The organism is Streptomyces sp. NPDC087310 (assembly GCF_044744405.1).
GTDB lineage: Bacteria > Actinomycetota > Actinomycetes > Streptomycetales > Streptomycetaceae > Streptomyces.
The window spans coordinates 1-55,907 of record NZ_JBIUYF010000003.1 but is presented as its reverse complement, the minus strand read 5'-3'; the positions used below and the strand labels follow the sequence as shown (position 1 = coordinate 55,907).

Genomic DNA, 55,907 nt, shown 5'->3' with positions numbered 1-55,907 from the left:
CGGTGTGGGTGCGGGCGGTGCGGAGGTAGGTCTCGGCCCGGACCTGGTAGCGGAACGGTCCGCCGGTCAGGACGGGCATCTGCCGGGTGTGCCCGTCGGCGAAGGGGATGACGGCGCCGTTGGCCGCAAGGCCCGCAAGGCCGGTGAGGGGGTAGGTGAGGGAGCTGGGCTTGCCCTGGTCGCCGTCGACCAGGACCTGGCTGCCCAGCTTCTCCAGCCGGGCGAGGGTGTCCGCGACAGCCTCGCCCTGGACGCGCGCCAGCTCCGCGTCGTCCAGGCGCCCTGCGGCGTGCTCGGCGAACGCCAGATGCAGCACGTGTGGACGGGGAAGGCTGCCGATCGGCTCCGTAGGAATGCTCATGATCCGCACCCTAGAAGTCACCGGGATGCCCCCGGATACGGGAGTGAAGCCCTCCTGATGGCGGTCGCTCCGCGATTCCCAGGGCGTTCGGGGAACATCGTCACAGCTCATGAACCAAGCGATTCACCCGATCGAGCGTCCGCCGGAGGGTCGCAGGTTGACTTTCCGAAGTGTCATTGCCCATGACAGGTCGTGCCACCCGTCACCAAGCCCGCCCGCCCGCCCATACGCTCATCCGCCAAGTGAAGCGCTCCGTCACACCGAACTGTCCGGCGTACGGTACGGGGGACGAGGTGCCCCGCGATCACCGTCGCCCCGGGCCCCCGCAGCGCGCCTACGCCTTCGCGATGTGCCAGACGTCCTTGATGCATCGCCGGTCGTGTCCCCGGGCCTCTTGTCCTTCAAGAAGGTGTACAGCGGCTTGCCGTCGTAGGCCCAAGTAGTTGTCAAGAGTTGTGGATCGCACGAGGGCAGGGCTGCCTGTTCGGAGTGGAACCGCTGAACTTCCTGCCGAAAGACTGGCTTCTAAGGATGTTGCTCCCACTTGGTTCGGGTGAGTTCGTACTCAACTTCGCCGTGCTCGGAGCCTTCGATCGCCTCCGGCCAGTCCCCGCTGAAGTCGCGGAGGAACGACAGGCCCGCCTTCTCCATCACACGCCGGGATCCCGTGTTGACCGTCATGGTGTTCGCGATCACCCGCTGTACTCCGAGATCCGTGAAACCCTTGCGGATCAGGGCCCGTGATCCCTCGGTGGCGTAGCCGCTTCCCCAGGCGGCCTTGTTCAGCCGGTAGCCGAGTTCCGCCACGGCGGGGTTGTGGTCGTCCAGGGGGCGGAATTCGAACCAGCCCAGGAAGACGCCGGTGTCCTTCTCCTCCGCGGCCCAGTAGCCGCGGGTCCCGAAGCACGGGTAGTCGTGGAGGAGCCTGGGCAGGGTCTGTGCCTGGATCACCTCGCGGCTTGTGGGCCGGCCGCCGTTGATGAAGCGCATGACGTCGGGGTCGTTGTCCAGCGCGAGCAGGTGGTCGGCGTCGGCCTCGGTGAACGCGCGCAGCGCGAGCCGATCGGTCTCCAGGAATGTGTTCATGCCGCGATCCTCACCACCGGCGGTTGGGCCCACCACCGGATATTCGCGGCAGGCCGACGAAGGAGGGGTTGTTCCTGCCACGAGGGTCTCGGGGCGTTCGACGAGGTGACCGCGTTCGAAAGGCCCGCAAAAGGGGCCGGACGGCCTGGCTGGACGCGCGGGCGTGGGCAGTCCATGGAGCGTTACGCCACGGAGAACCTCCCCGACTCCAGCCAACACCCACGTCGGATCCGCAGGTCACCGTGCCTGCTCAGCCAGCCGGTCAGCCAGCCAGCGGGCCGGCCCGCGACCCGTTCGGCGGGGGCAAGCTCCGCCGGCTCGTCCGGAGTGCGCCGGGAACGGCAGCCGGGGAAACTGGGAGCAGGGGCCCTGACGGCACGGCGGAGGTTCGCAGAGAGGCTGCCCTGATGGATGCGGCGCGATCTGGAGACCGGGCAGCGGAGGAAAGCGCATCCGCTCACCGCGCCCACGCCGAGCAGGTAGCACTCCACTACGTGACGGTGCGGCTCAGGACCGCCTTCCCCAGCGTCGGCCACGACACCGTTGACGCCCTCGTACGAGCAGCCCACGACGCACTGCGCCACGCGAAAGTACGAACCTACATCCCCATCCTGGTGGAACGCAGAGTGAGGAACACCCTCGCCTCCACCCCCACGAACACCGCACCCCCGAACCCCACCGCACCCCCGCGGCAGGCCGAGACCGATCCGGCCTGAACCCTGGGAAACCACCACGCGAGGGCCGGACCCAGGGGCGCCGGTCGGGTCAGCCGCGCTGGTGCGGATTCCCCAGGAAGGGGAAGTCGGTGCGCAGGTCGGTGTGGGGCCGCAGCCCGTCGTGGGGCACAGTGCCGTTGCTCAGCTCGGCGATCCCCATGTTGATGACGTCGTCGGTGAGGTTACGGCCGTTGGGGAATCCTTCGGCGCTGGTGCGGTCATACTCGTTTGTCGTCGTCGTCCTGGTTGAAGTTGTTGTCGATCCCCGGTCGCCCTGGACCAGTCGGCCGTCGTGCGGAACCAGGACTCTGGCCCAGACACCCACCCGCGGGTTCGGGCCGAGCGCGCTGTTCGGGACGTCCAGCACGATGCCGAACACGTTCTTGTCGGCGAAGAACGGGTCGCCGCGGAGCCCGGCGAAGAACCTGAAGTCACCGGACTCGGTGATCCGCGGCTCGGAGCCGAAGGTCACCGGTGCGTCGCGAAGGATCGTGTCCCTGCGTCGGGGTCGGCCGCGGCCTCCCGGCCGGTCGCCCGTTGCACGCTTGCGGTCTGCGCGTTCTCCCGTACGGGTGAGAAGCGGATGCGGAAGGCGATGGGCGAGGTCGGATTGATGTTGATCACCAGGATCGTCCTGCTCGCATCGCCTGGCTTCTGGAATACGTAGAGGTCGGTGATGTGGCTCCTGGGGTCCATGCTCGTGGGGCTGATGCCCAGGCCGGAGACGTGGTGTGCCATTTCGCGACTCCCATCAGGCGGCGATGCGGACCGAGTTGCGTGGCGTGGCGGGGCGGGTGGAGCATGGGCGGCTCGTCGCCGAGAGGCAGGGCCTCGGCGTCGCCCCCTCACCCGGGACGATCACCCGTTGCCGACCTGCTCGCAGGTCGTTGAGGCCCTCCTGAGCATGAGGAACGTCGAGAGCAACGATCTTCCTGTCGTCGGCGGCTGTATATCCGTCATCCGACGTATTCGCCGTGGTTCGAGCGACCACGCGGTCCTCATCCGTAGTTAAGAGCGGTCCGGCGGCACGGGTAGTCAGGCGGATTGTTCGAGTGGTGGTGGCCTTGGCGGGCGCCGGATGGACGCCTACATACGACCCGTTCCCAGAGGACTCCTGTGAGACCGAGCGCGTCTCGGCGCCTCCCGGCCACCACCACTGCTGAGTGGCTGCTCATGGTGTGGCCGCGCGGGCGCCGGATGGACGCCTTGTACTTACCCGGCCTGGTGCCCAAATGTAGATCGTGCGGCATCCGGCGCCCTCGCAGCACCCCACGCAGAGTCGAGTGTTGGCGCCCGCCGGCGCTGGGCGGACGCCTGTTGCGGTCCTGGCTCTGATGTCTTAGCGCAGAGCGGCGCCACCCAGGGCCGTCGAGCGTCAACACCCCTGACTTGATCACTCGTTGGTGTTGGTGGTGCGAGCCCGCTCCACGGTGACCTCGCACGAAGCCCGAGCCCTACGAGCTCCCGCATAGACCGAGGCCCGCGGAACGAGCTGGTGCCACGAACGGCTACTGAGGTGGCGGACCGGCCGGCATGGCTGAGTCCTGGGATTAGGTAGCCCCGTGGTTCCTCACGAGCTCGTGACCAGCAGAGACAGCACGATGGAGGGGAAAGAGCTGATCTACTGCGGCATCGACTGGGCCGAACGAACGCATGACGTCGACCTCGTCGACGACACCGGCCAGCTACTGGCCAAGCGGCACATCACCGACGACATGACCGGCTACAAGATCCTGCTGGACCTGCTCGCCGAATACGGTGACAACGAGGAAACCCCCGATCCCGGTCGCGATCGAAACTTCTCGCGGACTACTGGTCGCAGTGCTGCGAACGGGCAAGCGGCAGGTGTTCGCGATCAACCCGATGGCGGCCGCCCGCTATCGCGACCGGACGTCCGTCTCCCGCAAGAAGTCCGACCCCGGCGACGCCCTGGTCCTGGCCAACATCTTGCGGACCGACATGCACGCCCACCGTCCGCTGCCGCAGGACAGCGACCTGGCCCGCGCGGTCGCCGTCCTGGCACGTGCTCAGCAGGACGCCACGTGGAACCGGCAGCAGATCTCCAACCAGCTCCGCTCTCTGCTGCGGGAGTATTACCCCTCCGCGCTGGCCGCCTTCGACTCCTGGCGCAACGGCCTGTGTCGGCCGGAGGCCCACGAGCTCCTCAGAGCCGCGCCGACACCGACGCGAGCCGCGCAGATGGGCCGCCCGCATCTGCAGGCGGCCCTGAAGCGAGCCGGCCGCCAGCGCGGCATGGCAGCCGAGGCCGACCGGCTGCGGGAGGTTTTTCGCGCCGGCTGGGCCCACCAACCGACGTTGGTCGAGAACGCGCTCGGCAAGCAGATGCTCGCGCTCCTGGTCCAGCTCCAGGCCGCCTGCACCGCTGCCGACGACCTCGCCAATGCGGTCGAAGAGGCTTTCCCTCAGCACCCGGACGCTGAGATCATCCTCAGCGTCCCCGGCCTCGGCATCCAGATCGGCGCCCGGGTGCTCGCCGAGATCGGAGACGACCGCACCAGGTTCGCCGACGCCCGCGGCCTGAAGGCATACGCGGGCGCCTCACCCATCACCAGGGCCTCCGGCAAGAAGTCCAGCATCACCCGCCGGTGGGTGAAGAACGACCGGCTCAACCACGCCGGATACCTCTGGGCCTTCTCCGCCATCACCGCCTCACCCGGCGCCAAAGCCCACTACCGGCGCCGCCGCGACGGCCACGGCGACTGGCACGCCGCAGCACAGCGCAACCTCTTCAACCGCATGCTCGGCCGGCTCTACCACTGCCTCCAGCAGAGTCAGCAATGTGACGAGGCATCAGCCTTCCCAGCTCCACCCGGCGAAGTGGTCACGGCGGCCGCGTAATGAGAGGCCACATCGCACAGGCAGCGATCAGGAGGACGCCTATCGGGGCAGGCGACCCACCACGGCACGGAGCCTCTCTCGCCCTGCCGTGACGCTCGCGTCCCACAGACCTGCGGCGTCACCGCTCAGCGAGAGGGACTGGAGCCGTTGTTCGTCGGCCAGAAAGCTGGCACCTGCCACATTCTGGTCCAGCATGCCCATCGCGGTGAGTGCCGCATGGCCGCAGGACACCGCGTCATCAGCGTTGCCCGAGTTGTGGGCCAGCAGGGCATGGCGCAGGCAGAGGGCGGCGAAGAACGCGTAGGTGTCGGCGACACCGGTGATTCCCTCATCGTCCGGCTGGAGCTCCGGAAACCGCTCAAGCCAGCGCACTCGCTCGGCGCCGTCGGCGAGTGGCTTGTCGGCAAGCCAAAGACCGCTCACGGACTCCACATAGAGGTCCAGGTCGGCTTCCCGCCCCGGTACGCCCGCCCGCAGGCCGACGAACAGGGGCGCCATGCGTTCCGCACAGGCGGCGACATACAGGCGGACCGCTTCGCCGCGCCCGTCGCGAAGCGCCTCTTTGACGGCCCCCTCCACCAGCGTCTCCACGTCTCACTCTCATCCCGTTCGAACAGATCGACAGGCTACACAGCGGGCTGAGGGCCGCAGCTTGACACGTTGACTGCCTGAGGTGTCTGCACTGCGTCTCCGAGCACGTTCCGAGCCCGGAAGTACCGGAGTCGGGCGCGGGGAACCTGTTCCTGTCGTTCGAGCCGGGGATCAGCAGGGAGACCTGACGAGGACCGGTAGGGAAGTGCGGTCAGTGGTCCACGCACGTCGGCGGGGGCGGAGACGATGAGGGTGCAACGAGATACGGGACGAGTCCCCAGCGAGCTCGGTCAGCGAGGACACCCCGCCGAACGCGAGGAACGCGCCCGCATCCGCAGCGAGAAAGACATCTCTTCCCCGCGCCTCGGAACTCCTGACGGAAGGACTCTCAACACCTCTTCGGGGTTGGGCAGTGGCTAGCAGCCGTGTGCGAGGCTGTGGTTGTGCAGGATGAGATCGACGCCGTGGGGTGGGGCTCCATACCGGGCCATCCCGACTGGTACGAACCGGATCGCGTTGCCCGTGGTCTACGTGCCCTTTTCGAGGCCGCGAACTCGGTACAGGCGGCGGATGCCGACTCGCAGCTCGGCGGCGGTGGAATTGTTCATGGGCACAGCGCCGCGGTGTTCCCAGCGGCTGTGGTTGCGGCCCCGCTGCTCCTGGACATTGCCCAGCGGGGTCACCCGGCCGCAAGGGACACGGCGTTGGGGTTGCTCGATGAGGCTCTCTCGTCCTACCCGCATGCCGGGTTCACGCGGGTGGCGGCTCCTGACGGCAGCGCGGTTCCCATCTGCTGTGCCATCGCACACCATCTGCGCGATCGCACCGATTTCCTTGTCGGACTGGGCAGGAGAGGCAAGTCATTGCTGGCCGACGCGGCCGCGCACTGGCGCTTCGAGATCCGTGAGTGCGTCGCCGACAACAGCGACACAGCAGCCTTTGGCGTCTTGGCCGGCTGTTTCCCCGGCGGCGTCCATGCGGCGGAAATGCATCTCGCCGGTGCCATCACCATGCTCGGCGAACTCACCCTTGAGTACCCATCCGCGGAGGGCTCTCTCGAAGCATGCCTGCGGGTGATCGCACGGCACCCGGGCGAACTGCCGTCAGGTGCCGTGCTGTTCCCAGCGGAGTGCGGGGATCGCGTGCACTGAGTGGCTCCGGTGCATCAAGGACCGTAGCCGGGGGCGGCCGCGCTTACCGCGTACCGATGGCACCCCTTCACTTGGAGGGCCCACGAGTGCCGGCTACGGTCGACCGCCCGCCAGGAGCTCTACCGCGTGCGCTTGCTGACCACGGATGTCCAGTTGGTACGCCGTGCTGATCCAGGCTCAGGCCGAGTGCTGGTAGGCCGGGTAGGTCAGGTAACCGGCGTCGCCGCCCTGGTAGTACGTGGCCACGTCCACCGGAGCGATCGGGAGTCCCGTGCGCAGTCGCTCGACCAGGTCGGGGTTGGCGAGGAAGCCGCGGCCGAAGCTGATGAGGTCCGCTCCCAGCCCCAGCCAGTGATCGGCGTCCTCCCGTCCCGTCTGCTTCGCACCGGTCGGTATCACCGGATTCATCAGCAGGGTGCCCGGCCAGGTGCGGCGAAGGCCGATCAGGATTCCCTCGTCGGCAGTGGCCTCGATGTGGACGTAGGCGAGCCCGAGAGGCGCGAGCTCGGTCAGCAGCGCGGTGTAGAGCTCGGGAACGTCGGCCTCCTCGACACCCCAGAACATCCCGGCCGGGGAGAGCCGGATGCCGGTCCGGTGCGCGCCAACGGCTTCGGCGGTCGCGGACACCGCCTCGACGGCGAAGCGGATCCGGTTGGCGATCGGGCCGCCGTAGCGGTCGGGGCGGGTGGCGGCGCCTTTACTGGTGGCCATGGGCCGGATTGTACTTGTGGGTACATTTTCTGGAACCTACCTTGAGCCGCATGAAAGCGATTGTTGTCAACCAAGCAGGCGGTCCGGAGGTCCTGCGGCTGCGCGAGCGGCCGGCACCTCGTCCGGGCCCGGGGGAAGTCCTGGTGGACGTCCGCGTGGCGCCTACGCATCGTCGAAGCCGCCGCGGCCGAGATCCGCGAGCGCGGCACAAACGTCACCACGCTCGACCCCGCCCGCCGTTGGCGTGCACGGCGGCGGTCACCGGCTGCCACGCGGTTACCTGCTCGTCGGTGTGGAGCCCCGGCGTACCCGGGGCGGCCTGGCCGACCGGAGTCGGCTGCACGCCCTCGGACACGATGAGGCCGGCGGTGGCCCGCTGGGCGTAGTACGTCGCCATCGACGGTGAACTTCTTCGACACCGCCGTCCGCGGACAGGCGCTGGCCGAGGTGCCGGGCGCGGAGGGCGCCGGCGTGGTGGCGGAGACGGGCGAGGGCGTGCACGGATTCGCCCCGGGCGATCGTGTCGCGTGGTTGGCGATCAACAGCCACGGCAGCTACGCCGAGCAGATCGTGCTCCCGGCGAACGGTGTCGTCGCGGTGCCCGACGCCGTCGACGACGAGACGGCCGCGGCCGTGCTTCTGCAGGGCCTGACCGCGCACCACTTCGCCACCGTGTCCCACCCGGTACGACCGGGGGACGTCGCGCTCGTGCACGCGGCCGCCGGCGGGGTCGGGATCATGCTCACCCAGGTCGTCAAGGCCCGCGGCGGCACCGTGATCGGCCTGGTGTCGCGACCGGAGAAGGTCGAGCTCGCCACCGAGGCGGGCGCTGATCACGTCCTGGTCTCCACCGGTGACGCGTTCGCCGAGCCGGTGAGCGAGCTGACCGGCGGCGAGGGCGTGCACGTGGTGTTCGACGGCGCGGGCGCGACCACGTTCGCCGCGTCCCTGCGAGCGCTGCGCACGCACGGCACGCTGGTCTTCTACGGGCCGCTGATCGGGGACGTGCCGACCATCGCGATGAACGACATCCCCCGCAGCACCCGCCTCACCTACGCCGTGACCGAGGACTACATCCGCACACCCGAACAACTCACGGCACGCACGGCCGAGCTGTTCGCGCTCGTCGAAAGGGGCGAACTGATCGTCCGGATCGGCGGCCGCTACCCGCTGGCCGAGGCGGCCAGGGCTCACGCGGACATCGAGTCGCGCACGACCACCGGGAAACTACTGCTGATCCCCTGACAGTGATCACGTGACCGGTGGTTCCGCCGATGAGCCCGACTCGCCCTCTGACCGACTTGGCCGACTGTCCTGTTGGGGATTTGTCGGCTGCGGGGATTCCGGCGACGAGCGATCCACTCGGCTCGGTTCTCCGCATGCAATAAGGCCCCGATCCGAAGATCGGGGCCTTGGCTGTGGCTGGGGCCGGGATCGAACCGGCGACCTATCGCTTTTCAGGCGATCGCTCGTACCAACTGAGCTACCCAGCCACGAAGTTCACAAGGAACTTCAGCGGTCCTGACGGGATTTGAACCCGCGGCCTCCACCTTGACAGGGTGGCGAGCACTCCAAACTGCTCCACAGGACCTGGCACATCGCGCATCCCGCTAAGGAGTACGTGGTGTTGGGGGGTGGTTCCGGCGCTGGCGCCTGAACCGGTTGCTGACTATACCCGACGAAGACCGACGGGATGAAATGAGCATTTTGCCCGCTTTGGTGGTGCTGTGCTGCACCTGCTCGCTGCCTGATGTACGCCATGCGGCGCACCGTGAAACGGAACGCTGCTGACACGGTGCTGACGTACCGAAACAAAGAGTCCCCCTGACCGGCGTTTCCGCTGGTCAGGGGGACTATAAGTGTGGTGCCCCCAACGGGATTCGAACCCGTGCTACCGCCTTGAAAGGGCGGCGTCCTGGGCCACTAGACGATGAGGGCTAAGGGCCCGCCTGGGCGCTTTGCAGCGCGTCGGGGACGTCCGCAGCATATGCGATGCGAGGAGCTATCGCCAAAACGGTTTACGGGCCCCTGGGGCCGGCCCGGCCGGGGCGTTCCCGCGAGCGGTCAGGGCTCGGGTACGGGGAGCCCCGGCGAGGGCCGTGCGGGGGAGCCGGGGACCGGGCCCGAAGGGGCCGAAGGGGGCGCGGGGGACGTGGGGGACGTGGGGGACGCGGTGTCCGAGGGGTCCGTGCCGGGTTCCGCGTCGGGGTCCGTGCTCGCGTCCGTACCGGCGTCGGTACCGGCGTCGGTACCGGGCTCCGCGCTCGGCTCCGTACCCGGCTCCGCGCCGGGTTTGCCCGCCTCCTCCGGGAGGTGACGGCTGACCTCCGCCGTCGTCAGCCCGAGACCGCCCAGCGTGATCTCGTCCCACGCCTGGAGCCGCTTGGTCGTCCGGTCCAGGTAGAGCACGGAGGCGCGGACCTTCTCCGGTTTCTGGTTCTGGAGCGCGCGCAGCCCGCCGCCGCCCGTGGAGCCCTCGATCTTCAGTCGGGTGCCGTACGGCAGCACCTCGGTCTTGCGCTGGTGCACATGGCCCGCCAGGACCAGCGGCACCACACCGTCCGTCTGCCGCGCGGCCAGCGGGTCGTGCGTGACCGCGATGTCCACCGGCGTGCCGGCCCGCTCCTGGTCGCGCAGGGCCGACGCGAGCTGGATGCCCGCCATGCGTTCCGCCGGGTCGCCCGGGGCCTTCCTGGAGCGGTCAGGGGTGAACTGCGGGTCGCCCGTGCCCGCGATCCGCACCCCGCCGACGGACACGGCCCGGCCGTCGTCCAGGACGTGCACGTTCCGCATGCGCTCCAGGTACTCCTGGGTGACGTCCGAGTCATGGTTGCCGCGTACCCAGACATAGGGGACACCGAGGTCGGCGATCGGGTCGAGGAAGGTGTTCTCGGCGGAGGCGCCGTGGTCCATCGTGTCGCCCGAGTCGACGATGACGTCGATCCCGTACTGCTCCACGAGCGAGCCGATGATGTGCCAGGACGCCGGGTTGAGATGGATGTCCGAGACGTGCAGGACGCGGAGGGTGGCCGGGTCGGGCTGGAAGGTGGGGAGCGTGGAGGTGGCGTCGTACAGCTTGGTCACATTGGTGACCAGCCGGGCCAGCTCCTTCTGGTAGACGTCGAAGTCGGTGACGATCGAGCGGGCGTTGCCGACGACCTGGGGCGCGGAGGAGAGCAGCCCGGAGAACTTCGGCTCCAGCACCGACTGGGGGTTCCAGGTGGCGTACGCGCCGACGGCGGAGGCGCCCAGCAGCGTGAACGCGAGGCCGCCGGCGGCGAGCGCGCGGCGCGGGCGGCGGTAGACGGCCAGCCCGAGGGCGGTCGCCCCGGAGACGACGGCGACGACGGAGCGTACGGCCAGCTCCGTGGTGCCGGACTTGACGTCGCGGCTGATCTCGCTCTGCAGCCCGGAGAGCCGCTCGGGGTGCTCCACGAGGGCCGTGGAGCGGACGGGGTCGAGCTGGTCGACGTCCACGTCCAGCCGTACGGGCCCGGTGTGCGTGGCCAGCTCCAGCGCGCCCAGCGGCGAGACATTGATCTTCGTGCCGCCGCTGACGGACGGGCGGAGCGTCATCCGGGTGTCCATCGGGCCGACCGGTGTCCGTACGCTCCCGACGATCAGCAGCCCGAGCCAGGCGCCGAGCAGGACGACGGCGGTCAGGCCGAGCGCGCGGGTGACGGGGTGCGCGGGATGGACCTGGACGAGGGCGCTGGTGGGGGCGGTGCGGCGGGCGCGGAGATGACCCATGACGGCGGTGAGCCGGGTGCGGAGGGCACGGAAGGGGAAGCGCGGGACATCACGGGCCATTGGGCGCGTATGCCCGGCGCGGTGGTCCGCCATGCCTGGCCGCCGCCAAGAGGAGTAGTCGGCGTACGGGGGCGGGGCGGGGCCCGTACGGGTGAGGGTGGGGGCGCGGTCATGGGTGAGGGTGGGGGGCGCGGTCACCGGCACGGGTACGGGTACGGGCGCCTGGCCGCGCCAGGTCTTCGGCCCCCCGGCCGTCAGCCCTCGGCCCCCGGCCGTCAGCCCCCCGGGCCGTCAGCCCCAGCCGAGTTCGTGCAGCCGGTCGTCGTCGATGCCGAAGTGGTGGGCGATCTCGTGGACGACGGTCACGGAGACCTCGTGGACGACGTCCTCCGGGCTCTCGCAGTACCGCAGGGTGGGGCCCATGTAGATGGAGATGCGGTCGGGCAGGACACCGGCGTACCACTCGCCCCGGTCGGTGAGCGGCGTCCCCTCGTACAGCCCGAGGAGTTCGGGGTCGGAGGGGTCCGGCTCGTCCTCGACGAAGACGGCGACGTTGTCCATGACCCTGGTCAGCTCCGGGGGGATCTGGTCGAGGGCCTGGCTCACCAGTTCTTCGAAGGTCTCGCGTGTCATCTCCAGCACAGGGCCATTGTCCGGCAGATCCGTCCCCCGGCAAGATCGTCGGCTGCTCCGTACGACCCGGGCGTGTCCCCGGCGGTGAAAAGGGAGTTGGGCAGGGCGAACCGTCCCCGCCGTCGGCGGGAGCCCCGTCGCCACGCCCCGGAGGTGCCGCTCGTGCGCCAGTTGTCCGCCCCTGGCCGTCTCGCCGTCTGGATCGTCACGTCCGTGGCGGCCCTGACCTCCACGGGCTGTATGAGCGTCGGCGACGACGCGGGGAGCCCGGCCCCCTCGCGCCCGGCGGACCGTACCGGCGCCGCCGCCGAACCCGACGGCGGTACGGGGGCCGCGGCCGGAGTCGGCGGTTCCGACGCCTGGCCGGGCCATACGGAGAAGAGCGGCAGCGGTGCGGCGCACGCCGAGGCGGGCGGCGACGCGGGCCCCGACGGCAAGGGCGGGACCGGGGACGGGGCCACGGAGGCGGAGGCGGGCAAGGGGGCCTCGCCGGAGGCCGGTTCGTCCGACGCGCCGTCGCCCAGGCCGTCCACGGGCACCCGGCCGCAGCCGGGGAACGGGAAGCCGACCGCGCCGGGGAACGAGCCCGGACCGACCAAGGAGCCCACCCGCTCCGCGCCGCCGGCCACCCAGCAGCCCACGCAGACCCCCGCGCCGGTGGACCCGGACCCCGAGCCGGAGCCGACGAAGCCGCAGGAGCCGCCGTCGGCCTCACCGGCGGCGGACATGCGGATGGGCGCGATGGCGTTGGCGGACGGGGCGGGGATGCTGAAGGAGCCGACGGCGTCCGCGCAGCCGGTGCCGGTGTGACGCGCGTCTCTTTCCGCGCTTCCCCGTGGTGGGAGCGGGGGGCTCGGTTTGCCTAAGTGGGGGACGGGTGCGTATGGTAGTAGATCGTTTGATCATTGCCCGGCGCCGACACAGAAGAGCGCCGCGTGGCGCGTACTCTCCCTTGCCGTGGCTGACCGCATTGAGGCGGTCGATTTGCGAATCTCACGGAGTTTGGGCGCGTGCCGAGACTCCGGAAGGTTTCGCATTTCGCATGTCCATTTCCAGTACTGACCACACCGTCATGCCCGAGAACGTCGAGGCCGTAGCGGCCGTCGTGCCCGCCGATGTGGCGGAGATCACCGAGACGTCCGAGGCCGCTGAGACGGTCGAGGCCACCCAGGCCCCCGAGGCCGCTGAATCCCCCGAGACGGCCGAGGCCGACGCGACGACCGGGGCTGACGAGACGTCAAAGGCGGCCCCCGGCCTGACCTTCGGCGACCTGGGCCTGCCCGACGGCATCGTCCGCAAGCTCGCGCAGAACGGCGTCACCGCCCCCTTCCCGATCCAGGCCGCGACCATCCCGGACGCCCTGGCCGGCAAGGACATCCTGGGCCGCGGCCGTACCGGCTCCGGCAAGACCCTCTCCTTCGGTCTGCCGCTGCTCGCCACGCTGGCGGGCGGCCACACCGAGAAGAAGAAGCCCCGCGGCGTCATCCTCACCCCGACCCGCGAGCTGGCGATGCAGGTCGCGGACGCGCTCCAGCCGTACGGCGACGTGCTCGGCCTGAAGATGAAGGTCGTCTGCGGCGGTACGTCGATGAGCAACCAGATCTACGCCCTGGAGCGCGGTGTCGACGTCCTCGTCGCCACCCCGGGCCGGCTGCGTGACCTGATCAACCGTCGCGCCTGCTCGCTGGACCAGATCCAGATCGCGATCCTCGACGAGGCCGACCAGATGTCGGACCTGGGCTTCATGCCCGAGGTCACCGAGCTGCTCGACCTGGTGCCGGCCGGCGGCCAGCGCATGCTCTTCTCCGCCACGATGGAGAACGAGATCAGCTCGCTGGTCAAGCGCTACCTGACCGACCCGGTCAGCCACGAGGTCGACAGCGCCCAGGGCAACGTCACGACGATGACGCACCACGTGCTCGTCGTGAAGCCCAAGGACAAGGCCCCGGTCACCGCGGCGATCGCCGCCCGCAAGGGCCGCACGATCATCTTCGTACGGACGCAGCTCGGCGCGGACCGGATCGCCGAGCAGCTCCGCGACTCCGGCGTGAAGGCCGACGCGCTGCACGGCGGCATGACGCAGGGCGCGCGGACGCGGACGCTGGCCGACTTCAAGGAGGGCCTCGTCAACGCCCTCGTCGCCACCGACGTCGCCGCCCGCGGTATCCACGTGGACGGCATCGACCTGGTGCTCAACGTGGACCCGGCCGGGGACCACAAGGACTACCTGCACCGCTCGGGCCGTACGGCGCGCGCCGGCAAGTCCGGTGTCGTCGTCTCGCTGGCGCTTCCGCACCAGCGCCGCCAGATCTTCCGGCTGATGGAGGACGCGGGCGTCGACGCCTCGCGCCACATGGTCGGCGGCGCCGGCGCGTTCGACCCGGAGGTCGCCGAGATCACCGGCGCCCGTTCGCTCACCGAGGTCCAGGCGGACTCCGCGAACAACGCGGCCAAGCAGGCCGAGCGCGAGGCCGCCGACCTGACCAAGCAGTTGGAGCGCGCCCAGCGCCGCGCCACCGAGCTGCGCGAGGAGGCCGGCCGACTGGTCGCCCGCGCCGCGCGCGAGCGGGGCGAGGACCCGGAGGCGGCGGTCGCCGCGGTGACGGCCGAGGCCGAGCGCGCGGTCGAGGAGGCCGCCAAGGCCGCCTCCGTACCGCAGCAGGCGGCGCCGCGCGACGACCGCGGCAACTTCGGCCGCCGGGACGACCGGGGCGAGCGCAGCGGCCGGGGCGGCGCGCGCGGTTACACGCCGCGCGACGACCGCGGCGGCGACCGCGGTGGCTTCCAGCGCCGTGACGACCGTCCGGCGGGCGGCGGCTTCCGCCGCGACGACCGCAAGGACGACCGGGGCGGCGACCGTGGCGGTTTCCAGCGCCGCGACGACCGTCGTGACGACCGCGGCGGCTTCAACCGCGAGCGCGGCGGCGAGCAGCGGGGCGGCTTCAACCGCGACCGTGGCGCTGACCGCCGTGACGACCGTGGCGGCGAGCGCCGTGACGACCGCGGCGCCCGTCCCTTCGAGCGCCGTGACCACCGCGGCGGCAGCGACCGTCCGTTCAACCGCGACCGCCGCGACGACCGCCCCTCGGGCGGCTTCCGCACCGGCGGCCACGACCGCCCGGCCACCCGCCGCGACGACCACCGTGGCGGTACGACGGGCACCGGCACCGGCTCCTTCGGCCGCCGCGACGACAAGCCCCGCTGGAAGCGCAACGGCTGACCGCCACCGCTCCTGACCCCTCACCAGGGCCCGCGCCCCACCCCCAGGGTGGCCGGCACGGGCCCTGGCCCGTCCCCGCCCGACTTCCGGGCCCCGCCTCCCCCGGCGCCCCTCCCTCCGCCCCTCCCGGCGCCACGGGGCATCCCCACGGGGGGACCCGATCGGTGCACGCCCCCGGGCGGGCTATGCTCGTGTGTGTTGTGTCGAGGGCCGTTAGCTCAATTGGCAGAGCAGCGGACTTTTAATCCGTTGGTTGTGGGTTCGAGTCCCACACGGCCTACCACCTCAGCCCCAGGTCAGAACCTTTTCTGGCGTGGGGCTGACGCGTATCCGAGGGGAAATCAGGGTTCTGCCGGCCCCCTGCTGGCCCGAAGGGTAAACGATCAAGAAACCACCGAGCCCCGCCGTGGAAGCGGCGGGGCTCAGTTGACCCTCCCTCGGCTGGGGAGCAGGTGGAGAGGGGCGTCAGTGGATCGCCAATGAAGCGACCGTTTGGGTACTGATCATGTTCGACAGGGTTGAGCGTTTGTCGAGTGCCAGCTCGTCGTACGCCTTATCCGGCGGACCATTCAGCGTTACGAGTCAGGGACCCGGGACCCGCGGTATGTGGACCTGCTGGTGATCGCTACCGGACTCGGCGTCCCGCTGTCCCGGCTCGTTCCCGACGTGCTTCCTCGCCCTGGCGGTGTGTGGGGCGAGGAAGCGGAGCCCGGCCGGCGCCCACGGGGGAGGTCGACCGGCCGGGGCGGTAGAGAGGGCCTACGGCTCTGTGGTGCCGCCGGGGCAGGTCTCGCGGGACGGGTGGGGCTTCTGGTGCCCGCTGGTCGGCTGTCCGGGCGGGGAGCCGACCGTCTGCCCGCAGGACGGGCAGGTGCCTGCGCACCGGCCGGGATCGAATCGTGGTGCTCGCCGTGCCATCAGTTCCTCCTTGCGTAGGTGGTGCTGACAGGTGGTGCACTCCAACCCGGCCGTCGGCCGGGAGGTCTCAGAGTTTCCGGACGAACGCGCGCGCGCCGTTGTGGAAGTCGACGGTCAGACCGTGCTTGGTGTCGCCGTCTCGGGTCGACCACCGGACGATGGCCTTGATCTCGGGGCACTCCGCCCGCGCGAGACAGGACGCGAGCCAGCCCTCATGGTCGCCCTCCGTCGGCTCGGGCCACGTCGCCTGGAACACGGTGTCATTGACCGGGGTGTCGGGGTCGTCGTGTTTCTCGCCGGCACCGAGCTGGCCGATGATCTGCCACCGGGTCTCGCCGCCCGAGGTCGTGATCGCCAGTCCGTACGGATGCTGGGTGTCACCGGCCTCGGCGAGCGTCTGAACGCGGGTGGCGCCGGCGCTGTTCTTGATCAGGTCCAGGGCGAAGTCCTGGAAGCGGGCGGGTCGCATTTGTGAATTCCTTACCTTGGCGGGGGCAGCCAGCAGTCTAGGCGGGGGTGCAGCGGTGCGGCTGGGACTGGCGGGCACTGGCCGATCGGAGCGGTGGATGGGCCGGCCGCCAGGGTGGGACGGCCGGACCCGGGCCCGTGCGCCTGGGTGAGCACCCCAACGGCGCACGGGAGCCTTGCTTACGTCGGCGGTTACCGTCTCCGGGACCTCGCCCGTCTGGGGGCTGCGCGTCTGGGTGTATCTTCGAGCGGCACGACCACGGTCAGGTCGCCGCTGGTCTCCGTCGTCCACTCGGTCCCACCTCCATAGAGCGGGCGCAGGACGTAGGTACCGCTGCGGACGTCGGTGACGATGCCGTCCCGACCGGTGCGCTCGTCGTGGATCTGGTCGCCCACCCACGCCTTGCCGTCCCTCACGGTGCCGCCCCTGTTCCGAGCGGCGCCTGGCCGTGCCGGATTGATCGATCGCAGCGTGCGCAGATCATGGCGGCTCCTGAGGATCGGAGTGCGGGCTGAGGGCGGGGCGCGGGGGCGAGAGCGTCACCAGGTTGTACTGGGCCCGGCATGACGGGCATGCCCTCACCAAGAGGCCCGCCGGACTGTCCACGACCAGTGCCGTCTCGTCGGCCAGGCCGTCATGCCAGTGACACCAACTCGGGCGGGACGTCATCGCGCGGCCGCCGCGCCCATGAGAATCCGCTGCCGAGCGGTCGCCTCCTGGAGGTACAGCTCAACGGCGGCCTGGCCCTGGCCCACTGGCAGCGGATCCAGACCGACGGCGAGAAGGGCTTGCCCGCCGCGCCCGAGGTGCTCCTTCCATTCCTGACTGATGTTCGATACCCGCAGCAGGTAGTGGTCGTGCCCGTAGTCGAGGGCAACGATTCCGGACCGGATCCGAATCCGGGAGCCGATGCTCGGCACGCGGTCGGCCACCGGACGGAGACCCAGACTGCTGGCCATCGCGCGGAGCCCCGCCTCGATGGAGGCGGCGGTCTCGGTGGGCCGCCGCGGCGGCGGATGCCCGACCAGCAGCCAGGCTGTGCGGCCGACAGGGGTGACGTCTATCCACGTGCTCGTGGTGCACCCGCTGAGGAACCCCGGGCCCGGAAGGGCGCCGGGCGCCGGCCGCTGCCTGAGGAGGGTCTCGCAGATCTCTCCGAGCACATAGACATGCACGGCCACGGGGAGGGGTTCGTGGGTGGGTTGATACGCGAGGGCCGCCCGGGTGGCGGCAAGGGCGTCAGCGGGCTTCTGGTCTTCGGAGGCCAGCTCCGGGGCGAGACGGACGATGTGCTCGTGCAGCTCGTCCCGCAGGGCATCCAGGTCCGCCATCGACGGCAGTGACCGATCGGCGGTGAGGATCTTCGACGCGCGGAAGATCGACCCCTTGACACGATCCAGTTCAGGCGCCGTGGCGTTCTTCATGAGATGTCCCCGCTCGTAGCTGAATGCTGTTCAGGTACGAGTTCAGGGTTGCGCTTACGCAAGGCGACAGCGCTCACAGATTTGTGAGCGCTGTGAGTGCCCTACAGTCCGATCCAGGCGGCCATGTGGTTCAGAGTGTCCGGGGTGCTGCGCGTTTGGTGGACCAGCCCGGAGATGGTCTCTCGTGCACCCGGGTGGTACCGCGTCTGTTCCGGCGCGGCCTTCCGCGCCTGGACGAGATGCTTCAGGGCCGCGTCCGAATGGCCAGTCTCCATCTCGACCAGGGCCCGGTCGACGAGAAATCGGGCGCGTCGGCTCATGAGCATTTTCGGTGGAAGCTTCACCTTGCGGGCCTGGACGAGCGCTTCGTCGTAGTGCCGCATGCTGAGCGACGCGCCCATCTCGTGCAGTGCCACATTCGTGTGGCCGAAGCTGAGCCAGTGAACGTCGCGGGCTTCCCCACCGACCCGGTCCGCCAGTTCGCGGGCGGCCTCAATGTGCATCGCGACCGCCCGTTCGTCGCCCGCCCGGGCGGCCACGGCAGAGGCGCCGAGGTGCAGTTGCCCGGACACGACAAGTGCCTCCCGGGATGACTCCAGGGAGAGCAAGCTGTGACCCGAGGCAATGAGGCGCTTGCCGACGACGTGGGATCCGATCTTGTGGTAGCCGAGGGCCCGCTTGTATTGACGGATCGCAGCCAGGCACGGGTCCGATGCCCGTGCTGCGGCCCAGTCCATCCGGTCCAGAGCCACCGCCGAAAGATCGAAGTACCCGAGCTTCAGGGTGATGTCGTGGGCGGTCCGGTAGGCCGACGCAAGGGCCCGCCACACAGGGGTGGAGCGGGTCTTCCAGGCCACGGTCGTCAGCTCCGCGATGATCCCAGGTAGATCGCTGGCCGCCTTGCGCAGGTGCGTCGCGCGAACCAGTTGGCAGACCCGATCCGCCTCGGCAATGAGGACCGAGGCCGGCCGCGCCCTCAGGTCCTCATTTGCACCGAGGTCGTACAGGTCCATCGCTTCGCGCACCGGCCGAACGAGCACCGCGAGACGGTCCTGCTGAAGTTCACTCACGTACGGCTCCCCAGTCAGCACATCAGGATCGACCTTAAGCGCCCGCGATACCGCTGCCACGAAATCCGCAGTAGCCGGCCGGGCGCCGCACTCGACCTGATTGAGGAGGCTGTACGAATATGGGATCCGATCCGCCAACGCTCTTTGCGTAAGGCGGGCCAGCTTCCGCTGCTCCCTGATGCGGGTACCGGTGTGGTCGTCGTCGGGACATCTGGGCAACTGGTCTCCGTTCCTGACTCGTCATCTGGAACGGTACGCGCGTCGCCCCCGATCCAACCTGGTTCGGGGGCGGTTGCATGTGGTCGACTGGGCCTATGACGTCGACTCTCTACTTGTTCGGCAGCGCGGCGCCCCCCGTTTTCGACGTGGCGCAGGCGATCGAGGACGCGCAGCAGAGGGGGTGGGACGTACGCCTCGGGTTGACGCCGACGGCCGCCCGCTGGCTGGAGCCGCAGCACGCCGAGCTGGAGCGGCTCACCGGCGGCCCGGTGCGGTCCGAGTACAAGCTCCCGCGCGAGCCAGATGTCTGGCCGAAGGCGGACGCGATCCTGCTGGCACCGGCGACCTTCAATACGATCAATGAGTGGGCTCTCGGGCTGACGAGCAAGTTCATTGTGGGGGTGGTCGCCGAGGGCATCGGCAAGGGCATCCCCATCGTGACGATGCCGTGCGTGAACGCCGCCTACGCCCAACATCGGCGCTTGGACCGGAGCGTCGAGGAGCTACGGGAGATGGGAATCAGGGTGCTGTACGGGGAGGGCGGGTTCGTACCGAACCAGCCCGGAGAGAAGAAGCCTTTCCCCTGGCCGAGCGCGCTTGACGCGATCGGCGCCCCCGACAGAACCAGGCTGTAACGACCGGCGGCCCGTCCCTGTCGTTAATCTGAGCGCATGTCCACATCCCAGCCCTCCGGGCCCGCGCGGTCTGCTGCGGCAGTGAACGCGGACATTCGCGCGCTCTGGGACGGCGCTTCCGGCGTGCTCACTGCCGAGGAGCGGGCCCGGTACGAGCAGTTCCTCGTGAGTGGGCGGCCGCCGTCCGCGAGGAGGGTGAGCAGGCCGCATAGCCTCGCCTCACCCGTACGAGTTGCGGCCGGCGCATTCGGCGAGGAACTGCCCGGCCCCGGCAGTTGGCTGCGGATGGACGCGGCGGGCAGCGCGTCCCAGTCCACCGCCCGAGCAATCGAACCGCCATGCGGGATTGGCCAGGTGGTCTACCTGCTGCCGTGAGGATGTCCGCGCCCGGACGTGACGAAGCGCCCCTCTGCCCGCCCTGCGAGAGGGGCGGGCAGAGGGGCGTGGCAGTCAGGGGCGGCGGCGTTCTGCGGGTAACCCGAGCACGGTCGGCCCGGGGGCTGGCGTCTGCGGTGTCTGGGGAGTGGTGCCGTCGCGTCGGCAGACGAGGGCGTCGGGGTCTGCGGGGGGCGGCTGGAGGTGTACCCGGCGGGGCAGGTCTGTCCGGTCGCGCCGTCGCGGCCCGCCGGCCCTGCGTGCCCGGCGGGGCCGGCCTTCCCGTCCGCGCCTGCCGATCCCGCCGGCCCTGCGGGGCCGGGTGGTCCTGCCGGTCCGGTCACGGTGGCGCCGGGTGGTCCGGTGACCGTGACCCCGGGTGGTCCGGTGACGGTCCGGCCGGGCGGCCCGCTCGGCCCCGGGGATGCCGTCGGTGTGGGCGCGTCCCGTCCCGGCTGTCCGGCGGCGCCTCGCGGCCCCGGTGGGCCGGGCGGACCCGGGACCGGGACTGGCACCTCGGCGTGGGCCGGGAGGTCCTGCACCGCCCGCGTCGGATCCGGCGCGGCCGGCGTTCCGCCCTTCGCCTGAATCTGCGCGCGCAGGACCCGCACGTCACCCGCCAACGTCGACACGGCCGTGCCCCGGCGGTTGGCCTCGTCGGCCGGCTCGGCCGCGCGCTGGTCGGCCTGGTCGATCCGCAGCCACACCAGGACGACGGCGCCGGACAGGACCAGGAGCACGGCCGCCAGGGCGAGGCTCCGCCACCGGCGGGCGAGGATGTCAGGGCGACGATGCGGAACTCATCTCTACCCCCGCCAGAAGGTGAGCTTCCACGGTACGCCGATACAGCGAACGCGCCTCGCTCCCCTGGGAGTTTCGGGCAGACGCTCAGGCGCTGCGAGGGTGACCGTGATCGCCCGTGTCGTGGAACACTCCAGGCGTGCCCACCTGGATAACCCCGCGCCGGTTAGGCGTCACCGCGACTCTGTACGCCGTCTTCGTCGGCGGCTGGTACCTCGGCCAGCCTCTCGACGGTGTGGGCTGCCGGTCCTTCGAAGCGACGGCCGAGCGCGGCCCCGGGCCCGCGGACACGATTCGGGAGCCCGGTGACCTCTCCGGGGACTTCTCCGGGACGTACCAGGCCGTGGAACGGGTCCTCACCGCAGAGGTCGTCGACACCTCCTCGATCGTCGCGTGCGACTCGGGGACGCCCCGCCCCCGCTTGGTGGCCTGGGTGACCGGCGACTGGCGCTGAGGGAGGGCCGGAGGGCGGGCCGGGGGGGCGGGTCGGGGGAGGGCCGGGGCGGGGCTGCGGCCTAGAGCTGGCGCAGGTGGTCGCGGAGTCTGCGGGCCACCTGGGCCATGAGGGCGTCCGCGCCGGGCTGGGTGCTGGCGGGGACGCGGGATTCGGTGAGGACGGCCACGGCGAAGCTCTGGCCGTCCGCGTGTTCCACGACGCCGATCTCGTGGCGGAGGTTCATGAAGGTGCCCGTCTTGGACGACCAGGTGGAGGCGTCCGAGCTGAAGTCCGGGGTGAGCCGCTGCCGCATCAGGTTGTCGCCCATCAGGGTGCGCAGGCGTGCGGAGACCTCCGGGTGGACGGCCGAGGGTGTCCACAGGGCCTGGAGCAGTTCGACGAAGGCGCGGGCCGTGCCGGAGTTCGCGCGGGTGACGTCGAGCTGCGGTACGCGGTGGCCGCGACCGCCCGTACCGGAGTCGATCGCCAGGGCGTGGGCCAGGTGGACATCGGCGGCGGTGAAGCGCTTGACGGGGGTGTCGGTGAGCGCGTTCATCGTGTGCCGTACGAAGATGCCGCGCAGCCCGAGGGCGCCGAGCATCTCCGCCACGTCGGTCGGCGGGGTGAGGGCGAACAGGGTGTCGGCCGCGACGTTGTCGCTCACCGCCATGCTGAGGTAGAGGAGGTCGTCGAGGGCGATACGGGCGGGGTGACGGAACCGGCTCAGCCCCGTGGGGCCCGGCTCGGTCATCCGCCCCGGGATCACGTCGACGGCGGACGCCCCGTCCAGCTCGCCCCGGCGGATGCGGTCGAGGGTGGCGAGTGCGAGCGGGACCTTGACCAGGGAGGCGGCGGGGAACTCCACGTCGGGGTCGATGCCCAACTCCTCGCCCGTGTGCAGGTTCCGTACGAGCAGCGAGACGGCCAGGCCGCCGTCGTGCAGGTCACGCCGGAGCGCGCCGATCAGTCGTTCAGGCTTCATGAGGGGTGCCGTCCTCCGTTTCCGTCACGGTCCGCGCGTCGAGGCAGCGGCCGATGTGTTCGCCGAGCCGCCGCCGGATACGGTCCGACTCCCCGCCCGTGTCCGCGACGACGGTGAAGCCCCGGACGAGCTCGACCTCCCCGAGGGGCCGCCAGTTGAGGCGGAGGTCGGCCGCCTCGGCGCGGGAGCACAGCAGGAGGTCGTCCGAGCACAGCGCCTCCGCCGCGCCGGCCGCGAGCCCGCTCGCCATGAGGTGCTGCGAGGGCCGCAGGCCGACCGCGTCGCAGAGCCGCTTGAGGGGGTCGCGGATGTGCGGGACGTCGTCCTCGGGCTGGATCCAGATGCGCCGGTACGGGGCGGTGTCCGTCCGTCCCGGCCGCAGCGTCTCCACGTAGACGCGCTCCACCCCCGGGTCGCCCGCGCCGGCGAGCCCGAGGGGCACCTGCCAGGTCGCCTCGGCCGGCGGCAGGGCGATCAGGGCCGCCCGTACCTCCTGGGAGTGGAGGAGTTCGGCGCGGCGCGACGGGGCGGCGAGGCAGAGTTCGAGGGAGATGCCGTCGCGGCGGCCACCGGCGACGAGACGGGCGAGCCGCCCCGTCGAGCAGGTGTCGGGGACGGCGAGCCGCAGCCGCCTGCCCTTGGCCGTCTCCGCCTCGTCCTCCAGGGTGTCGGCCGCCCGCAGGAGGCGCCGCGCCGCGGGGAGGACGTCCTGGCCGAACGGTGTGAGCGCGACCCGGCGTCCGTTCCGCTCCAGCAGGACCTCACCGAGGTGCTGCTCCAGCGCGGCGACGCGGCGGCTGGCGACCGACTGGGACATCCGTGCGGCCGCCGCGCCGATCGTGAAGCTGCCGCGCTCGCTCACATGGACGAACGCGAGGCACGCCCTGACCAGGTCCATGACGCGCCATCCTATGCGGAAACAGCATCGCATCGGCCATTTCTGTCTTGGACCGCATAGCCGCTCCGCCGCCAGGATGCTTCCAGATCACCGGCCCGCACTCCGGCGGGCCGGTGCGCCATGCGCCATGCGCCCTGTGCCATGCCGTCATCGGAGGTTCGAACCATGCGTGACGTTCCCGCTCGTCGTATTGCCCTCGGCACCCTCGTCCTCACGCTTCTGCCGCTCACCGCGTGCGGCGGGGCGGAAAGCGCTTCGGGAGCGCGGGAGGAGAGGACCCGTACCGTCGCGTCCGTCTCCGACCTGGGCGGCGGCTCCGCGTCCGGCTCCGAGGCGTCCGGCGGCTCCGTATCCGGCTCCTACGACAGCCGGTTCAAGAAGCTGGAGAGCAAGTTCGACGCGCGTCTGGGCGTCTACGCCCTGGACACCGGCACCAACCGCGAACTGGCCTTCCAGGCCGACCAGCGGTTCGCCTACTGCTCCACGTTCAAGGCGCTCCAGGCGGGCACCGTCCTGAAGAAGCACAAGCTGGCCGGCCTGGACAAGAGGATCAACTACACCGCGGACGACCTGGTCCCCCACTCGCCGGTGACCGAGAAGCACGTCGACACCGGTATGACCGTCGGCGAACTCGCCGACGCCTCCGTCCGCTACAGCGACAACACCGCGGCCAACCTGCTCTTCGGTACGATCGGCGGCCCCGCGGGCCTCGGCGCCGCTCTGAAGGGCATCGGTGACGACGTCACCCAGGTGGACCGTTACGAGCCCGACCTGAACGAGGCCACTCCCGGGGACCCGCGCGACACCAGTACGCCCCGGGCGCTCGCGAAGAACCTTCGCTCGTTCGTCCTGGGCGACGTCCTCGGCAAGAGGGAGAAGGCGCAGCTCACCAAGTGGCTGACGACGAACACGACGGGCGCGAACCTCATCGCCGCCGGGATGCCGGACAACTGGACCGTGGGCGACAAGAGCGGCGGCGGCGAGTACGGCACCCGTAACGACATCGCCGTCGTCTGGCCCGACCAGGGCGCCCCCATCGTCGTCGCGGTGCTGTCGACCCGGGACGAGCCGGACGCCACGTACGACGACGCGCTCGTCGCCGAGGCCGCCTCCGTCGTCGCGGACGCCATGGACCGCTAGGTCCCAGAACCCACGGCCGCACGCGCGGGCGGGCCGCGTTCCGGTATTCGCGCATTTCTTGCCAGGACGGCACGCTTCGGCCATTGTCTTCCGCCCCGGGTCTGGCCGGATGAATTATTGGCTACCTTTGGGCGCTGTTCCGGGGAATTCCGGAGCACTCCAGTCACCTGGGATCCCTCGGCGCACACGTGCCGCGCATATGCCGCGACCGGTTGCCGACGGAATTCATGGGGAGCGGAAGAGAGGGGTGTCGCACCATGCGCGAACACATTTCCCCGGAACCGGAACTCGACGGGAGTCTGCTGGAGCAATTCGGGGAACGCGGGTATCTCGTCCTCCCCGGATTTCTTCCGTCCGGTTCGCTGGATCCGCTGGAGCGGGAAGTGGATCTCTGGGTGGACAGCGGTCTGCGGCAGAAGTCGATCGACGCGTGCCGGAAGCCCGAGGTGTACGGGACGCCGGAAGTGGTGGAGATACAGCTCGAAGCCCATGGCGAACTGGCCGTGCATCCGCCGCTGATGGCGCTGCTCTCCAGGGTGCTGGGCCCCTCGTTCGTCTTTCACCACATGCACTGCGACCGGCGCGCGCCCGGCGCTCCCGGCAAGGGGTGGCATCACGACTACGAGCAGCTCCCGCAGCGCGACCGGGAGCGGGTCATGGTGCACGCGCTGCACTACATCCGTGGGCTGCGGCCGGAGATGGGCGGGCTCGCCGTGCTGCCCGGGTCGCACCGGGAGATCGCCGAGAAGACCGCCCGCGCCCATCTCGGCACCCGGCGGCTGCCCTCCGAGGTGGTCATCGACGACCTGCCCGCCGGGTCGACGGTGGTGATCCACTCCGCGCTGTTCCACGCCCGCCGCTCCGCCCCCGGCGCCACGGGCGGGCCCCGGTACATGATCGACGCCTCCTACTGCCAGACCGGCACGCGCTGGCCGCCCGTCAAGCCGTACTGGCGTCATGTGCTCGCCACCGCGCGGGGGTTGGGGCTCGACCGGGGGCGGTGGCCCGATCTGTTCGACGAGCGCCACTTCACCGAGTACGAGGCGACCGGGTACGAGGCGTGACGGATGCGAGGGATGAGAGGAGAGAGAGGAGAGAGAGGCATGAGAGTGGTCGCCGCCGTTCCGTTCGAGACCGTGCAGCGCCGTTTCGCGCGGGCGCATCCGCTCGAACTCGCCCACGAGGCCAATACGAACGACGAGGCCGAGGAGCACATCCGCCAGGCCCAGTCCACGCTGGGGGCGTGGCAGCGCGTGCTGCTCGACCGGGACGATCTGCTCGGGATGGTGCTGCCGTGGCACCTGGGCGAGGGCGGCGAGCGCGAGCTCGTCCCCGCGTCGGGCCTGACCGTCGCCGAGGCGGTCCTCCGGTTACGGGAGCTGGGCGACGCGTACGCCCGTACGAACCCGGTCTGTGCCCGCAAGCTCGAACGGATGGGCACCGCGCCCTTCACCCCGCTCTTCCTCAGCACCCACGCGGTGCCCGGGGTCGACTACGAGGGGCTGGTGGTGCGGGAGGGGCTGATCCATCTCGACGGGCTGCACCGCGCGCTCGCGTGGGAGCGCGCGGGCCGGCTCACGCCGGGCACCCGGATCGAGGCGTTCCTCGCGAGCCACGCCCCGGCCGGCGCGGCGCCGGAGTCGGAGCCGGAGCCGGAGCCAGGGCCGGGGCCGGGGCCTGACCGGGGCCCGGACTCAGCCGCGTCCCACGTACGGCATCGCGCTGGGCAGGACGGCGACGGACTGGACGTTCACGCCCCTCGGTAGGTTCGCCATGACCAGCACCATCTCCACCACATGACGGATGTCCATCGTCGGCTCCACGCGCAGCGTCCCGTCCGCCTGCCGGACCGCCGGCTGCTCCCGGCCCACCGGGGTCACATTGCCGATGTCGATCTGGCCGCACGAGATGTCGTAACGCCGGCCGTCCAGCGACAGCGAGCGCGTCAGCCCCGCCACGGCGTGCTTCGCCGCGGTGAAAGCGATCGAATCCGGTCGCGGGACCTGGGCGGAGGGGGCGCCGTTGTTGATGATCCGGCCGCCGCGCGGCGTCTGGTCCTTCATCATCCGGTACGCGGCCCGCGAGCAGAGGAAGGTGCCGGTGGCGACGGAGTCCATGACGCGGTGCCAGTCCTCGGCGGAGACGTCCTCCGTCGGGGTGTACGGCATGGTGTCGGCGGCGTTGTTGAACAGCAGGTCCAGCCGTCCGAACCGTCCGCCCACCTCGTCGAACAGCCGGGTCACGGCGTCCGCGTCCGTGATGTCCGCCGGCACCGGAACCGCACGCTCCGCCGCCGGGCCCGCGAGCGCCGCCGTCTCCTTCAGCGCGTTCTCGCGGCGCCCGGTCAGTACCACCGTCCAGCCGTCCGCCAGCAGCCCCAGCGCACAGGCGCGGCCGATGCCGCTGCCCGCGCCGGTGACGACGGCGATCGCGATCTTTTCGGCCAATTCAGTGGATTCGGTCATGCCCGACTTCCTTTCGCCGCATTCTGGATCTCCGTGAAGGCGGAGACGAGTCGACGAGTCTGGGGATTGATCGAGATGCTCGTCAAGACAGCGTCAAACAAGACCGCGTGAAACAAGACCGCGTGAAACGTGAGTTCGTCGAGTCCTCCTAGGTCTTCGAGGCCGTCGAGACCGTCGAGGCCGTCGAGAACCTGAATCTTTCGAACAAATTCCCGGGCAGGAGTGGCCATGATCCCGTTGAATCCATCCGGCATACCTGATTCCGGCGTTCCTGGATTTCCAGGCGTTCCCGCCCTCGGCGGAACCGCGAACAGCAGCGCCCTGTTCGAGCGCGCCAAGAAATCCCTCGCCGGCGGAATCAGTTCCTCCTCCCGGCTCACTTCCACCGGACCGCACCCGTACCCGCTCTACATCACCAGCGGCTCCGGGGCCCGCATCCGGGACGCGGACGGAAACGAGTACATCGACTACCTCGCCGCCTACGGCAGCGCCGTACTCGGCCACGCCGCCCCCGCGCTCACCGACGCCCTCACCGGTGTCCTCGCCGGCGGGACCATGTTCGGCACCTGCAACGTGCCCGAGGTCGAACTCGCCGAACTCATCCGCGCGATGGTCCCCTGCGCCGATCTCGTCCGCTTCGCCAACTCCGGCTCGGAGGCCGTCCAGGGAGCGGTACGGGCCGCGCGCGGCCACAGCGGGCTGTCGAAGGTCCTCAAGTTCGAGGGCCACTACCACGGGTGGACGGACACCCTCGCGATCTCCAACCGCCCCCCGGAGGCGGCGGCGGGCCCCTACGACGCCCCGCACTCCGTGCCGCACTCCCCGGGCATCCCGTCCGGCGTCAGCGGCGATGTGGTCGTCTGCCCCTGGAACGACCCGGACGCCCTCGTCGCCGTACTCGACGCCCACCGCGGTGAACTCGCCGCCGTCATCTGCGAACCCATCGTCGCCAACAACGCCTGCACGATGCCCGCCCCCGGCTATCTGCGCTTCCTGCGCGACGAGTGCACGGCGCGCGGCATCCTCCTCGTCTTCGACGAGGTCTGCACCGGCTTCCGCACCGGACCCGGCGGCGCGCAGGCCCTGTACGACGTCGTGCCCGACCTGGCCGTCTACTCCAAGGCCCTCGGCGGCGGGCTGCCCATCGCCGCCTTCGCGGGCCGCCGCGAGGTGATGGCCGCGCTCGCCAACGGCCGCGTCAAGCACGGCGGTACGTACAACGCCTCACCGCTCTGCGCGACCGCCGCCCTCGTCACGCTCACCGCGCTCGCCGACCCCGCCGTCGTCAAGAGGATCGACGACACCGGCCAGCGGATCATGGAGACCATCCGCAGGGCCGCCACCGACCACCGGGTCGCGTGCGCGGTGCAGGGCGTCGGCGCGATGTTCCAGGTCGTGTTCTCGCCGGGCGGCGACCCCACCCGTACTTACCGCGACACGCTCCACCTGGACCAGCGGCGGTACGACGTCTTCCGCCACGAGCTGCTGCGCCGCGGCATCCACACCAACGCGCACGGACTGGCCTGCTGGTTCGTGTCGGCCGCGGTGACGGAGGACGACACGGACCGCACCTGCGCCGCGATCGACGAGGTCTTCGCGGTGCTGGGGGGAGGGGGAACACCGGGAGCGGAGGGGCGGATGTGACGCACGCTACAGTCCGGTACGGAAATCAGCGCCCCCGAGATGCTGCGTACGGAGCGGGATCGACGCACTCTTGGCCGTATGAGTGATGCACCGATCGTCGTCCACCGGGCGTCCGGGACAGGCGGGCGGCGGGTCACGGTCCGCGGGCGGATCATGGGACTCGCCCATTCCGACGACCACCTGGTCGAATTCCTGCGGCTGGCCGGGCTGCCCGACGCCTGGGAGCTGCTCGACGACCCGAGCTGGGTGGAGTGGCAGGGCGGGCCCGCGCACGAGTACAGCGTGGTGGTGTGAGGGCCCGCCGCCCCGGCCGGGCAGGCCGACGGGCCCGCCGCCCGGCCCGCCGCCCGGCCGACGGGCCCCTCTACAAATGATCAGTCCGCGACGAGCGCGGCGAGCTGCGTCAGGCCGTCGATCCGCCAGTCCGCCGCCTTGACCACGGCCGGGTCGTCCGCCCACAGGTACCCCCACGGCCCGCGCCGCAGATGAGCCGTGCGCAGGCCCGCCTCCTTCGCGGGGAACAGGTCGTACGCCGGGTGGTCGCCCACGTACACCGTCCTGTCGGGCGCCGCCCCCGCCGCCTCGCTCACCCGCGCGAAGAACTCCGGGGACGGCTTGGCGACGCCCCACTCGCCCGAGGTCGCGACGAGATCCGCCGGCAGGTCCAGGCCGCGCAGCAGCTCGCCGGCCCTGGCGGTCTGGTTGCCCGCCAGGACGACCCGGACGCCGAGCTTCCTGAGGCCCGCGAGGGCCGGCCGTACGTCGGGATAGAGGTCGGACTCGTCGAGGTGCTGGCCGCGCCCCGCGGCCTCCCTGGCGCGGTACGCCTCGGCGACGTCCATACCGGGTCTGATGAGGCGCAGCGCCTCGGTGTCGTCCTTGTCCTGGACGGTGGCGGCGCCGACGAGCGCGGAGATGGTGTGGCGCGGGATGCCGAGCCAGTCGGCCCAGGAGGCCCAGTGGCGGTCGTCGCGCACGAGGGTCTCGCCTACGTCGAACACGATGCTTTCGATCACCGGTCCCAGCGTAGGGGGATACGCTCCGCCGATTGTCAGTGGCTGGCCGTAGCCTTGCTCCTATGTTCGCTTCTTCTTCCACCCCGAAGTCCGCGTCCCCGTCCCCCGTCAGATCCGCCGCTGTGGTGAACGCGGAGATCCGCGCGCTGTGGGCGCGTGCGGGCAGCGCGCTGTCGTCGGCCGAGCAGGAGCGCTACCAGCGGCTGCTGGTGGAGTGAGCCGCCGCCGTACGGGCCGATGTCGTGGAGGCCGCGTAGCGCCCTTCCGGAGGCCCCGCCGGGTAAGTGGTCATGACCGTGCTCCGGATGGCGTAGAGTTGCATTCAACGGCGCGGGGTGGAGCAGCTCGGTAGCTCGCTGGGCTCATAACCCAGAGGTCGCAGGTTCAAATCCTGTCCCCGCTACTGGAAGAAAACGAAGGCCCGGATTCCTTGAGGAATCCGGGCCTTCGTCGTGTTCCGGTCCAAGACTCCGGCCCCGACGTCGGGGCTTGACCTTTACGTAACGTCAACTTCTACCGTGAACGTCATGGAGTGGTCGATCCAGGACATCGCGAAAAAAGCCGGTACGACGAGCCGTACGCTCCGGCACTACGGCGAACTGGGGCTGCTGGAGCCCAGCAGGACCGGTGCCAACGGCTACCGGTACTACGGCCAGGACGCCCTGGTCCGGCTCCAGCGGATCCTGCTGCTGCGGGAGCTGGGGCTCGGGCTGCCGGACATCGCCCGGGTACTCGACGGCCGGCAGGACACGGCCGCCGCCCTGCGGGGCCATCTGGGGCTGCTGGAGCAGGAGCGCGAGCGCATCGGACGGCTGATCGCGTCCGTGCGGACCACTCTCCACAAGACCGAGAACGGAGAGGAACTCATGGCGGAAGAAGTGTTGGACGGCTTCGCGCACACGCGGTACGAGCAGGAGGTCACCGAGCGGTGGGGCCGCCCCGCCTACGAGAAGAGCGACCGCTGGTGGCGCTCGCTGAGCGAGGGGGAGCGCCGGGCGTTCGTCGAGCAGCACGAGTCGATCGCCCGCGACTGGGGGCGTACGGCGGCGGCCGGGCACGGCGCGTCGAGCGACGAGGCGCAGGCGATCGCCCGGCGTCACTGCGACTGGCTGTCGGTGACCATGGAGCCCACCAGGTCCTATGTCATCGGGGTGACGGCCATGTACGTCGATGATCCACGTTTCACCGCGACGTATGACCAGTACGGTGAAGGTACGGCTGTGCTCGTGCGGGACGCCATGAAGGTGTACGCCGAGCGCCACCTGACCGACTGAGCGTTTCCACATCGGTTCTCCGTGGTCCAGTACCGGTCTCCTGTCGGCAGTACCGGTCTCCTGATCGGTGGTACCGGTTCTCCGTAGCCCAGTCGGCCGACGGCGGGTCGCTGCCCGGCGCGGCAGCGGCCAGCCTGGGTGGAGCGCGGTACCGTCCGCAGCCGTCGGCGGATCGGGCAGGAGACGACTGGTGGGGAAGCTCAGGAAGATCGGAGAACGCCTCGGCGGCAGGACCAGGCAGGACGCCGACGGCGCCGGGTTCTGGGGTGCCGACGGTGCGGGTTTCTGGGCCACCGGTACGAACGGGCGCGACCACCGGCGCGACCCCGCCAGGGACCTGGGACAGGCCGGGGACCGGGCGCCGTACGGACAGCGCGGACCGTACGGGTACGGGCGGCGCCTCGCCGGGCGCCGGTTCGTCCGGTTCCTGCCCGCGCTGGTGATCATCGGCGGGGTGATCCTGGACCTGGCGACCCCGACGCGGGTGACCTCCTCGCCGCTCTTCGCCGCCGCCCCGCTGATCGCGGCGCCGTTCTACCCGCTCTTCGGCACCCTGCTGGTGGCCCTGGCCTCGCTCGCCGCCGAGGTGGCGCTGCGCGCCCATACGGGCACGCTGACCACGGTGGTGTCGATCAGCGAGCTGCTGACGGTGCTGGTCGTCTCCGCCCTCGCGCTCTACATCAACGGGGTCGTCAGACGCAGCGGCGAACGGCTGGCCTCCGCCCGCATCATCGCGGAGACCGCCCAGCGCGCCGTGCTGCCCAGACCCGCGGAGCGGATCGGGGGGCTGCGGATCGCGGCGCGGTACGAGGCGGCGCAGGAGGGCGCTTTCATCGGCGGGGACCTCTTCGCCGTACAGGACACGCCGTACGGGGTGCGGCTGGTGGTCGGTGACGTACGGGGGAAGGGGCTGGAGGCGGTCGAGGCGGTCGCCGTGATCATCGGGTCGTTCCGGGAGGCGGCGGAGCAGGAGAGTTCGCTGGAGGGGGTCGCGCAGCGGCTGGAGCGCTCGCTCCTGCGCGAGGGGACGCGGCGGGACGGGCTCGATGTCTTCGAGGGGTTCACCACGGCCGTACTGGCGGAGATCCCGCACGGCGAGGGCGTCGTACGGCTCGTCAACCGGGGGCATCCCGAGCCGCTGCTGATGTGCCACGACGGAGCTGTACGGATGCTGGCGCCGCGCGACCCCGCGCTGCCGCTCGGCATGAGCGAGCTGGGCGCGTGGCCGGACCGGGCGGAGCAGTCCGCGTACCCCGACGGCGCGACGCTGCTCTTCTACACGGACGGGCTCACCGAGGCGCGCGACGACCAGGGGGTCTTCTACGTCCCGCGCGAGCGGCTGAACGGGCGGATCTTCCAGGGGCCCGACGAGATGCTCCAGGCGCTGATCGACGACGTACGGCTGCACACGGGCGGCGGCAGCCAGGACGACATGGCGCTGCTGGCGGTCAGCCGGCCCACGGAGGGGGAGCCGGAGCGGCGCAGGACGATGCCGATCGTGCCGTGACGCGAGTCCATGAGGCGAGTCCGTGAGGCTCCCCGCGTCGGCCTCCGTCGGCCCCCGTGACGCGAGTCCGTGAGGGAAGTGTGAGGGGGCGTCACCACCGGCGGTCACGAACCGTGATCGGTACGTACCCCTCCGCACAACAAATGACATACCGTCAAGTATGTGCGGTGGACGGATATGCCCCGGGCGTCGATCAACTCGCCCTGATGCGCGTTCTTGTGTCCCGGTACGTCCGATGCGAAGTCGTTAACGATCACCGGGAACAGCTTGGAATAACGCCCTGGTCTCTATTAACGTTCGATAACGCAGCGCGGTCGTCCCAGCCGTCGTCAGAGATGGCACCGTGCGCGCGCGCCGAATCCCGCGAGGGAACCGGGGAACCACCCATTGGGGTGAATCGGGAGTTACTTGCCGCTTTGCGTGGCAGGGGACACCCGTAGGAGACCTTCCTGCTCCGAACCCGTCAGCTAACCCGGTAGGCGAGAAGGAAGGAAAGGAGCACGCCTCAGTGGCGTCCAACCAGTCTGCCCCCACGGCGACCTTCGAACCCCACTCCTTCGGCAGCGGCGGTGAGAACGAGGCGCCCGGCACCTGGGGGGAGTGGAACCCCACCGAGGAGTCCGTCCGTCCCGTACGCGGCAAGCACCGCGTCGCCAGACAGCGCAACGGACTCGCCCGCAGCTCCACCGTCCTCGGCGTCGGCGTCATCGCCGCTGTCGGCGCGGGCGGCATCGCCACCGCGCAGGACAAGCCCGCTGTCTCCATATCCCTGCCCGATGCCATCGCGGACAACCTTCCGGACGCCAAGTCCCTGCCGGGGATGGCCTATCTCGGCTCGGACGACTCGGACTCCGAGTCCGACGTGCTGGCCCGTGAGCCGCTGACCACCGCCGGGCTGACGATCTCGGACACCGAACAGGGCGCCACCGACGCCGGCGAGGCGCTGCGCGCCCGCATCCTCCAGCAGGCCGAGCGGCAGCAGACCGAGGCCGACGCCACGCAGAAGGCGGCGGTGCAGGACGCGGCGGCCGAGAAGGCCGCGGCCCAGGCCAAGGCGCGCCAGACCGACGCCGAGAAGAAGATCGAGGCGGCCAAGAAGAAGGCCGAGGCGGAGGCCAAGGCCAAGGCCGAGAAGGAACGTCTCGCCAAGCTGGCGGCCAGCTACTCCCTCCCCACCTCCTCGTACACCCTCACCTCCTCCTTCGGGCAGTCCGGCTCCCTCTGGTCCTCCGGCTACCACACCGGCCTGGACTTCGCGGCGCCCACGGGCACCCCGATCAAGGCCGTGCACAGCGGCACCGTCAAGTCGGCCGGCTGGTCGGGCTCGTACGGCTACCGCACGGTCCTGGAGCTGGATGACGGCACGGAGGTCTGGTACGCGCACCAGTCCTCGCTCTCCGTCAGCGCCGGGCAGAAGGTCTCCACCGGTGAGGTCATCGGCCGTGTCGGCGCGACCGGCAACGTGACCGGGCCGCACCTCCACCTGGAGGTCCACACCTCCGGCGGTGCGGGCATCGACCCGATGGCCTGGCTGAACGGCAAGGGCATCAACCCCTGAGCCCCGCCCCGTCCGCCCTGGCCCCCGCCCTCGCGGGGGATCAGTACTGCCGGTACGGGTTGTAGCCGTCGTAGTCGATGTACGGCGGCGGTACCCGCACCCGGCCCGTGGCCCGCGCCGCATAGGTCAGCGCGGGCCCCGCTATCTCCTTGCGCTCCCACAGGTGGTGCAGCAGCTCCTGCTCGCGCTCCACGAAGTCCGGGCCGACCGGGTCCCGCCCGGCCCGGTGGCGCAGGAACGCCAGGGCCGTCGCGAACGCCTCGTACTCCCCCACCACCCGCGCCGCCGCGCGCCCGTGGCTGCGGCTCGCGAACCCCCGCGCCATGGTGCGCGCCCGCATCGAGGAGAGCGCGAGGGGCGCGGCCGGGGCCAGCCAGCCCGCGGCGGCGTACGCGGGCAGCTCGGCCGCGAGGGTCCGCAGCTCGCGCTGGCGGCTCCAGATCGCCAGCCAGGTCAGCAGCCCGAAGACCGGCACCATGAACGCCCCGTACACGGCGTAGAAGCCGAAGGGCCCGAACAGCGACGCCGACCCGTTCCACAGGGCGTGCATGCCCATCGCGAGGACCAGCCCGAGCAGCGGGAAGACCACCCGGCGGACCTTCTGGCGCCGGGCCGCCACCGCCGCCAGGCCGAAGCCGATGCCCGTCGCCGCCGTGAAGAGCGGGTGCGCGAACGGCGACATCACGACGCGTACGAAGAAGGTCGCCGCCGTGACCGAGTTCAGCCCGGAGTGCCCCTGGCTCTGGTCCTCGCCGAAGGCGTTGCCCAGATAGAGGATGTTCTCCGTGAACGCGAAGCCGGTGGCGCTGAAGCCCGCGATCACCACGCCGTCGACCAGCCCCGTGAAGCTCCTCCGGCGGAAGAGGAAGATCAGCAGGATCGCCGTGGCCTTCGCGCTCTCCTCGACGACCGGCGCTATCACCGTGGCACCCAGGGACTCCGCGCCGGCCGGGTCCGCGGTGGCGGTGGCTATCCACTCCGTCGCGAAGGAGTTCGCGATGATCGCGACGAGCGCCGCGGCGAAGGCGCCCCAGGCGAAGGCGAACAGCAGATTCGTCCACGGGCCCGGCTCGACCCGGTCCAGCCAGCGGAAGGCCGCGGCCAGCAGCGGTACGGGCAGAACGGCGAGCCCGAGGCCCACCAGGAAGCCCTGGGGCCCGGTCTGCTCCCGGACGAGCGCGAGGATCACCAGTGCGCAGAGCGCGAGCACCGTGATCAACGCCCCGGCCCTGACCGCCCTGTTGCGCCAGAACGCGCGCGTCGGCCGGTAGCGCCTGCGGGCAGGCTCGGGCACGGCGCTCCACAGGTCGCCGAGCTGCTCCTGCTGCTCGTAGACGGGGATGGCCGGATGCGGGTCGAGGCGCTGCGGGGACGGTTCTGACACCCCATGACCCTAACGAGGAGCACTGACACCCGGCGATCACCCCGGGTGATCCCGGGGGACCCTAACCGTTGTCGGTACGGCGGAACAGCAGGTCGTGCACCGCGTGCCCCTTGTCGAGCCCCTGGCCCTCGAACCGGGTCAGCGGCCGGAAGGCGGGCCGTGGCGCGTAGCCGCCGTCCGGTGCCGTGTTGCCGAAGTCCGGATGGGCCGTCAGCTCGGCGAGCATCTGCTCGGCGTACGGCTCCCAGTCGGTCGCGCAGTGCAGTACGGCCCCGGGCTTCAGCCGGGCCGCGGCCAGGTCCAGGAACTCCGGCTGGATCAGCCGGCGCTTGTGGTGCCGCTTCTTGGGCCAGGGGTCCGGGAAGTAGACGCGTACTCCGTCGAGCGACGCGGCGGGCAGCATCTCGCGGAGCAGGATGATCGCGTCGCCGTTGGCCACCCGTACGTTGGACAGCCCGTTCTCCTCGGCGAGCCGGAGCAGATTGCCCTGGCCCGGGGTGTGCACGTCGACGGCGAGGATGCCGGTGCCGGGGGCGTCGGCGGCCATCCGCGCCGTCGCCTCGCCCATCCCGAAGCCGATCTCCAGGACGACCGGCAGCCCGTCGAAGAGCGCGCCGGGGTCGAGCACCCGCTGACCGTCGATGTCCAGGCCCCAGGCGGGCCAGAGCCGCCGCAGCGCGTCGGCCTGCCCGGTGGTCACCCGGCTGCGGCGCGGCTGGAAGCTGCGGATGCGCCGCTCGAAGTGCGAGCCGGCGGGGTCGGCCGCGGGGCCCGTGCCGTCCGGGAACATCCGGCTCGCGGGACGGCTCACCGCAGGGCGGCTCACCGTGGGGCCCGTGGGACGGCTCGCTGTGGGGTTCTCGGTCATCTCGGCAATCCGGGCTGGTGGGAGTGGCTGGTAGCGGGGGTGGGGTGCGGGTACGGGGTGCGGTACGGCCGGGATCCGGCCGCGCCGCACCAATTCTACGGAACCCGGCGGACCGCCCCGGGGCCCTGCTCCTCCGCCAGCACCGCGAGCGCCCTCCGCGCCACCTCACGGCCGATGGGCAGCGACGCGGTCGCCGCCGGTGACGGCGCGTTCAGGACGTGGACCGTGCGGCCCGCCCGCCGGATCAGGAAGTCGTCCGCCAGGGTGCCGTCCCGCAGGACCGCCTGGGCCCGTACGCCCGCCGCCGCGGGGCGCAGGTCGGCGTCCCTGACCGCGGGGAGCAGCCGCCGTACGGCCGTCGCGAAGGCCCGCTTCGAGAGGGAGCGGCGCAGCTCGCCCGCGCCGTACCGCCAGTGGTCGCGCGCCGTGCGCCACGCCCCGGGCCAGGCCAGCGTCGTGGCCAGCTCGGCCGGGCGTACGGCGGTCCAGGTGTACCCCTCGCGGGCCAGCGCCGGGACCGCGTTCGGCCCGACGTGCACGCTGCCGTCGACGGAGCGGGTCAGATGCACCCCGAGGAACGGGAACGCCGGATCCGGCACCGGATAGACCAGCCCCCGCACCAGCTCCGGCCTGGCCAGCTCGTAGTACTCGCCCCGGAACGGCACGATCCGCATCCCCGGCTCGTCGCCCGCGAGCCGGGCCACCCGGTCGCAGTGCAGCCCCGCGCAGTTGACCAGGGCCCGCGCCCTGACCACCGCCCCGGACGCGGTGCGGACCGCGACGCCCCAGGGGCGCCGGTCGACCGCGGTGACCTCGGATCCGTACCGTACGGACGCGCCCGCGGCCTCCGCGGAGACGGCGAGCTGCCGGGCGACCGCCGCGAAGTCGCAGACGCCCGTCGTGCCGACCTGGATGGCCGCGACGCCGCGCACCTGCGGCTCGTACTCCATGATCTGCGCCGGGCCCAGCTCCCGTACCGGCAGGCCGTTCTCCCGGCCGCGCTGGACCAGGGCGTGCAGCCGGGGCAGCTCGTCGCGGCGGGTGGCGACGATCAGCTTGCCCGTGACCCGGTGGGGGATGCCGTACTCCGCGCAGAACTTGACCATCTCGGCGGAGCCGCGCACCGCGTACCGCGCCTTGAGCGATCCCGGTCGGTAGTAGACGCCGCTGTGGATCACTCCGCTGTTGTGGCCCGTCTGGTGGCGCGCCGGTCCCGGCTCCTTCTCCAGCACGACGACGCGGGTGCCGGGGGCCGCGCGCGTGATCGCGTACGCCGTCGACAGGCCGACGATCCCGCCGCCGATCACCAGTACCTCGCAGTCGAACCCCACGCGTGTGCCCATCGCGCGCGTCACCTCCCACCCCGATAGTGCACTGGCCCGGGGGCGGTGTGCTTAAACCCGCGCGCGGACACCAACGCGACTGGGGGCCTCCCCGGCACCGTCGTGACGCGTTCCGGCGGGTCCTACGCGGGCGCCACCAGCAGCGGCCTGGCCCGCTCGCGCAGCTCGACCACCCGCGGCTCGTCCCCGTACGGCTCCAGCCGGTGCAGCAGATCCCGTACGTACTCGGTCGTACGGGCCGACGAGATCCGCCCCGCGACCTCCACCGCCCGCGTACCGGCCGCGCATGCCGCGTCCAGATTGCCCGACTCCAGCTCGGCGACCGCGCTCACCACCAGCCGCAGGCCGTGCGAGCGTACGAACTCCTCCGTCGGCCGGGAGAGCGCCTGCTCCGTGAACTGCCGTACCTGGCGCGGCGCCTTCAGATCGCGGTAGCACTCGGCGGCGTCGGCCGCGAACCGGTCGTACGAGTAGAAACCCAGCCACCCCGGATCGGCGTCACCGTCCCGGGAGCGCTCCAGCCACCCCTCCGCGGCCTTCAGCGACGCCCCGGCCGCGACCGCGTCGCCCGCCTTCGCGTGGGCGCGCGCCTCCACCAGCCGGAAGAAGCTCATCGTGCGGGCCGTGGCCAGCCCCCGGTTGCGCTCCAGCGCCGCCTGGGCGAGGTCGACGCCCTCGTCGGCGAAGCCGCGGTACGTCGCCTGGAGCGACATGGACGCCAGGACATAGCCGCCCAGCGGTACGTCGGCCGCAGCCCGCGCCAGCCGCAGCGCCTGGATGTAGTAGCGCTGCGCCGCCTCCTGCTGACCGGTGTCGAAGGCCATCCACCCGGCCAGCCTGGTCAGTTCGGCCGTGGCGCCGAAGAGCCCCCGGCCGACCTCGTCGCTGTACGCCCCGAGGAGCAGCGGCGCCGCGTCGACCCGCAGACACTCGGGGACCATGGACGAACGCCAGTCCCCGCCCCCGTACTTGGAGTCCCAGCGGCGGGCGTCGGACGCGGCCTCGCGCAGCTTGGCGACGTCGCTGTGGCCCACACGCAGCGGGGACAGCTCGCCGGGTGCCCCGGCCGGGCCGGTCGTGTCGGAGGCTCCCTGCGTGAGGTGTCCGCCCCCGCCGTGCGCTCCCTGCGCCGCCTCCGCGACCGCCGGATCACGGGCGACCGAGGAGTCGGCGGGGGTTATCAGCCACCGGGAAGCGGGCGTCGCGTAAGCGCTCACTGCGAAAGATCCGGCCAGCGACTGCCAGATGCCCCCGCTGCCCGCGCGCCGGCCCGCGAGGTCCAGCCGGTACAGCTCCGTCGCCGTGCGCACCGCCTCCCCGACGTCGCGGGGGAAGGCGAGCCCGACCTCGGGGGCCGGGTCCGCGTCCGCGAGCCCTATCTCGTGGAGCGGGACAGGACGTCCCAGTTTCGCTCCGATGGCTGCGGCGATGAGATGGGGCGCCGCACCCTGCGGAACCATCCCCTTGGACACCCATCGCGCCACGGAGGTCTTGTCGTAGCGAAGAGTCAGACCGCGCTGCGCCCCGAGGTCGTTGACCCGCCGGGCGAGGCCGGCGTTGCTGATTCCCGCGAGGGCGAGAACGGTGCCGAGCTTCTCGTTCGGCCCGCGTAGGTCCCTGGACATGCGCCACCCCTCGACACACAGACGGCCGCCGCTCTGCGGCATAGGCACGCGGCATTCGTAAACCCAGCGTAGTTCGCCACATCCCTACCGTTAAGGGCCGGACTTCCGGATGGCGGGATTGTTGTCCGTCCCGGGGCCGCCGAGGAGGCCCCGGAGAGGCGCGCCGTGCTCCGGGTGTGTAGCGTGCGCCCGGCCGTGCGCTCTTGGCCCCGCGGGAGCCGGAGCGCTTCCATGAGACCTGCGTGGGTCGGCCCACTGCGTACTGGAACGAGTGGGCTGGGGGATACCGCCGCCCCAATCCCCGCGGGCGGTGGACCGGTCCGGGAGGCGAATCCCGCCTCCCGGACCGAACGTTCGCCGGCGCCGGAGCCCGGACGGGGTCCGCCCGCCGCGCCGCGCCGTGTTCGGAGATTGGCTGAATGCTGCCCATCGGTTGTCGGTCGGAAGAGCGCCGTTTCTCCGCCACATGGCCAATGCCAGGGGCGCATTCCCCTTCGCGCGCACGCTTCCGTAGGCCCTCCCGTGCGCCGTTGTCATGGCAGCATGGTCCCGAACGGCTTCGGTTCGAGCTTCTCAGCTTGAGCTTCGACGCGGGATCATGGACCCGGGACCGCACGATCCTGGTTCCAGGGGGCCCCGGTCCGGGCCCGATTGATCCACAGGCTGTGGAAGCGTGGAGGCGGCGATGCGGTGGTTGGTGGGATGGAGCAGTATCGCCGCGCGCTTCGGCACGGCCGGGGCGGTCGGCCCCGTCGGCGACTCCGAGAGCGGCAGCGTCCACCCGGTCGGTTCCCAACTCCTGTGGGGTGACCCGGATCCGCTGTGGGCCGTCGGCGACTGGCGCCCCGACGAGGTCAGGGTCGTCACCGTCGACCCGTTCACCCGGCTCGCCGTGCTCGGCTGCTGCGGGGCCACCGACGAGGAGCTGCGCGTCGGCCTGTTCGCCGCGCGCGGCGGCGCGCTGCGCCACCTCACCGCCTGGTCCGGCAGTTACACCGCCGTCGCCCAGATCGGCCGCCGCATCACCATCGCCGGCGACCTGGCCGGGGCGCGCCCCGTCTTCTACACCCCCTGGGCGAGCGGTACGGCGTACGCCACCGCCGCCCTGCCGCTCGCCGACCTCATCGAGGCCCAGCTCGACATCGGCCACCTCGCCGCGCTCCTCGCCTGCCCCGAGACCCCCGAGGCGCTGCGCGACTCCACCCCGTACGAGGGCGTCAAGCGCATCCCGCCGGGCCACGCGCTCGTGCTGCGCGAGGGATCACGCGAGATCACCGGGTACGAACCGGTCGCCTCCCTCGCCGTCGCGGGCCCCCAGCGCGACCCCGACCTGGCCGTCGAAGGCGTACGGGACGCACTCGTCGACTCCGTACGCGCCCGGCTCCTGGCCCCGCGCCACGCCCCCGAGACCCTGCCGCAGGACCCCGGACCCGTCCCCGGCATGGGCCCCGCCGACCGGCGCGCCGCGCGCGGGGGCGCCGGGCCCGTCCCCGGCATCGGCGCCGACCTGTCCGGCGGCAGCGCCTCCGGCACCCTCGCCCTGCTCGCCGCCGGGCTGCCCGGCGCGCCCGGCACGATCCTCGGGCACGGCACCGGCGCGGGGGAGCGGCTGCTCGCCGTCACCTTCAACGACCTGTCCACGGCGGGCCGGGACGAGGCCGAACTGGAGCGGGCCAGGGCCATCGCCGCCAACCCCCGGCTGCACCACGTGGTCGTCGCCGCGGGCGAGGAGGCCCTGCCGTACGCCGAGTTGGAGGGACCGCTCACCGACGAGCCGGGCCCCTCCCTCGTCGTGGCGGAACGGCACCGGCGGCGCCTCGCCGCGGGCAGCGCGGACCACTTCACCGGGGCGGGCGCCCGCGAGGTCCTCGACGCGCACCCGGCGCGCCTGGCCGATCTGCTCCTGGACCGGCGCAGACGCCACCTCCTGCACCCGGTCACCGCACTGGCCAGAGCCGAAGGCCCGTCCCCCGCCTCCCTCTTCATCCCGGTGACCGTCTACCGGGCGGCGCGCAAGCTGGCCCGTACCCCCTACCGCACCGGCCTCGAAGAGGCCGCCGCCCGGCTCCCCGAGGCCAACCGGGCGCTGCTGTCCGCCGCGTCGAACGGCCCGCTGGGCGCCTCGCTGGCCGCGCTCACCTGGTCACGGCCCGGTCCTGCGGCCCGCTGGCTGACGGGGGAGGCCCTGGCGGAAGTATCGGTTCGCCTCATGTCGGGCGCCACCCGCCCCACCTCCGTCCAACGCCCCGGCGAGGCCCGCGCCCGCGCCGCCCTCGCCCGCTTCGCCGCCGACCACCGGGTCTTCGAGCAGGCGGGCGAGATCCGCAGCCAGCGGCTGCACGCCCCCTTCCTCGACAACCAGGTCGTACGGGCCTGCCGCGAACTCCCCGAAGCGCTACGGGTCCAGCCGGGCGCCCGCGCCGAAATCCTCCGCACGGTCCTCGCCGGCACCGGCATCCACGACCTCCCCCCGGGCTGGGGCGCCACCTCCCGCGCGGGCTCCGCGGCGGCCACCCGGGTCGGCCTGCGCGCCTCCATCGGCGACCTGATCACCCTCTTCGACGCCCCCCTCCTCGCCGACGCGGGCCTGGTGGAGGCCCGCGTCGTCCGCAAGGCGCTGCGCGCGGCGGCCGAGGGCGAACCGGTCCCGCTGGACGGCCTGGCGGACCTGGTCTCCACGGAACTCTGGCTCCGCCGCCTCCTCTCCCGCCGCGGCACCTGCTGGACGGGCACGGCGGCCCCGCGCCAGCGCGCGGTCGCGGGCGGAGTGGTCCCGCGCCCGACACTGCGGTCGTAGCGGGCGCGGGGCCCGGGCTCGGCGCGGTGCCTGGGCTCGCGCGGGCGCCTGGGCGTCGTTCGTCCCGGCGCTGAAGACCGACGCCGGTCCGCTGATCCGAGTCTCCGCCGGGCCGGTTGGCGAGGATGGGCCTGACGGGACCTCAGCCCTAGAATCGGGCCATGGGAAGAACCGACCGCGCCGTCCGGGTGATCGCGGCACCCCCGGCGGCCGTCTACGGTGCCCTCCTCGACCGGGAGGCCCTTGAGGTCTGGCTGCCGCCGGACGGCATGCGCGGACGGGTCGAGCGCTGGGACCCCCGGCCCGGTGGCGGATTCCGGATGACCCTCACGTACCTCGACCCCGCCGGCGGCCCCGGCAAGACGTCGGACGCGACGGACGTCGTCGACATCGGGTTCGCCGTCCTGGTGCCACAGGAACGTGTGGTGCAGCGGGCGGTGTTCGAGGCCGCCGACCCGTCCTACGCGGGCACCATGACGATGACCTGGCACCTCACTCCCGCCGGTGCGGGGACCGAGGTGACCGTCACCGCCGTGGACGTGCCACCCGGCATCGACCAGGCGGCCCACGAGGCCGGGATCGCCTCCTCGCTGGCCAACCTGGCGTCGTACGTCGAAGGGGCCGGCTGACTCGGTTCGGCTGAGCCCCGGGCCCGGCCACGTCGTAGAGACGCGGCGGCGGGTTCGAGGTGACGAGGAGACACGAATGTTCGCGTGGCCGGGGAGGCAGTGGTGACCGCAGGCGAAGGCGCAGGTGCAGGTGCAGGTGCCCCAACGCCGCAGGGCGGCGGACCAGGGCAGCAGCCGCCCCGTAACACCCGAGGAACGCCCGCCGTACCGCCGATGCCTCCGCATCCGCCGCGCGTACCGTCGCCGCTGCGGAGCAGGGCCCAATGGACAGCCGTTGTCTTCGCGGTGATCGCGGCCTTGGTGCCCACCTTGCTTCTCGGTGGATGGGGCTGGATATGGACCAAGATCACCGGACCGTCAGGAGCGACGGTCTACTCGGACGGTACTTACAGTTGCCCCAGATACATCGATGTGCCGAAAGCCGAGGCCCGAAAGGACCTGAACGCCGCATACGATCGGGGCGTCCGGGTCAGCGACAAGAGCGGCTTTCCCGCCGAGCTGCCCTTGACGTTGCAGGCGAAGACCGCACAGGCGGTTGTCGTCACCGGCGTGAAGGTCAAGGTCCTGTCCAACAGGGCGGTGCCGAGTTCAGGATTCGTCGTATACGGGGAGTGCGGGGGCGGCATGACGCCGCGCCCCTTCGACGTGAACCTCGCCAAGACACCGGTGTCAGTACGTCCGGTGGCCCCTGCCAAGGGTGACGACGCGGTTGATTTCCCGTTCAAGGTCGCCGACAGCGATCCGGAACAGATCACCCTCCACCTGCAACCCGGCGAGCGGGACATCCGGTTCACCGTTGAGGTGGAGTGGGTGGCCGACGGCGAACACGGCAGCAAGGTCCTGGACAACAACGGGCAGGCTTACCGCGTGATGGGAACCGGCGGTCTTCCCGTCTACGGCTACGGCGAGGTACTCCGGTAGCCGACGAGGCGGGCTTCCCTCACCACGACGGCCACTCCGGTGACCACAACCGGCACAGTGGCCCTCCCGCCCCCGCTGCCGCAGCCGCCCCAAGGGCCTGCTGTGAAAGCCGGTGTTGCCGTCAGCCGGTGGTTGCGGGTGGCGACGGGGTACGGGGGCGATGGGCCCGCACGTCCACAGGACGTCCATCGGGATCGCGAGCTGTCATCGTCCACTGGGTGGGCAGGGTCTCGATCTCTCCGACCGGCCACCCGGCACCCAGGATCTGTTCGCGAACCTCGCACAGTTGCGCATACGTTCCTACGCGCAGCCCCCATCCGGCCCGGTTCAGGGGGTCGAGATCAGTGGTCGGGGCGGTAGCGGTTTCGACGATCATCAGGTGGTCGTCCCCGCCTACATCGATGACCGCGATCCGAGGATCAGAAGGGGTCGCAGCGCGCTCGAACGCGAGCGTTGCTCCGAGCAGCTCCGTGTAATACGTGACGAGCCGGTCGAGGTCGGTCGTGGACAGCGTCAGATGGTTGATTCCGAGGAGATCGGGCATGGTTGGCCAACTGTAGTGCAGCCGCTGGACGCCACTTGGGTCGTTCGGGAAACCTGGTCACAGTGCCCGACGTATCAAGGTGAGTTGGACGGTGGCCTCATATCCACTCCAGTCCAGTCCAGTCCGTCTGGACTCCGACCCCCGAGGTCGCCGAGAGCGACTCCGCCGCACGCCGCCGGCGGAGCCGACCGCTCGGATCACTCAGGACGCTGGTTCATCAGCGCGTCGCCCGTGACCGTCCGGGTCGTGCCGTCCGTGAGGGTGAGCGTGACGGATCCGGTGATCAGGCCGTCCGGGTTGCCGTCCGGCCACCAGGCGGTCCAGCGGCCGTCCTGCACCGTGGCGTGGACGGTCTTTCCGGAGTCGCGCACGGTGACGTCCTTGACGTCGGCGCCCACCGAGCCGAGCGCGTAGTTGAACTCGCCGGCGTCGCTGCCGCGGGCGCCCAGCGTGTCCAGGCTGATGGCCTTGGCCGCGACCTCGGCCGTCGGGTCGATGGCCATCGAGATGCCGGTGCCGTCCGAAGCTGCCAGGCAGTACGACGCGTCCTCGGCCCCCCACATGACGATCATGGAGGCGACCTTGCCGCGCACGTCGGCGTTGACGATCGTGGGGGAGGGGCTGCCGGGGCGCTCCCCCGCCACCTCCAGGCACGCCTTCTCGGCGGCGGAGCCCTTGTCGGCGGAGATGTCCAGGGCGTTCGGGGTGGGTGTCCAGCTCGCCAGTTCCGAGGACGGGAGCGGTCCGGAGCCGCCGAGGCCGGGCAGGCTGCCCGTGACCGCCACGAAGGCCACGCCCGCGGCGAGTCCGCCGGCCAGGGTGAACACCGTGCGCCGTACGAGCGGGCGGCGGAAGGCGGTGCCGACGGACCGGGTGGGCCGTTCGGTGTCGCTCAGCACGGAGCGCAGCAGGGTCTCCTCGCGGTCGATCTCGGCGGCGGAGGGTTCGGTGCGGGGGGCGGCGTCCAGCTTGGCCAGACGGGAGAGAAGATCGTTGGTCATGGTCGGCTCCAGTCAGCGGGTCAGGGCGAGGGCGGGCGAGACGGCGGTGTCGGTGGTGAGGCGCGCGGCCAGTCGGCGCTTGGCCCGGGTGAGCCGCATGGCGTAGGCGGCACGGGTGCAGCCGAGGACCTTCGCCGCGTCCCTGGCGGAGAGTTCCTCCCAGACGTGCAGGGCGAGCACTTCCTGGTCGGCCGCGGCGAGTTCCTGCCAGGCGGCGCCGAGTTCGAGCCGGCTGTCCACCTGGTCCGACACATCGGGCGTGACCCGCGCGGTGGCGGTGTCGGGCGACTGCTGGATGTGCACGACGAGCGCGGACCGGCGGCGCATACCGCGGTTCGCGTTCAGCATGGCGTTGCGTGCCGTGCGGAAGAGCCAGGGGCGCGGATCCTCGGGCAGTTCGCTCCGGCGGCGCCACGCGGTGAGGAACGTTTCTCCGACGATGTCGTCGACGTTCATCGGGTGGGCGCGACGGCGTACGAAGCGCAACAGGTCCTCGTAGTGGGCCCGGTACACCTCGGTGAACTGGGCTTCGGTCTGGATGGGCATGGCGTCCTTTCCTCGCGTCTGCCCCTACGTGTCCACGACCCATGAAAGTGCAACAAGGCTCGATCGGATTCGTTCGGCATCGGTCTGCATCGACCGCCGGTGGGTGGGTGCGTACGGCTGGGAAACTGGACCGGTGAGCCCTGTCGACCCCGTCATACGCATCCGCTTCGGCCTGACCCCGCTGGAGAGGATCAGGCCGTGGAGCGCCGAGCGCCCCGTACCGCACTGGTTCGGACTGACCGACGGCTGGTACTGCCTCGACCTCGGCGGCCACGAGGTGCTGCGCTACTCCGAGCGCACGGTCGGGGAGCTACGGGGCGGGCGCGAGGGCGGGCCGCCGCATCCGTACGTGGACTACTACGTCGTCCGCCTCTGGGAGGACCTGATCGCGCTCGTGTCGGGCGCGCTGGAACCGGTGCCGCAGGACCTGGTGGACGTGGCCGCCACGCTCTCGCCGGAGTGGGAGTGGCGCGACACGCCGGAGGCCGAGGCGGCGCTGGACTGGCACAGCGCGGGCCACCTGTACACCGACTACCTGCGCGTCGCCCCGCACATCCGCTGCTGGCGCACCGTCGTCGGTACGGACGACACGGACGACACCGTCACCGTGGCCTGGGAGCACCGGCCGGACCCGGAGGGCGTCATCGAGTTCGCGAGTCCGAGGACGGGCCGGGCGGCCATGCCGACGGGCGAGTTCCTCGCGGCGGTGACCGAATTCGACCGGGCGCTGCTCGCCGCGATGGACCGGCGCATCGGCGCACTGGAGGAGTCGGGTCCGGTGCCCGGCGCCGAGGCGGACATGGAGCAGTTGCGCCGCGAGCACCGGGACCGCGCGACCTGGCTGCCGCGTGCGCGCGCCCGCGAACGGGGTACGGACTGGGACGCCGTACGGATCGGTGCGCGCCTGCTCCTCACCCCGGGACTCAGCGGCAACTGATCCGGGACCGCGCCCAGTCCGCGAGAGCGACGACGCCGAAGGGGGTGTGCGGTTCCACGACCAGGCGGATGGTGCGCTGTCCGGAGATCCCCACCTGTACGGGGACCGCCGCGTCGCCGCCGTGCAGTACGGGGGAGCGCCAGAGGCGGGTGCCGTCGCCGTAGAGGGAGAAGCGCACGGAGCCCTGGCCGAGCGTCAGGTCGTCCACGCCGACCAGGGCCGCGTAGGTGGCGCAGCTCCGGTTGAGGTCGATGGTGACGGAGGACGAGGCGTGCATGGTGACGCCGTGGGCGTAGCGCGTGCCGCCGATCGACACGCTCGACCGCTGCCAGAGCCAGCCGCTCTCCGAAAGCCGCACCTCGGGCTCCGTGCCGTCGCCGAGGATGCTGTACGCCAGCTCGTTCACCTGGTAGTCGGCGGGCGCGGGCGGTGGCGGCTTCGGGCGGGAGGTCGGCCTCGGCGGGGGAGGCGTGGGCGTGGGGGGAGGCGGGGGTGTGGGTGTGGATGTGGGCGTGGGTTTGGGGGTGGGGGTGGTACGGCTCGGACTCGGCCTGGGGTCCGGCGCGGGCTTCGTCGGCGTCGGGGTGGGTTTCTTCGGGGACGGGGCCGGAGGCGGCTCCGGGGGCGCGGCCGGTGCGGACGACGGGACCGGCACCTGCGGTACGAGCGGCTGCGCGACCGGCGGTTTCTCAGGGGCCTTGGCGTCGGGCTCGGGGCTGTTGCCGGTCAGCGCGTACACCAGGCCGGCGGCGGCGACCACCAGCAGCCCGGCGATGCCCGCCTTCGCCGGCGCGCCCAGCCCCTCGGACACGGCCCCCGCGCCACCGGCCCCCGCCGATCCACCGGCCGCTCCACCGGCCCCCGCGCCCGCCGATCCGCCGGCCGCTCCACCCGCTGCCGCCGCGGCGCCCGCGCCCGCCGCTCCCGCGGCGCCGCCCGCCGCGATCCCGGCCGCCTTGAGCGAGTACCCCGTCGCGAACCAGCCGATCACCGCGATCGGCAGCACGTGCGCCGGGATCACCGAGTTGACCTGCGCCAGCTCACCCGCCGCGAGACGGCACTTCGCGCACTCCTCCAGGTGCTTGCGCAGCCCGCGTTCGGCCCGCATGCGCAGCCCGCCCCGGGCGTACGCGCCGAGCCGGTCGGCGTACCGCGAGCAGTCGCCCTCCGAGGTCAGCGCCGAGCTGACATGCGCCTGGAGATACGCCTGCTTGAGGCCCTCGCGCGCCCGACTGGCCAGTACGGCCGTGGCGTTGGCGGTCAGCCCGAAGAGCGGCGCGATCTCGCTCGGCGACTCCTCCTCGACCGTGGTGTGCCACAGGACGGCCTGCCAGCGCTCCGGCAGACTGCGGAACGCCTGCATGGCCATGGACTGTTCGGCCTCGTGCATCGCCAGGACGTCCGCGCCCAGATCGAGAGTGTCCTCCGCCGAGACCTCGGAGGTACGGGCGGCCTGTGCGGCGAACACCGCGAAGTCGTCCACCAGTTGCTCGCGCTTCGCGGACTTCGTCCAGGACGCGGCCACCCGTCGTACGGTCGTCAGCAGATAGGCGCGAACCGCCTGCTCGGGCCCGGCGCCGCCCCGTACCGCCTGGAGCGTACGGGCGAACACCTCGGCCGTCAGGTCGTCCGCGGTGTGCGCGTCGCGGCAGCAGGTACGGGCGTACCGGCGCACCGGCTCCGAGTGGCGGCGGAACAGCTCCTCGTACGCGCTGTCGTCGCCGGCCCGCATCCGCTGGATCAGATCGGCGTCGGAGGGCGGCAGCTCTCCCCGGCCCGGGACCGGCACCGTCCCCGCGCGCTCGCGCTGCGAAGGGACGCTGCCGGAAGGCTCTTTGGGCTTGCCCTGGTTCGGCACCTGCCCTGGAACCTGACCCGGCACCTGGTTCGGCACCTGACTCGGAACCTGGCGAGAAGACGCCACATCGTCGGATCCCGCGCCGCCACCGGCACCACCGGCGGTACGGTCGGTACCGTCGGCGGCACTGCCGTCCAGCGGCTCGTCCCGTCCGTCACCGCTCATCGCGGAAGCCCCCGTACGTGCCGTCGGACGTGCCGCGTACGCACCGCTGTTGCCCCAAACACCGGGCCAGAGTGCCACAGCGCGCCACGCCGGACCCAGGGCTTCGAGCCCCGTGCCACTCGTCCGGGGGGCTTTCCCCGGTGACTGCTTTAACCTTCACCCGTTCGGGGTAAGATCAACGCCGCTCATCGGCAAGCCAGTTCGAAAAGGGCCGGTGCGCCGGTGCGCACCGGCCCCCGCCGCGCAACCATCACGCGGCACCGAACCACACGGACTGCACGAACTGCACGAACTACACGGGCCGGGACCGCAGTCCCTCCAGCAGGATGTCCAGCAGCCGTGCCGAAGCCGCCGCCTGCTGCACCGCGTCCGGCAGCGTGGGCGCCGCCGTCGCTATCACCAGCAGGACGTCCGCCACGGTCACATCACCGCGCAGCTCACCCGCCGCCCGCGCCCGCTCCACCAACTGCCCGACCACATCGAGCAGTTCGGCGATACCCGGGTCGTCCAGATCGTCGGCCGAGGCCGAGACCCGCGAACCGACGACCCGCAGATCGGGCTGGCGCGCCTGCCGCTGCTGCGGCACCCGCGCCTCGTCCGCCGCCACGCCCCGCCCGGCCGGCGCGTCGACCGCGCCGTCCGCGTCCGCCCCGACCCGCAGCACCTGCGGAGGCAGCAGCCGCCCCGCGCCCGACGCCACCGAAGTGCGCAGGAAGCGGGAGAGCGCGGACCACGGTTCGTCCTCCTGGCCGAGCGCCGCCCGCGCCTGGTCGGTCAGCCGGGAGGTCTCCTCCTCGGCTATTCGCCTGACCAGCACGTCCTTGCTCGGGAACCGCCGGTAGACCGTACCGACCCCGACCCGGGCGCGCCGCGCCACGTCCTCCATGGGAGCCCCGTACCCCAACTCGCCGAACACCTCGCGAGCAGCGCGCAGTACGTGCTCCAGATTGCGCTGTGCGTCCACGCGGAGGGGGGCGGCACGACCTGATCCGCCGACCCCCACCGCTCCCAATCGTCCCTCGTCGGCCACACGTCCGTCACCCTCCGTGACGACGGCAGCCTGCCAATGAGAATCCTGAATGTGCATAAGCGTTCCCCCGGTAATGATGTCTCCCCCCGGAGACTCCCCGCCTGGCTGCCGGGTTCCCGGTCCGGTCACCGGCCGGACACCCCGACGAGGTACGAACATAGTTGAGCCCGGGGCAATTCAGAAGAGGGTAGTTCCGCACAGAGCGCCCCCCGATCGGCGCAAGGACCGGAACATGCCTGATTCGTCCCCCGCCCCTCACCCGCGCCGCCCCCGCTGACCTGCGCGCCTCCGCCCGTCACCGCGCCGTTGCCCGCCCGGGACCGTCCGGACCCGCCGACGTTCTCCGGTCATACAATGCGTCGCGCCTGTGGACAAACAACGAACCCGGGTGCGTCATGGGAAGGTGACGGCTGAGATCTCCCGGGGAACGAGCCCCGCACCCGCGTCCGAGGCACCGCCGCCCGAGGCGCGTCCGCCCAAGGTCCGCGTTCTGGTGGTCGGCGGCGGCTACGTCGGCATGTACACCGCCCTGCGGCTCCAGCGGAAGCTGAAGCAGCGGCTGAAGAGCGGTGAGGCCGAGATCGTCGTGGTGTCACCCGACCCGTACATGACCTATCAGCCGTTCCTCCCCGAGGCCGCCGCCGGCAACATCTCGCCCCGCCATGTCGTGGTCCCGCTCCGCCGCGTCCTCGACCAGTGCACGATCCTCATCGGCGAGGCCACCGGTATCGATCACGCCAAACGCACCGCGACCCTGCGGACCCTCGCCTCCGAGGAGGAGCGCACCGGCACCGTCGACGTCACGTACGACGAACTCGTCCTCGCCCCGGGCTCCATCTCCCGTACCCTCCCGGTCCCCGGACTCGCCGAGCACGGCATCGGTTTCAAGACCGTCGAGGAGTCCATCGGCCTGCGCAACCACGTCATCGAACAGATGGACATCGCCTCCTCCACCCGCGACCCCGCGATCCGCGACGCCGCCCTCACCTTCGTCTTCGTCGGCGGCGGCTACGCGGGCGTCGAGGCGCTCGCCGAGCTGGAGGACATGGCCCGCTACGCCTCGCGGTACTACCACAACATCAAGGCCGACGACATGAAGTGGATCCTCGTCGAGGCCACAGGACGGATCCTCCCCGAGGTCGGCGACGTGATGGGCAAGTACGCCGTACGGGAGCTGCGCGCCCGCAACATCGACGTACGGCTCGACACCCGCCTGGACTCCTGCGAGGACCGCGTCGCCGTGCTCAGCGACGGCGCCCGCTTCCCCACCCGCACGCTCGTGTGGACCGCGGGCGTCAAGCCGCATCCCGTCCTCGCCGCCACCGACCTGCCGCGCGACGCCCACGGCCGGCTCCGCTGCACCGCGCAACTCGCCGTCGACGGCACCGAACACGCCTGGGCGGCCGGGGACGCCGCCGCCGTACCCGATCTGACCTCGGACGAACCCGGAAAGGACTGCGCGCCCAACGCGCAGCACGCTGTACGGCAGGCCAAAGTTCTCGCCGAGAACATCCTCGCTTCCCTGCGCGGCGAACCCCTGCGGGACTACCGTCACGCCTACGCGGGATCGGTCGCGTCGCTCGGTCTCCACAAGGGCGTGGCGCACGTCTACGGCCGTAAGCTCAAGGGCTATCCGGCCTGGCTGATGCACCGCGTGTACCACCTCAGCCGTGTTCCCACCTTCAACAGGAAGGCCCGCGTCCTCGCGGAATGGACCCTGTCCGGGCTCTTCAAACGGGAGATCGTCTCCCTCGGCTCGCTGGAACACCCGCGCGCCGAATTCGAACTCGCCGCGGGCGGCGAACGATCCCAGGGCGCCAACCGTTCCCAGGGCACCGACCGTTCCAACCGATCCAAGGGAACCGAGGGGTCCGAGGGCTCCGAGGAGACCGAGCGTCCCCGGGGAACCGAGGAGGCGTGAGGCCGGCGACCCCGGCGCCCACCGTCACCCCGCGTCCCTGTCAGTGCGCTCGGTCACACTGGACGTGTGACCATAGGTGGGCTCACCTCTGCGCAGAGTGATCCGGCCCGACCGCCCGCCACCGGACCCGCCCTGCCGCCCGACCGCCCCGCCGCACGGCCCAGACCCACAGCACGACACACGACACCATGAGGCCAGAGAATCCGTGAACTTCACGCGTTGGAGCGCCCGGCTCCCCGGTACACAGCGCCGCGCCGCCGCGCGGACGGACCGCGGTTCCGTGCCGGCGGCCCGTGGTGAGTACGAACAGAAGTCCGAGCCCCCGGCGGACATCCCCTCCGTCGCCTGCGCCTCCGCCATCCCTTCCCTCGAAGAGCTGTCGGTACGGGAGATCCTCGGCGAACTGCCCGCCCTGGTCGCCCTGGTGTACGGCCCCGACCACCGCGTGGCGTACGTGAACGGCGCGTACGCGGCGACGTTCGGCCCGCGCGCCCCGGGCGCCACGGCGGCCGAGAGCTGCCCCGAGCTGGCGGAGCTGGGCCTGCTCCCGCTGCTCGACCAGGTCCGGCGCAGCGGCACGTCACGCACGGTCAAGTCCCGCAAGGCACAGAGCCACCCCACCGATCGACCCGACCGTACGGACCGATCCGAGCGTACGGAGCGCCCCGACCGTACGGAGGGCTCCTACACGGTCACCTGCACCCCCGTCACCTGCCGGGGCACGGCAGGCATCCTGGTCCACGCCGCCGACGTCACCGACCACGCCGAAGCGGCCGAGCGGCTGCGCACCAGCGAGCAGCGCCACCGCCGTACGGTCGTCACCCTCCAGCGCTCCCTGCTCCCGCAGGAGCTGGAGCAGCCCGACGACCTGCGTGTCGCCGCCACCTACCGGCCCGGCGGCGAGGACGCGGCGGTCGGTGGCGACTGGTACGACGTGATCACCCTCGGCGCCGGTCGTACGGCCCTGGTCATCGGCGACGTGATGGGCCGTGGCGTGCGCGCCGCCGCCGTCATGGGGCAGTTGCGCACCGCCGTCCGCGCCTACGCCCGGCTCGATCTGCCGCCGCACGAGGTCCTCCAGCTCCTCGACGGACTCGCCGCCGAGATCGACGCCAGCCAGATCGCCACCTGCGTCTACGCCGTCCACGACCCCAACGAGGGCTGCCTCGTCTACGCCTCGGCCGGACATCTGCCCCTCCTGATCCGCGCCGAGGACGGCTCGGTCCAGCGCGCCGAGGACCCGACGGGCCCGCCGCTCGGCACCGGCGGCTGGCTCCACACCTCGGGCTCGATCGCCCTCCCGCCCGGCTCCACCGCCGTCCTCTACACGGACGGTCTGGTCGAGCGCCGCGGCGAGGACATCGACGAGGGAGTCGCCTCCCTGGAGCGTGCGCTGTCCGGCGCCCAGGGCTCGCCCCAGGTCGTCTGCGACCGGCTGATCCGCTCCCTCGGCGTGACCGACGACCACGACGACGACGTCGCGGTGCTCGTCCTCCAGCACCCCGCCCGTACGGGTGCGAACGCGGAGCTGTTCCACAACGCGGCGCTCGACCTGCTCGGCGGCATCGAGGCCGCCCCACGCGCCCGCGCCTTCGCGACGGGCGTGCTCTCCTCCTGGCGCTTCCCGGTCGAGCTGCGCGATCTGGGGGTGCTCGCCACCAGCGAGCTGGTCGCGAACTCCCTCCAGCACGGCACCCCGCCCATGCGCCTCAGACTCCGCCGCACGGACCGCCGGCTGATCATCGAGGTGACGGACGGGGACGACCACCTGCCCCGCCGCCGCCGCGCAGAACCGGCGGACGAGGCGGGCCGCGGCATCTCCATCATCGCCACGATCGCCTCGTCCTGGGGCTCACGCCGTACCCCCGGCGGCGGCAAGGCCGTCTGGTGCGAATTCGCCCTGCCGCACTGACCCTGCCCTACTGACCCCGCCGCACCGACCCTGCCGCACCGACCTCGCGGCGCTCAGCGCACGGGCTGCTCCACGACCACGAGGGGCGACGTCTCGACGGGCGCCCCCTGCGCCACGACCCGCGAGCCCGCCACGAGCGACGGCTGGTCCTGTACGGGGGTGAGCTGCCGCCCCAGCCGCAGGGCCAGCACCGTGATACCGAGCGAGAACAGTACGAACGTCACGATGTACGGGCCGTGCAGCGCGGCGCCCATCGGGCCGCCCACCGCCGGCCCCACCGCCAGCGCGACCTGCTTCACCAGCGCGAACGCCGAGTTGTACTGACCGACCGACTCGGCGGGCGCGAGATCGGCGACCAGCGGGGCGACCGTCGGCGACAGCATCGCCTCGCCGAGCCCGAACAGCGCGTACGTCGAGACGAACGCGGCCGTCGCCACCGTCTGGCCACCGTGCCCGAGCCCCGCGAACCCCGCGACGATCCAGGCGAGCGCCCAGATCAGCCCGACAGCGGCGATCACCCGGCTGCGCCTGCGCCGCTCGACCAGCCGCAACACGACGAACTGCGCGACCACGATCACCGCCGTGTTGGCGGCCAGCGCGATCCCGAGCGTCGACGGATCGATTCCGGCCGCCTCGGTGCCGTACGCCGCCAGCCCCGACTCGAACTGCCCGTAACAGGCGAAGAAGAGCACGAAGCCCAGCAGGCACAGATGCACCATGGCCCGGTGGCTCAGCAGGGCGCGCATCCCACGGGTCGGCGCGCCGGGCCGTGCGAGCAGGGCGGCGGGGCGGGGCAGCCGGACGGTGACGGCGATGGCCGCCAGGACGAGGAACATCACGGCTTCGACGGAGAAGAGCAGGAGGAAGCTTCCCGGCTCGCTCTCGTCGACGAGCTGCCCACCGATCAGCCCGCCGACACCGAGTCCGAGGTTGGCCAGGAAGAACTGGGTGGCGAAGGCCCGCGTACGGGTCGAGGGCGACGAGGACCAGACGATCATCGTGGCCAGCGCGGGCTGCATGACGGCGGTCCCGGCGCCGAGCAGCGCGGCGGCGGCCACGGCGGCCGGCACGCTGCCGGAGAACCCCATGGCGAGCGCCCCGGCGGCGGCGACGAGAGCGCCGCCCACCAGGACGGGCAGCGGACCGCGCCGGTCGATCACCCGCCCGATGAAGGGCAGCACCACCAGCGCGGCCAGTGCGAAGACCGCCAGCACGGCACCGGCCGTACTCGCGCCCAGATCCCGCACCTGAGCCACGTACACATAGAGATACGGAACCGTGAATCCGAGTCCGAACGCGCTCAGCGCGTTCCCCGCCTGGATCCGGCGCATCGCCGAGGATGCGCCCATCGCCCTGGTCACACTCACCTACCTCAAGGATCTGAAGAGTTCGGAGGCCCGAAGCGTCAGGGGAGCGAAGACTCAACCCTGAAGACTTCAAAGCTAAACTTAGAAGCTAAACAGTACACAGTGAAGGACTTCAACGCCAACAGAGGCCGTGGCATACTGCCCCGATGTCCGACACCCCCGAGAAAACCGGCCCGCCGGATCTCCAGGAGCCGAGCCTCGACGAGCAGATCGCCGCCTACCAGCGCGAGTTCCGCGATCTCGACCCCCAGGTGGAGCAGGTCGTCTCGGCGCTCGGCCGGCTGAACCGCCGTATGAACGTCGCGTACGGCAGACAGGTCGCCGACCTCGGCATCAGCAACGCCGAGTGGGAGGTCCTCAAGACCCTGGTGCTCGCGGGCGCCCCCTACCGCCTGGGCCCCGGCGAACTCGCGAAGCGCCTGGGCCTCACCCCGGCCGCGATGACGCACCGCATCGACCGCATGGCGGGCGAGGGCCTGGTGACGCGCGACCGCGACGAGACGAACCGGGTCCGCGTGATCGTGGAGCTGACCGACGAGGGCCGTACGAAGTGGCTCGCGGCGATGCGGATGGCCTCGGACTTCGAGGAGGAACTGCTCCAGGACCTCACGGGCGACGAACGCGGCGTGCTCGGAGAGATGCTGATCCGCCTCCTCCGCCGCGTGGAACAAGCCCAACCGGACGCCGGCGGACGCCTGACCGACCTGGACTGACCGGTACGGACCTGAGCTGACGGCAGGGCAAACAGGCGGGGCAATCGGAGGGGCGACAGCGGTTTGACACGCACCAGGTCGATCCGTAAGGTTCTTCGAGTTGTCACGGAGCCGGTACGGTTCTGCGACAGCCACTCCCGCCGCAGTAGCGGCACCCAAACACAGCACGATCCCCTGGCCGGGACGAATTTCGGCATGCCGGAATTCATTTCGAAGACTCGATTATGAGTCACCTGCGGAATCCGCTAGAGTTTGGAACGTCGGAACGGCCGAAGGGCCGGGAGGACAAGCCCCGCTGACTGGGAATCAGGCCCGAAAGGATCTGATAGAGTCGGAACCGCTGGAAAGGGAAAGCGCGAAAGCGAAGAACTGGAAAGCGAACCCCGCTCCGACGGGGAATCGGACACGAAAGAGTCTGATAGAGTCGGAAACGCAGG

At 71.4% G+C, this 55,907-nt stretch carries 49 protein-coding genes, 5 tRNA genes, 3 pseudogenes and 1 riboswitch (1 of these 58 running past the window's edge); of the genes and pseudogenes, 26 read left to right on the top strand and 31 right to left on the bottom strand.

The window, feature by feature from the left end:
* The 3 genes from ACIO3P_RS10740 to ACIO3P_RS10730 all read right to left on the bottom strand — a co-directional run.
* A protein-coding gene (locus ACIO3P_RS10740) for a cobalamin-independent methionine synthase II family protein (RefSeq protein ID WP_401848905.1) crosses the window boundary here: on the bottom strand, positions 1–361 show its start. It extends 704 nt beyond the left edge of the window; 361 of the gene's 1,065 nt are visible here — the first part of the coding sequence; the start codon lies at positions 359–361; its stop codon lies beyond the left edge, outside the window.
* A 255-nt stretch (positions 362–616) separates the two neighbouring features.
* On the bottom strand, positions 617–811 hold the full coding sequence (locus ACIO3P_RS10735) for a hypothetical protein (protein ID WP_401848903.1): 195 nt from the start codon (positions 809–811) through the stop codon (positions 617–619).
* Positions 812–886: 75 nt separating this feature from the next.
* Positions 887–1,447, bottom strand: coding sequence for a GNAT family N-acetyltransferase (locus ACIO3P_RS10730; RefSeq protein ID WP_401848901.1), 561 nt, complete (start codon positions 1,445–1,447; stop codon positions 887–889).
* Here ACIO3P_RS10730 and ACIO3P_RS10725 point away from each other — a divergent pair.
* Entirely contained in the window at positions 1,438–2,163 is a 726-nt protein-coding gene (locus tag ACIO3P_RS10725; RefSeq protein WP_401848899.1) for a three-helix bundle dimerization domain-containing protein, read from the top strand. The two genes, ACIO3P_RS10730 and ACIO3P_RS10725, sit on opposite strands and share 10 nt — an antisense overlap.
* Before the next feature lie 49 nt (positions 2,164–2,212).
* Here the strand turns inward: ACIO3P_RS10725 and ACIO3P_RS10720 are convergent, their stop codons facing one another.
* A complete protein-coding gene (locus ACIO3P_RS10720) occupies positions 2,213–2,635 on the bottom strand; it encodes a DUF4331 family protein (protein WP_401848897.1) in 423 nt (140 codons plus the stop codon).
* A complete protein-coding gene (locus ACIO3P_RS10715) occupies positions 2,632–2,901 on the bottom strand; it encodes a hypothetical protein (protein ID WP_329827573.1) in 270 nt (89 codons plus the stop codon). The genes ACIO3P_RS10720 and ACIO3P_RS10715 overlap by 4 nt, the downstream gene beginning before the upstream one ends.
* 863 nt (positions 2,902–3,764) lie before the next feature.
* On the opposite strand from ACIO3P_RS10715, the pseudogene ACIO3P_RS10710 reads away from it, so the two are divergent.
* Positions 3,765–5,022, top strand: a pseudogene (locus ACIO3P_RS10710) (IS110 family transposase).
* 39 nt (positions 5,023–5,061) lie between these two features.
* Here ACIO3P_RS10710 and ACIO3P_RS10705 read toward each other — a convergent pair.
* A complete protein-coding gene (locus tag ACIO3P_RS10705; protein ID WP_329827574.1) occupies positions 5,062–5,613 on the bottom strand; it encodes a hypothetical protein in 552 nt (183 codons plus the stop codon).
* Between the two features lie 443 nt (positions 5,614–6,056).
* On the opposite strand from ACIO3P_RS10705, the gene ACIO3P_RS10700 reads away from it, so the two are divergent.
* Complete coding sequence (locus ACIO3P_RS10700) at positions 6,057–6,764, top strand: hypothetical protein (protein WP_401848895.1); 708 nt, start codon at positions 6,057–6,059, stop codon at positions 6,762–6,764.
* A 177-nt stretch (positions 6,765–6,941) separates the two neighbouring features.
* Here ACIO3P_RS10700 and ACIO3P_RS10695 read toward each other — a convergent pair.
* Both ACIO3P_RS10695 and ACIO3P_RS10690 read right to left on the bottom strand, forming a co-directional pair.
* A pseudogene (locus ACIO3P_RS10695) lies at positions 6,942–7,451 on the bottom strand (alkene reductase); the annotation flags it as partial.
* A 250-nt stretch (positions 7,452–7,701) separates the two neighbouring features.
* A pseudogene (locus ACIO3P_RS10690) lies at positions 7,702–7,980 on the bottom strand (hypothetical protein); the annotation flags it as partial.
* On the opposite strand from ACIO3P_RS10690, the gene ACIO3P_RS10685 reads away from it, so the two are divergent.
* Entirely contained in the window at positions 7,878–8,720 is an 843-nt protein-coding gene (locus tag ACIO3P_RS10685; protein ID WP_401848893.1) for a quinone oxidoreductase family protein, read from the top strand. The pseudogene ACIO3P_RS10690 and the gene ACIO3P_RS10685 sit on opposite strands and share 103 nt — an antisense overlap.
* A gap of 174 nt (positions 8,721–8,894) precedes the next feature.
* On the opposite strand, the gene ACIO3P_RS10680 is transcribed toward ACIO3P_RS10685, so the two are convergent.
* From ACIO3P_RS10680 to ACIO3P_RS10660, 5 genes are all read right to left on the bottom strand, one after another.
* Positions 8,895–8,968 (bottom strand) — tRNA-Phe (locus tag ACIO3P_RS10680).
* Between the two features lie 23 nt (positions 8,969–8,991).
* Positions 8,992–9,066: transfer RNA gene (locus ACIO3P_RS10675), tRNA-Asp, on the bottom strand.
* Positions 9,067–9,337: 271 nt separating this feature from the next.
* Positions 9,338–9,413, bottom strand: a tRNA-Glu gene (locus tag ACIO3P_RS10670).
* A gap of 126 nt (positions 9,414–9,539) precedes the next feature.
* Positions 9,540–11,285, bottom strand: coding sequence for a metallophosphoesterase (locus ACIO3P_RS10665; protein ID WP_401848892.1), 1,746 nt, complete (start codon positions 11,283–11,285; stop codon positions 9,540–9,542).
* Between the two features lie 231 nt (positions 11,286–11,516).
* Entirely contained in the window at positions 11,517–11,867 is a 351-nt protein-coding gene (locus ACIO3P_RS10660; RefSeq protein WP_329827578.1) for a metallopeptidase family protein, read from the bottom strand.
* 153 nt (positions 11,868–12,020) lie between these two features.
* Between ACIO3P_RS10660 and ACIO3P_RS10655 the strand changes: the two genes are divergently transcribed.
* From ACIO3P_RS10655 to ACIO3P_RS10645, 3 genes are all read left to right on the top strand, one after another.
* Positions 12,021–12,668 (top strand): hypothetical protein, encoded by a 648-nt coding sequence (locus ACIO3P_RS10655; protein ID WP_401793969.1) that lies wholly within the window; start codon positions 12,021–12,023, stop codon positions 12,666–12,668.
* 232 nt (positions 12,669–12,900) lie between these two features.
* On the top strand, positions 12,901–15,078 hold the full coding sequence (locus ACIO3P_RS10650) for a DEAD/DEAH box helicase (protein ID WP_401848891.1): 2,178 nt from the start codon (positions 12,901–12,903) through the stop codon (positions 15,076–15,078).
* 207 nt (positions 15,079–15,285) lie between these two features.
* Positions 15,286–15,361 (top strand) — tRNA-Lys (locus ACIO3P_RS10645).
* 702 nt (positions 15,362–16,063) lie between these two features.
* On the opposite strand, the gene ACIO3P_RS10640 is transcribed toward ACIO3P_RS10645, so the two are convergent.
* From ACIO3P_RS10640 to ACIO3P_RS10630, 3 genes are all read right to left on the bottom strand, one after another.
* Positions 16,064–16,465 carry a hypothetical protein gene (locus ACIO3P_RS10640; RefSeq protein ID WP_401793972.1) on the bottom strand — a complete coding sequence of 134 codons (402 nt, stop codon included), beginning with the start codon at positions 16,463–16,465 and terminating at the stop codon, positions 16,064–16,066.
* A 665-nt stretch (positions 16,466–17,130) separates the two neighbouring features.
* The gene (locus ACIO3P_RS10635; RefSeq protein WP_329827582.1) at positions 17,131–17,889 is read right to left on the bottom strand and encodes a DUF6415 family natural product biosynthesis protein; all 759 of its coding nucleotides are present in this window, start codon (positions 17,887–17,889) and stop codon (positions 17,131–17,133) included.
* A gap of 101 nt (positions 17,890–17,990) precedes the next feature.
* Entirely contained in the window at positions 17,991–19,178 is a 1,188-nt protein-coding gene (locus ACIO3P_RS10630) for a helix-turn-helix transcriptional regulator (RefSeq protein ID WP_329827583.1), read from the bottom strand.
* A 95-nt stretch (positions 19,179–19,273) separates the two neighbouring features.
* Between ACIO3P_RS10630 and ACIO3P_RS10625 the strand changes: the two genes are divergently transcribed.
* Positions 19,274–19,813 (top strand): flavoprotein, encoded by a 540-nt coding sequence (locus ACIO3P_RS10625; RefSeq protein WP_329827584.1) that lies wholly within the window; start codon positions 19,274–19,276, stop codon positions 19,811–19,813.
* A 1,315-nt stretch (positions 19,814–21,128) separates the two neighbouring features.
* The gene (locus ACIO3P_RS10620) at positions 21,129–21,443 is read left to right on the top strand and encodes a hypothetical protein (RefSeq protein ID WP_329827586.1); all 315 of its coding nucleotides are present in this window, start codon (positions 21,129–21,131) and stop codon (positions 21,441–21,443) included.
* A gap of 61 nt (positions 21,444–21,504) precedes the next feature.
* Here ACIO3P_RS10620 and ACIO3P_RS10615 read toward each other — a convergent pair whose 3' ends face one another.
* Together ACIO3P_RS10615 and ACIO3P_RS10610 are read right to left on the bottom strand one after the other, a co-directional pair.
* On the bottom strand, positions 21,505–22,407 hold the full coding sequence (locus ACIO3P_RS10615) for a serine hydrolase (RefSeq protein WP_329827587.1): 903 nt from the start codon (positions 22,405–22,407) through the stop codon (positions 21,505–21,507).
* Entirely contained in the window at positions 22,397–23,305 is a 909-nt protein-coding gene (locus ACIO3P_RS10610) for a LysR family transcriptional regulator (RefSeq protein ID WP_401793979.1), read from the bottom strand. The genes ACIO3P_RS10615 and ACIO3P_RS10610 overlap by 11 nt, the downstream gene beginning before the upstream one ends.
* Positions 23,306–23,470: 165 nt before the next feature.
* Between ACIO3P_RS10610 and bla the strand changes: the two genes are divergently transcribed.
* From bla to ACIO3P_RS10595, 3 genes are all read left to right on the top strand, one after another.
* Positions 23,471–24,445: a class A beta-lactamase gene (gene bla / locus ACIO3P_RS10605; RefSeq protein ID WP_401793982.1), complete on the top strand. Its 975-nt coding sequence runs from the start codon at positions 23,471–23,473 to the stop codon at positions 24,443–24,445.
* Positions 24,446–24,702: 257 nt separating this feature from the next.
* Positions 24,703–25,509, top strand: coding sequence for a phytanoyl-CoA dioxygenase family protein (locus ACIO3P_RS10600; protein ID WP_401848889.1), 807 nt, complete (start codon positions 24,703–24,705; stop codon positions 25,507–25,509).
* 39 nt (positions 25,510–25,548) lie between these two features.
* A complete protein-coding gene (locus ACIO3P_RS10595) occupies positions 25,549–26,211 on the top strand; it encodes a DUF6309 family protein (protein WP_401793987.1) in 663 nt (220 codons plus the stop codon).
* Here ACIO3P_RS10595 and ACIO3P_RS10590 read toward each other — a convergent pair.
* Together ACIO3P_RS10590 and ACIO3P_RS10585 are read right to left on the bottom strand one after the other, a co-directional pair.
* On the bottom strand, positions 26,140–26,910 hold the full coding sequence (locus tag ACIO3P_RS10590; protein WP_329827592.1) for an SDR family oxidoreductase: 771 nt from the start codon (positions 26,908–26,910) through the stop codon (positions 26,140–26,142). The genes ACIO3P_RS10595 and ACIO3P_RS10590 overlap by 72 nt on opposite strands.
* Complete coding sequence (locus ACIO3P_RS10585; protein ID WP_401848887.1) at positions 26,907–27,140, bottom strand: hypothetical protein; 234 nt, start codon at positions 27,138–27,140, stop codon at positions 26,907–26,909. Before ACIO3P_RS10585 ends, ACIO3P_RS10590 begins: the two co-directional genes overlap by 4 nt.
* Here ACIO3P_RS10585 and ACIO3P_RS10580 point away from each other — a divergent pair.
* Positions 27,139–28,554 (top strand): aspartate aminotransferase family protein, encoded by a 1,416-nt coding sequence (locus ACIO3P_RS10580; protein ID WP_401848885.1) that lies wholly within the window; start codon positions 27,139–27,141, stop codon positions 28,552–28,554. The genes ACIO3P_RS10585 and ACIO3P_RS10580 overlap by 2 nt on opposite strands.
* Positions 28,555–28,632: 78 nt before the next feature.
* Positions 28,633–28,848, top strand: coding sequence for a hypothetical protein (locus ACIO3P_RS10575; RefSeq protein ID WP_329827595.1), 216 nt, complete (start codon positions 28,633–28,635; stop codon positions 28,846–28,848).
* Positions 28,849–28,928: 80 nt separating this feature from the next.
* Here ACIO3P_RS10575 and ACIO3P_RS10570 read toward each other — a convergent pair whose 3' ends face one another.
* Positions 28,929–29,567 carry an HAD family hydrolase gene (locus tag ACIO3P_RS10570; RefSeq protein WP_329827615.1) on the bottom strand — a complete coding sequence of 213 codons (639 nt, stop codon included), beginning with the start codon at positions 29,565–29,567 and terminating at the stop codon, positions 28,929–28,931.
* Positions 29,568–29,632: 65 nt separating this feature from the next.
* Here ACIO3P_RS10570 and ACIO3P_RS10565 point away from each other — a divergent pair, with 65 nt between their 5' ends.
* From ACIO3P_RS10565 to ACIO3P_RS10545, 5 genes are all read left to right on the top strand, one after another.
* Complete coding sequence (locus tag ACIO3P_RS10565) at positions 29,633–29,788, top strand: hypothetical protein (RefSeq protein ID WP_401848883.1); 156 nt, start codon at positions 29,633–29,635, stop codon at positions 29,786–29,788.
* Between the two features lie 111 nt (positions 29,789–29,899).
* Positions 29,900–29,973, top strand: a tRNA-Met gene (locus tag ACIO3P_RS10560).
* A 124-nt stretch (positions 29,974–30,097) separates the two neighbouring features.
* A complete protein-coding gene (locus tag ACIO3P_RS10555; RefSeq protein ID WP_401793992.1) occupies positions 30,098–30,844 on the top strand; it encodes a MerR family transcriptional regulator in 747 nt (248 codons plus the stop codon).
* A 337-nt stretch (positions 30,845–31,181) separates the two neighbouring features.
* Entirely contained in the window at positions 31,182–32,351 is a 1,170-nt protein-coding gene (locus ACIO3P_RS10550) for a PP2C family protein-serine/threonine phosphatase (RefSeq protein WP_401794072.1), read from the top strand.
* A gap of 342 nt (positions 32,352–32,693) precedes the next feature.
* A riboswitch (cyclic di-AMP (ydaO/yuaA leader) is annotated at positions 32,694–32,848 on the top strand.
* A gap of 11 nt (positions 32,849–32,859) precedes the next feature.
* Positions 32,860–33,909, top strand: coding sequence for a M23 family metallopeptidase (locus tag ACIO3P_RS10545; RefSeq protein WP_329827598.1), 1,050 nt, complete (start codon positions 32,860–32,862; stop codon positions 33,907–33,909).
* 40 nt (positions 33,910–33,949) lie between these two features.
* Here the strand turns inward: ACIO3P_RS10545 and ACIO3P_RS10540 are convergent, their stop codons facing one another.
* The 4 genes from ACIO3P_RS10540 to ACIO3P_RS10525 all read right to left on the bottom strand — a co-directional run bounded on the left by ACIO3P_RS10540 (position 33,950) and on the right by ACIO3P_RS10525 (position 39,129).
* Complete coding sequence (locus ACIO3P_RS10540) at positions 33,950–35,293, bottom strand: PrsW family intramembrane metalloprotease (protein WP_329827599.1); 1,344 nt, start codon at positions 35,291–35,293, stop codon at positions 33,950–33,952.
* Positions 35,294–35,354: 61 nt separating this feature from the next.
* On the bottom strand, positions 35,355–36,161 hold the full coding sequence (trmB, locus tag ACIO3P_RS10535) for a tRNA (guanosine(46)-N7)-methyltransferase TrmB (protein WP_401793996.1): 807 nt from the start codon (positions 36,159–36,161) through the stop codon (positions 35,355–35,357).
* A gap of 95 nt (positions 36,162–36,256) precedes the next feature.
* Positions 36,257–37,504 carry an L-2-hydroxyglutarate oxidase gene (gene lhgO / locus ACIO3P_RS10530; protein ID WP_329827600.1) on the bottom strand — a complete coding sequence of 416 codons (1,248 nt, stop codon included), beginning with the start codon at positions 37,502–37,504 and terminating at the stop codon, positions 36,257–36,259.
* Between the two features lie 122 nt (positions 37,505–37,626).
* On the bottom strand, positions 37,627–39,129 hold the full coding sequence (locus ACIO3P_RS10525; RefSeq protein WP_401848881.1) for an MFS transporter: 1,503 nt from the start codon (positions 39,127–39,129) through the stop codon (positions 37,627–37,629).
* A 685-nt stretch (positions 39,130–39,814) separates the two neighbouring features.
* Between ACIO3P_RS10525 and ACIO3P_RS10520 the strand changes: the two genes are divergently transcribed.
* The 3 genes from ACIO3P_RS10520 to ACIO3P_RS10510 all read left to right on the top strand — a co-directional run bounded on the left by ACIO3P_RS10520 (position 39,815) and on the right by ACIO3P_RS10510 (position 43,476).
* Complete coding sequence (locus ACIO3P_RS10520; RefSeq protein ID WP_329827602.1) at positions 39,815–41,926, top strand: asparagine synthase-related protein; 2,112 nt, start codon at positions 39,815–39,817, stop codon at positions 41,924–41,926.
* Positions 41,927–42,087: 161 nt separating this feature from the next.
* Positions 42,088–42,555 (top strand): SRPBCC family protein, encoded by a 468-nt coding sequence (locus tag ACIO3P_RS10515; protein WP_401848879.1) that lies wholly within the window; start codon positions 42,088–42,090, stop codon positions 42,553–42,555.
* A gap of 285 nt (positions 42,556–42,840) precedes the next feature.
* On the top strand, positions 42,841–43,476 hold the full coding sequence (locus ACIO3P_RS10510; protein ID WP_401978140.1) for a hypothetical protein: 636 nt from the start codon (positions 42,841–42,843) through the stop codon (positions 43,474–43,476).
* A 121-nt stretch (positions 43,477–43,597) separates the two neighbouring features.
* Here ACIO3P_RS10510 and ACIO3P_RS10505 read toward each other — a convergent pair whose 3' ends face one another.
* From ACIO3P_RS10505 to ACIO3P_RS10495, 3 genes are all read right to left on the bottom strand, one after another.
* Positions 43,598–44,020 carry a VOC family protein gene (locus tag ACIO3P_RS10505; RefSeq protein ID WP_329821382.1) on the bottom strand — a complete coding sequence of 141 codons (423 nt, stop codon included), beginning with the start codon at positions 44,018–44,020 and terminating at the stop codon, positions 43,598–43,600.
* A 197-nt stretch (positions 44,021–44,217) separates the two neighbouring features.
* Positions 44,218–45,021 (bottom strand): hypothetical protein, encoded by an 804-nt coding sequence (locus tag ACIO3P_RS10500; protein WP_401848875.1) that lies wholly within the window; start codon positions 45,019–45,021, stop codon positions 44,218–44,220.
* Positions 45,022–45,033: 12 nt separating this feature from the next.
* Entirely contained in the window at positions 45,034–45,567 is a 534-nt protein-coding gene (locus ACIO3P_RS10495; RefSeq protein ID WP_329821384.1) for a sigma-70 family RNA polymerase sigma factor, read from the bottom strand.
* 133 nt (positions 45,568–45,700) lie between these two features.
* Here ACIO3P_RS10495 and ACIO3P_RS10490 point away from each other — a divergent pair, with 133 nt between their 5' ends.
* Positions 45,701–46,504: a DUF5984 family protein gene (locus tag ACIO3P_RS10490; protein WP_401848873.1), complete on the top strand. Its 804-nt coding sequence runs from the start codon at positions 45,701–45,703 to the stop codon at positions 46,502–46,504.
* Here the strand turns inward: ACIO3P_RS10490 and ACIO3P_RS10485 are convergent.
* Both ACIO3P_RS10485 and ACIO3P_RS10480 read right to left on the bottom strand, forming a co-directional pair.
* Positions 46,491–48,527 (bottom strand): sigma-70 family RNA polymerase sigma factor, encoded by a 2,037-nt coding sequence (locus ACIO3P_RS10485; protein WP_401848872.1) that lies wholly within the window; start codon positions 48,525–48,527, stop codon positions 46,491–46,493. The two genes, ACIO3P_RS10490 and ACIO3P_RS10485, sit on opposite strands and share 14 nt — an antisense overlap.
* A gap of 292 nt (positions 48,528–48,819) precedes the next feature.
* The gene (locus tag ACIO3P_RS10480; RefSeq protein ID WP_329821387.1) at positions 48,820–49,614 is read right to left on the bottom strand and encodes a helix-turn-helix domain-containing protein; all 795 of its coding nucleotides are present in this window, start codon (positions 49,612–49,614) and stop codon (positions 48,820–48,822) included.
* Positions 49,615–50,074: 460 nt separating this feature from the next.
* Here ACIO3P_RS10480 and ACIO3P_RS10475 point away from each other — a divergent pair, with 460 nt between their 5' ends.
* Positions 50,075–51,478: an NAD(P)/FAD-dependent oxidoreductase gene (locus ACIO3P_RS10475; protein ID WP_401849518.1), complete on the top strand. Its 1,404-nt coding sequence runs from the start codon at positions 50,075–50,077 to the stop codon at positions 51,476–51,478.
* 205 nt (positions 51,479–51,683) lie between these two features.
* Positions 51,684–53,390: an ATP-binding SpoIIE family protein phosphatase gene (locus tag ACIO3P_RS10470; protein ID WP_329821388.1), complete on the top strand. Its 1,707-nt coding sequence runs from the start codon at positions 51,684–51,686 to the stop codon at positions 53,388–53,390.
* Between the two features lie 53 nt (positions 53,391–53,443).
* On the opposite strand, the gene ACIO3P_RS10465 is transcribed toward ACIO3P_RS10470, so the two are convergent.
* The gene (locus ACIO3P_RS10465; protein WP_401849517.1) at positions 53,444–54,739 is read right to left on the bottom strand and encodes an MFS transporter; all 1,296 of its coding nucleotides are present in this window, start codon (positions 54,737–54,739) and stop codon (positions 53,444–53,446) included.
* A 164-nt stretch (positions 54,740–54,903) separates the two neighbouring features.
* Here ACIO3P_RS10465 and ACIO3P_RS10460 point away from each other — a divergent pair, with 164 nt between their 5' ends.
* The gene (locus tag ACIO3P_RS10460) at positions 54,904–55,470 is read left to right on the top strand and encodes a MarR family winged helix-turn-helix transcriptional regulator (protein WP_401848869.1); all 567 of its coding nucleotides are present in this window, start codon (positions 54,904–54,906) and stop codon (positions 55,468–55,470) included.
* Positions 55,471–55,907 lie beyond the last annotated feature (437 nt).

Bases quoted from the DNA above. Each gene is read 5' to 3' on its own strand.
- ACIO3P_RS10725 (WP_401848899.1), top strand. From the start codon at position 1,438: ATGTGTTCATGCCGCGATCCTCACCACCGGCGGTTGGGCCCACCACCG.
- ACIO3P_RS10730 (WP_401848901.1), bottom strand. From the start codon at position 1,447: ATGAACACATTCCTGGAGACCGATCGGCTCGCGCTGCGCGCGTTCACC.
- ACIO3P_RS10715 (WP_329827573.1), bottom strand. From the start codon at position 2,901: ATGGCACACCACGTCTCCGGCCTGGGCATCAGCCCCACGAGCATGGAC.
- ACIO3P_RS10665 (WP_401848892.1), bottom strand. From the start codon at position 11,285: ATGGCCCGTGATGTCCCGCGCTTCCCCTTCCGTGCCCTCCGCACCCGG.
- ACIO3P_RS10650 (WP_401848891.1), top strand. From the start codon at position 12,901: ATGTCCATTTCCAGTACTGACCACACCGTCATGCCCGAGAACGTCGAG.
- ACIO3P_RS10640 (WP_401793972.1), bottom strand. From the start codon at position 16,465: ATGCGACCCGCCCGCTTCCAGGACTTCGCCCTGGACCTGATCAAGAAC.
- ACIO3P_RS10635 (WP_329827582.1), bottom strand. From the start codon at position 17,889: ATGAAGAACGCCACGGCGCCTGAACTGGATCGTGTCAAGGGGTCGATC.
- ACIO3P_RS10625 (WP_329827584.1), top strand. From the start codon at position 19,274: ATGACGTCGACTCTCTACTTGTTCGGCAGCGCGGCGCCCCCCGTTTTC.
- ACIO3P_RS10615 (WP_329827587.1), bottom strand. From the start codon at position 22,407: ATGAAGCCTGAACGACTGATCGGCGCGCTCCGGCGTGACCTGCACGAC.
- ACIO3P_RS10610 (WP_401793979.1), bottom strand. From the start codon at position 23,305: ATGGACCTGGTCAGGGCGTGCCTCGCGTTCGTCCATGTGAGCGAGCGC.
- bla (WP_401793982.1), top strand. From the start codon at position 23,471: ATGCGTGACGTTCCCGCTCGTCGTATTGCCCTCGGCACCCTCGTCCTC.
- ACIO3P_RS10600 (WP_401848889.1), top strand. From the start codon at position 24,703: ATGCGCGAACACATTTCCCCGGAACCGGAACTCGACGGGAGTCTGCTG.
- ACIO3P_RS10595 (WP_401793987.1), top strand. From the start codon at position 25,549: ATGAGAGTGGTCGCCGCCGTTCCGTTCGAGACCGTGCAGCGCCGTTTC.
- ACIO3P_RS10590 (WP_329827592.1), bottom strand. From the start codon at position 26,910: ATGACCGAATCCACTGAATTGGCCGAAAAGATCGCGATCGCCGTCGTC.
- ACIO3P_RS10580 (WP_401848885.1), top strand. From the start codon at position 27,139: ATGATCCCGTTGAATCCATCCGGCATACCTGATTCCGGCGTTCCTGGA.
- ACIO3P_RS10585 (WP_401848887.1), bottom strand. From the start codon at position 27,140: ATGGCCACTCCTGCCCGGGAATTTGTTCGAAAGATTCAGGTTCTCGAC.
- ACIO3P_RS10575 (WP_329827595.1), top strand. From the start codon at position 28,633: ATGAGTGATGCACCGATCGTCGTCCACCGGGCGTCCGGGACAGGCGGG.
- ACIO3P_RS10565 (WP_401848883.1), top strand. From the start codon at position 29,633: ATGTTCGCTTCTTCTTCCACCCCGAAGTCCGCGTCCCCGTCCCCCGTC.
- ACIO3P_RS10555 (WP_401793992.1), top strand. From the start codon at position 30,098: ATGGAGTGGTCGATCCAGGACATCGCGAAAAAAGCCGGTACGACGAGC.
- trmB (WP_401793996.1), bottom strand. From the start codon at position 36,161: ATGACCGAGAACCCCACAGCGAGCCGTCCCACGGGCCCCACGGTGAGC.
- lhgO (WP_329827600.1), bottom strand. From the start codon at position 37,504: ATGGGCACACGCGTGGGGTTCGACTGCGAGGTACTGGTGATCGGCGGC.
- ACIO3P_RS10525 (WP_401848881.1), bottom strand. From the start codon at position 39,129: ATGTCCAGGGACCTACGCGGGCCGAACGAGAAGCTCGGCACCGTTCTC.
- ACIO3P_RS10520 (WP_329827602.1), top strand. From the start codon at position 39,815: ATGCGGTGGTTGGTGGGATGGAGCAGTATCGCCGCGCGCTTCGGCACG.
- ACIO3P_RS10515 (WP_401848879.1), top strand. From the start codon at position 42,088: ATGGGAAGAACCGACCGCGCCGTCCGGGTGATCGCGGCACCCCCGGCG.
- ACIO3P_RS10505 (WP_329821382.1), bottom strand. From the start codon at position 44,020: ATGCCCGATCTCCTCGGAATCAACCATCTGACGCTGTCCACGACCGAC.
- ACIO3P_RS10500 (WP_401848875.1), bottom strand. From the start codon at position 45,021: ATGACCAACGATCTTCTCTCCCGTCTGGCCAAGCTGGACGCCGCCCCC.
- ACIO3P_RS10495 (WP_329821384.1), bottom strand. From the start codon at position 45,567: ATGCCCATCCAGACCGAAGCCCAGTTCACCGAGGTGTACCGGGCCCAC.
- ACIO3P_RS10485 (WP_401848872.1), bottom strand. From the start codon at position 48,527: ATGAGCGGTGACGGACGGGACGAGCCGCTGGACGGCAGTGCCGCCGAC.
- ACIO3P_RS10480 (WP_329821387.1), bottom strand. From the start codon at position 49,614: ATGCACATTCAGGATTCTCATTGGCAGGCTGCCGTCGTCACGGAGGGT.
- ACIO3P_RS10475 (WP_401849518.1), top strand. From the start codon at position 50,075: ATGTACACCGCCCTGCGGCTCCAGCGGAAGCTGAAGCAGCGGCTGAAG.
- ACIO3P_RS10465 (WP_401849517.1), bottom strand. From the start codon at position 54,739: ATGGGCGCATCCTCGGCGATGCGCCGGATCCAGGCGGGGAACGCGCTG.
- ACIO3P_RS10460 (WP_401848869.1), top strand. From the start codon at position 54,904: ATGTCCGACACCCCCGAGAAAACCGGCCCGCCGGATCTCCAGGAGCCG.